The 49659-nt window shown below is 72.3% G+C and carries 53 protein-coding genes, 1 pseudogene and 1 CRISPR repeat array; of the genes and pseudogenes, 33 read left to right on the forward strand and 21 right to left on the reverse strand.

The window, feature by feature from the left end:
- Positions 1 to 21: 21 nt before the first annotated feature.
- The 5 genes from UWG_RS0127275 to UWG_RS0127295 all read right to left on the reverse strand — a co-directional run bounded on the left by UWG_RS0127275 (position 22) and on the right by UWG_RS0127295 (position 5380).
- Entirely contained in the window at positions 22 to 1581 is a 1560-nt protein-coding gene (locus UWG_RS0127275; protein ID WP_016910368.1) for a HAMP domain-containing sensor histidine kinase, read from the reverse strand.
- Positions 1578 to 2330, reverse strand: a complete 753-nt coding sequence (locus tag UWG_RS0127280) for a response regulator transcription factor (RefSeq protein WP_016910369.1) — start codon at positions 2328 to 2330, stop codon at positions 1578 to 1580. The genes UWG_RS0127275 and UWG_RS0127280 overlap by 4 nt, the downstream gene beginning before the upstream one ends.
- A 35-nt stretch (positions 2331 to 2365) precedes the next feature.
- A complete protein-coding gene (locus UWG_RS0127285; RefSeq protein WP_016910370.1) occupies positions 2366 to 3376 on the reverse strand; it encodes a S1C family serine protease in 1011 nt (336 codons plus the stop codon).
- A gap of 100 nt (positions 3377 to 3476) precedes the next feature.
- A complete protein-coding gene (locus UWG_RS0127290) occupies positions 3477 to 4547 on the reverse strand; it encodes a LacI family DNA-binding transcriptional regulator (RefSeq protein WP_016910371.1) in 1071 nt (356 codons plus the stop codon).
- Between the two features lie 23 nt (positions 4548 to 4570).
- Positions 4571 to 5380 (reverse strand): winged helix-turn-helix transcriptional regulator, encoded by an 810-nt coding sequence (locus tag UWG_RS0127295; RefSeq protein ID WP_016910372.1) that lies wholly within the window; start codon positions 5378 to 5380, stop codon positions 4571 to 4573.
- Positions 5381 to 5678: 298 nt separating this feature from the next.
- Between UWG_RS0127295 and UWG_RS0127300 the strand changes: the two genes are divergently transcribed.
- From UWG_RS0127300 to ygfZ, 11 genes are all read left to right on the forward strand, one after another.
- Positions 5679 to 6623 (forward strand): alpha/beta hydrolase, encoded by a 945-nt coding sequence (locus tag UWG_RS0127300; RefSeq protein ID WP_016910373.1) that lies wholly within the window; start codon positions 5679 to 5681, stop codon positions 6621 to 6623.
- Positions 6624 to 6634: 11 nt separating this feature from the next.
- Positions 6635 to 6901: a MoaD/ThiS family protein gene (locus tag UWG_RS0127305; RefSeq protein ID WP_016910374.1), complete on the forward strand. Its 267-nt coding sequence runs from the start codon at positions 6635 to 6637 to the stop codon at positions 6899 to 6901.
- Positions 6898 to 7773 (forward strand): hypothetical protein, encoded by an 876-nt coding sequence (locus tag UWG_RS0127310; RefSeq protein WP_016910375.1) that lies wholly within the window; start codon positions 6898 to 6900, stop codon positions 7771 to 7773. Before UWG_RS0127305 ends, UWG_RS0127310 begins: the two co-directional genes overlap by 4 nt.
- 109 nt (positions 7774 to 7882) lie before the next feature.
- Positions 7883 to 8605: an LmeA family phospholipid-binding protein gene (locus tag UWG_RS0127315; protein WP_016910376.1), complete on the forward strand. Its 723-nt coding sequence runs from the start codon at positions 7883 to 7885 to the stop codon at positions 8603 to 8605.
- A gap of 192 nt (positions 8606 to 8797) precedes the next feature.
- Positions 8798 to 9680: direct repeats of the CRISPR family, unit length 29 nt; unit sequence GTGCTCCCCGCGCGTGCGGGGGTGGTCCC.
- A 347-nt stretch (positions 9681 to 10027) separates the two neighbouring features.
- Entirely contained in the window at positions 10028 to 10111 is an 84-nt protein-coding gene (locus tag UWG_RS34355) for a putative leader peptide (protein WP_420235649.1), read from the forward strand.
- Between the two features lie 223 nt (positions 10112 to 10334).
- Positions 10335 to 11174, forward strand: a complete 840-nt coding sequence (locus UWG_RS0127320) for a sulfurtransferase (protein ID WP_016910377.1) — start codon at positions 10335 to 10337, stop codon at positions 11172 to 11174.
- Between the two features lie 69 nt (positions 11175 to 11243).
- Positions 11244 to 11531 (forward strand): DUF1416 domain-containing protein, encoded by a 288-nt coding sequence (locus UWG_RS0127325; protein WP_016910378.1) that lies wholly within the window; start codon positions 11244 to 11246, stop codon positions 11529 to 11531.
- 193 nt (positions 11532 to 11724) lie between these two features.
- Complete coding sequence (locus UWG_RS0127330) at positions 11725 to 12114, forward strand: DsrE family protein (protein ID WP_016910379.1); 390 nt, start codon at positions 11725 to 11727, stop codon at positions 12112 to 12114.
- Between the two features lie 292 nt (positions 12115 to 12406).
- Positions 12407 to 12970, forward strand: coding sequence for a heme-binding beta-barrel domain-containing protein (locus UWG_RS0127340; RefSeq protein WP_016910381.1), 564 nt, complete (start codon positions 12407 to 12409; stop codon positions 12968 to 12970).
- Between the two features lie 64 nt (positions 12971 to 13034).
- The gene (locus tag UWG_RS0127345; protein ID WP_016910382.1) at positions 13035 to 13556 is read left to right on the forward strand and encodes a Fur family transcriptional regulator; all 522 of its coding nucleotides are present in this window, start codon (positions 13035 to 13037) and stop codon (positions 13554 to 13556) included.
- A gap of 9 nt (positions 13557 to 13565) precedes the next feature.
- Positions 13566 to 14549, forward strand: a complete 984-nt coding sequence (gene ygfZ / locus UWG_RS0127350; protein WP_016910383.1) for a CAF17-like 4Fe-4S cluster assembly/insertion protein YgfZ — start codon at positions 13566 to 13568, stop codon at positions 14547 to 14549.
- Positions 14550 to 14591: 42 nt separating this feature from the next.
- On the opposite strand, the gene dtd is transcribed toward ygfZ, so the two are convergent.
- Entirely contained in the window at positions 14592 to 15017 is a 426-nt protein-coding gene (dtd, locus tag UWG_RS0127355; RefSeq protein WP_033196409.1) for a D-aminoacyl-tRNA deacylase, read from the reverse strand.
- A gap of 160 nt (positions 15018 to 15177) precedes the next feature.
- Between dtd and UWG_RS0127360 the strand changes: the two genes are divergently transcribed.
- From UWG_RS0127360 to UWG_RS0127380, 5 genes are all read left to right on the forward strand, one after another.
- Positions 15178 to 15804: an RsiG family protein gene (locus UWG_RS0127360; RefSeq protein ID WP_029391821.1), complete on the forward strand. Its 627-nt coding sequence runs from the start codon at positions 15178 to 15180 to the stop codon at positions 15802 to 15804.
- Between the two features lie 70 nt (positions 15805 to 15874).
- The gene (locus UWG_RS0127365) at positions 15875 to 16828 is read left to right on the forward strand and encodes an asparaginase (protein ID WP_016910386.1); all 954 of its coding nucleotides are present in this window, start codon (positions 15875 to 15877) and stop codon (positions 16826 to 16828) included.
- 55 nt (positions 16829 to 16883) lie between these two features.
- A complete protein-coding gene (locus tag UWG_RS0127370) occupies positions 16884 to 18167 on the forward strand; it encodes a GNAT family N-acetyltransferase (RefSeq protein ID WP_050988664.1) in 1284 nt (427 codons plus the stop codon).
- Positions 18168 to 18328: 161 nt separating this feature from the next.
- A complete protein-coding gene (locus tag UWG_RS0127375) occupies positions 18329 to 18646 on the forward strand; it encodes a hypothetical protein (RefSeq protein ID WP_157838606.1) in 318 nt (105 codons plus the stop codon).
- A 417-nt stretch (positions 18647 to 19063) separates the two neighbouring features.
- A complete protein-coding gene (locus tag UWG_RS0127380) occupies positions 19064 to 19474 on the forward strand; it encodes an ankyrin repeat domain-containing protein (RefSeq protein ID WP_016910389.1) in 411 nt (136 codons plus the stop codon).
- 154 nt (positions 19475 to 19628) lie between these two features.
- On the opposite strand, the gene UWG_RS0127385 is transcribed toward UWG_RS0127380, so the two are convergent.
- The 3 genes from UWG_RS0127385 to UWG_RS0127395 form a co-directional block, all read right to left on the reverse strand.
- Positions 19629 to 20750, reverse strand: a complete 1122-nt coding sequence (locus tag UWG_RS0127385) for a MerR family transcriptional regulator (RefSeq protein ID WP_016910390.1) — start codon at positions 20748 to 20750, stop codon at positions 19629 to 19631.
- Positions 20751 to 20829: 79 nt separating this feature from the next.
- A complete protein-coding gene (locus UWG_RS0127390) occupies positions 20830 to 21627 on the reverse strand; it encodes an SAM-dependent methyltransferase (protein ID WP_016910391.1) in 798 nt (265 codons plus the stop codon).
- Between the two features lie 116 nt (positions 21628 to 21743).
- Positions 21744 to 22244 carry a VOC family protein gene (locus UWG_RS0127395; protein ID WP_016910392.1) on the reverse strand — a complete coding sequence of 167 codons (501 nt, stop codon included), beginning with the start codon at positions 22242 to 22244 and terminating at the stop codon, positions 21744 to 21746.
- Between the two features lie 507 nt (positions 22245 to 22751).
- Between UWG_RS0127395 and UWG_RS0127400 the strand changes: the two genes are divergently transcribed.
- Complete coding sequence (locus UWG_RS0127400) at positions 22752 to 23315, forward strand: YbaK/EbsC family protein (protein ID WP_016910393.1); 564 nt, start codon at positions 22752 to 22754, stop codon at positions 23313 to 23315.
- Between the two features lie 73 nt (positions 23316 to 23388).
- Here the strand turns inward: UWG_RS0127400 and UWG_RS31625 are convergent.
- Positions 23389 to 23869, reverse strand: a pseudogene (locus UWG_RS31625) (DinB family protein).
- Positions 23870 to 23927: 58 nt separating this feature from the next.
- Entirely contained in the window at positions 23928 to 24725 is a 798-nt protein-coding gene (locus UWG_RS0127410) for a class I SAM-dependent methyltransferase (protein WP_016910394.1), read from the reverse strand.
- Positions 24726 to 24941: 216 nt separating this feature from the next.
- Here UWG_RS0127410 and UWG_RS0127415 point away from each other — a divergent pair, with 216 nt between their 5' ends.
- Positions 24942 to 25526, forward strand: coding sequence for a DUF2975 domain-containing protein (locus UWG_RS0127415; RefSeq protein WP_016910395.1), 585 nt, complete (start codon positions 24942 to 24944; stop codon positions 25524 to 25526).
- On the forward strand, positions 25526 to 25759 hold the full coding sequence (locus tag UWG_RS0127420; RefSeq protein WP_016910396.1) for a helix-turn-helix domain-containing protein: 234 nt from the start codon (positions 25526 to 25528) through the stop codon (positions 25757 to 25759). The genes UWG_RS0127415 and UWG_RS0127420 overlap by 1 nt, the downstream gene beginning before the upstream one ends.
- A gap of 205 nt (positions 25760 to 25964) precedes the next feature.
- Here UWG_RS0127420 and UWG_RS33225 read toward each other — a convergent pair whose 3' ends face one another.
- Complete coding sequence (locus UWG_RS33225) at positions 25965 to 26183, reverse strand: sialate O-acetylesterase family protein (protein WP_016910397.1); 219 nt, start codon at positions 26181 to 26183, stop codon at positions 25965 to 25967.
- 86 nt (positions 26184 to 26269) lie between these two features.
- On the opposite strand from UWG_RS33225, the gene UWG_RS0127430 reads away from it, so the two are divergent.
- The 3 genes from UWG_RS0127430 (at position 26270) to UWG_RS0127440 (ending at position 27923) form a co-directional block, all read left to right on the forward strand.
- The gene (locus tag UWG_RS0127430) at positions 26270 to 26668 is read left to right on the forward strand and encodes a helix-turn-helix domain-containing protein (protein ID WP_016910398.1); all 399 of its coding nucleotides are present in this window, start codon (positions 26270 to 26272) and stop codon (positions 26666 to 26668) included.
- A gap of 135 nt (positions 26669 to 26803) precedes the next feature.
- Positions 26804 to 27316: a hypothetical protein gene (locus tag UWG_RS31215; RefSeq protein ID WP_016910399.1), complete on the forward strand. Its 513-nt coding sequence runs from the start codon at positions 26804 to 26806 to the stop codon at positions 27314 to 27316.
- Between the two features lie 271 nt (positions 27317 to 27587).
- Positions 27588 to 27923, forward strand: coding sequence for a DUF2516 family protein (locus tag UWG_RS0127440; protein WP_016910400.1), 336 nt, complete (start codon positions 27588 to 27590; stop codon positions 27921 to 27923).
- Between the two features lie 11 nt (positions 27924 to 27934).
- On the opposite strand, the gene UWG_RS0127445 is transcribed toward UWG_RS0127440, so the two are convergent.
- Both UWG_RS0127445 and UWG_RS0127450 read right to left on the reverse strand, forming a co-directional pair.
- Complete coding sequence (locus tag UWG_RS0127445; RefSeq protein ID WP_016910401.1) at positions 27935 to 29302, reverse strand: PP2C family protein-serine/threonine phosphatase; 1368 nt, start codon at positions 29300 to 29302, stop codon at positions 27935 to 27937.
- A 283-nt stretch (positions 29303 to 29585) separates the two neighbouring features.
- On the reverse strand, positions 29586 to 30644 hold the full coding sequence (locus UWG_RS0127450) for a C40 family peptidase (protein WP_106430017.1): 1059 nt from the start codon (positions 30642 to 30644) through the stop codon (positions 29586 to 29588).
- A 418-nt stretch (positions 30645 to 31062) separates the two neighbouring features.
- On the opposite strand from UWG_RS0127450, the gene pstS reads away from it, so the two are divergent.
- The 4 genes from pstS to pstB all read left to right on the forward strand — a co-directional run bounded on the left by pstS (position 31063) and on the right by pstB (position 35265).
- On the forward strand, positions 31063 to 32187 hold the full coding sequence (gene pstS, locus UWG_RS0127455; protein ID WP_016910403.1) for a phosphate ABC transporter substrate-binding protein PstS: 1125 nt from the start codon (positions 31063 to 31065) through the stop codon (positions 32185 to 32187).
- A gap of 141 nt (positions 32188 to 32328) precedes the next feature.
- Positions 32329 to 33336: a phosphate ABC transporter permease subunit PstC gene (gene pstC, locus UWG_RS0127460; protein WP_016910404.1), complete on the forward strand. Its 1008-nt coding sequence runs from the start codon at positions 32329 to 32331 to the stop codon at positions 33334 to 33336.
- A complete protein-coding gene (pstA, locus tag UWG_RS0127465) occupies positions 33333 to 34412 on the forward strand; it encodes a phosphate ABC transporter permease PstA (RefSeq protein WP_016910405.1) in 1080 nt (359 codons plus the stop codon). Before pstC ends, pstA begins: the two co-directional genes overlap by 4 nt.
- 76 nt (positions 34413 to 34488) lie before the next feature.
- Positions 34489 to 35265, forward strand: coding sequence for a phosphate ABC transporter ATP-binding protein PstB (gene pstB / locus UWG_RS0127470; protein WP_016910406.1), 777 nt, complete (start codon positions 34489 to 34491; stop codon positions 35263 to 35265).
- A 114-nt stretch (positions 35266 to 35379) separates the two neighbouring features.
- Here the strand turns inward: pstB and UWG_RS0127475 are convergent, their stop codons facing one another.
- Both UWG_RS0127475 and UWG_RS0127480 read right to left on the reverse strand, forming a co-directional pair.
- Positions 35380 to 36375 carry an inorganic phosphate transporter gene (locus UWG_RS0127475; RefSeq protein WP_016910407.1) on the reverse strand — a complete coding sequence of 332 codons (996 nt, stop codon included), beginning with the start codon at positions 36373 to 36375 and terminating at the stop codon, positions 35380 to 35382.
- A 6-nt stretch (positions 36376 to 36381) separates the two neighbouring features.
- Positions 36382 to 37002: a DUF47 domain-containing protein gene (locus UWG_RS0127480; protein WP_029391823.1), complete on the reverse strand. Its 621-nt coding sequence runs from the start codon at positions 37000 to 37002 to the stop codon at positions 36382 to 36384.
- A gap of 302 nt (positions 37003 to 37304) precedes the next feature.
- Between UWG_RS0127480 and UWG_RS0127485 the strand changes: the two genes are divergently transcribed.
- A complete protein-coding gene (locus tag UWG_RS0127485; protein WP_016910409.1) occupies positions 37305 to 37631 on the forward strand; it encodes a metal-sensitive transcriptional regulator in 327 nt (108 codons plus the stop codon).
- Positions 37632 to 37653: 22 nt separating this feature from the next.
- On the opposite strand, the gene UWG_RS0127490 is transcribed toward UWG_RS0127485, so the two are convergent.
- The 4 genes from UWG_RS0127490 to UWG_RS0127505 all read right to left on the reverse strand — a co-directional run bounded on the left by UWG_RS0127490 (position 37654) and on the right by UWG_RS0127505 (position 40962).
- Positions 37654 to 37917 carry a hypothetical protein gene (locus tag UWG_RS0127490; RefSeq protein WP_016910410.1) on the reverse strand — a complete coding sequence of 88 codons (264 nt, stop codon included), beginning with the start codon at positions 37915 to 37917 and terminating at the stop codon, positions 37654 to 37656.
- A 177-nt stretch (positions 37918 to 38094) separates the two neighbouring features.
- The gene (locus tag UWG_RS0127495) at positions 38095 to 38943 is read right to left on the reverse strand and encodes a hypothetical protein (protein ID WP_029391825.1); all 849 of its coding nucleotides are present in this window, start codon (positions 38941 to 38943) and stop codon (positions 38095 to 38097) included.
- 112 nt (positions 38944 to 39055) lie between these two features.
- Entirely contained in the window at positions 39056 to 39745 is a 690-nt protein-coding gene (locus UWG_RS0127500) for a phosphatase PAP2 family protein (protein WP_016910412.1), read from the reverse strand.
- Between the two features lie 215 nt (positions 39746 to 39960).
- The gene (locus UWG_RS0127505; protein ID WP_033196410.1) at positions 39961 to 40962 is read right to left on the reverse strand and encodes a C40 family peptidase; all 1002 of its coding nucleotides are present in this window, start codon (positions 40960 to 40962) and stop codon (positions 39961 to 39963) included.
- A gap of 211 nt (positions 40963 to 41173) precedes the next feature.
- Between UWG_RS0127505 and UWG_RS0127515 the strand changes: the two genes are divergently transcribed.
- Positions 41174 to 41482, forward strand: coding sequence for a hypothetical protein (locus UWG_RS0127515; protein ID WP_016910415.1), 309 nt, complete (start codon positions 41174 to 41176; stop codon positions 41480 to 41482).
- Here the strand turns inward: UWG_RS0127515 and UWG_RS0127520 are convergent.
- The gene (locus UWG_RS0127520; RefSeq protein ID WP_016910416.1) at positions 41479 to 42639 is read right to left on the reverse strand and encodes a low temperature requirement protein A; all 1161 of its coding nucleotides are present in this window, start codon (positions 42637 to 42639) and stop codon (positions 41479 to 41481) included. The genes UWG_RS0127515 and UWG_RS0127520 overlap by 4 nt on opposite strands.
- A gap of 480 nt (positions 42640 to 43119) precedes the next feature.
- Between UWG_RS0127520 and UWG_RS0127525 the strand changes: the two genes are divergently transcribed.
- The 5 genes from UWG_RS0127525 to UWG_RS0127545 are packed head-to-tail and all read left to right on the forward strand — an operon-like array spanning position 43120 to position 49585.
- Positions 43120 to 43983 (forward strand): DUF8175 domain-containg protein, encoded by an 864-nt coding sequence (locus tag UWG_RS0127525; RefSeq protein WP_016910417.1) that lies wholly within the window; start codon positions 43120 to 43122, stop codon positions 43981 to 43983.
- Complete coding sequence (locus UWG_RS0127530; RefSeq protein ID WP_016910418.1) at positions 43973 to 45292, forward strand: hypothetical protein; 1320 nt, start codon at positions 43973 to 43975, stop codon at positions 45290 to 45292. Before UWG_RS0127525 ends, UWG_RS0127530 begins: the two co-directional genes overlap by 11 nt.
- A gap of 51 nt (positions 45293 to 45343) precedes the next feature.
- Positions 45344 to 46852 carry an SCO6880 family protein gene (locus UWG_RS0127535; RefSeq protein WP_420235650.1) on the forward strand — a complete coding sequence of 503 codons (1509 nt, stop codon included), beginning with the start codon at positions 45344 to 45346 and terminating at the stop codon, positions 46850 to 46852.
- Positions 46853 to 46866: 14 nt separating this feature from the next.
- Positions 46867 to 48282: an ATP-binding protein gene (locus UWG_RS0127540; RefSeq protein ID WP_016910420.1), complete on the forward strand. Its 1416-nt coding sequence runs from the start codon at positions 46867 to 46869 to the stop codon at positions 48280 to 48282.
- Positions 48283 to 48310: 28 nt separating this feature from the next.
- Complete coding sequence (locus tag UWG_RS0127545; RefSeq protein WP_016910421.1) at positions 48311 to 49585, forward strand: hypothetical protein; 1275 nt, start codon at positions 48311 to 48313, stop codon at positions 49583 to 49585.
- Positions 49586 to 49659: the final 74 nt, after the last annotated feature.

Here is a 49659-nt window from a genome sequence, read left to right on the forward strand (position 1 = left end):
AACTCCCGCGCGGCGTACCGGTTACGGCTCCCCGGCACCCGTCCACCCCGGCGGCGGAATCGGCGCCCCCGGCAACCGGACGACGGCCTCCGTGCCCCCGCCCGGGGCCGCCCTCAACCGCACCTCGCCCCCCGCCTGCTCCACCGCCCGCTGCACGATCGAGAGCCCGAGCCCCGACCCGGGCATGCTCCGCGCGGACGGAGAACGCCAGAACCGGTCGAACACGTAAGGGAGTTCTTCCTCGGCAACCCCGGCCCCGTGGTCGCGCACGAGCAGGACGCCCTCGTCGAGCGAGACCTCCACCGTGCTGCCTTCCGGACTGAACTTGATCGCGTTGTCGAGCAGGTTGACCACCGACCGTTCGATCCCCGCCGGCTCCGCCCGCACGTACCACGGCTGCCACCGCGCAACGACCTCCACCGAAGCCGCACGCAGCCGCACCCTCTCCACGGCACGCTCGACGGCCTCGTGGAGCGCCACCACACCGGTCCGCGCCGCCTGCTCGGGGGCGGGCGCGGCGAGTTCGCGGAGATCCCCGATGAGCGTGTTGAGCTCCGTCATCTGCGCGGTGAGCGAGGCGAGGAGTTCCCTGCGGTCGTCGGGACGCAGCGGGCGCCCCGTCTCCTCGCTCCGGGCGAGGAGTTCGACGTTGGTGCGCAGGGAGGTGAGCGGCGTGCGCAGCTCGTGCCCGGCGTCGGCGATGAGCTGGCGCTGGAGTTCACGCGAGGAGGCGAGAGCCTCCGTCATCGAGTTGAACGAACGGGAGAGCCGTGCGACCTCGTCGTCGCCCTCCACGGGAATGCGGACGGTGAGGTCCTCCGTCCTCGCCACGTGCTCGACGGCGCCGGTGAGCCGGTCGACGGGCCGCAGCCCCGCCCGCGCCAGCACGACGCCCGCACCCGCGGCGGCGAGCACCCCGGCTCCCCCGACCGCGGCGAGGAAGAGCGCCAGCCGGTTGAGCGACTCGTCGGTCTCGGTGAGGGGACGGGCGAGCGAGACGGCGAGGCTGGTGCCGGGCACGGGTGTCGTGTGGACGCGGTAGTCGGCGCCGTCGCCGCTCTGCGCGTCGTGGAGGGATTCGTGCGACCGGCGCCGTGCGACGTCGGTGTCGTCCTGCGTGACGTCGAGCTCCTCGCCGACGAGGACGCAACTGTTCCCCGCCTCGTCGACGGCTTGCACGGTCGCACCGAAGGGGTTCGGCGCCTTGGTGTCCGGCGGCGTGCACTGCCCGGAGCGCACCTGGTCGACGACGGTCTCGGGGGAGACGGCCGTCGTACGCAGCGAGTCGTCAAGGGAGTTGACGAGCTGCGCCCGTACGAGGAACCAGCAGGCGGCGGCGGACGCGGCGACGGCGAGCGCCACGGTGAGCGCCGCGAGCGTCGCGAGCCGCGCACGGAGCGGGCGCCCTCTCCCGAACGGCACCCACCGGAGCACGCGCCGCAGCGCGCCCGAACCGGCCGGCGCCGGACCGGGGTCGGGCACATCGGGCGCGGCGCCGTAGCGGTCCTCTTCCGCCCCCGGGGCGCCCGAGCCGCCGGGCGCCGACGGGGGCGCGCCCTCCCCGCGCTCGCCGTCGCTCACCCGAGCCCCTCGCGCAGCACGTACCCCACCCCGCGCACGGTGTGCACGAGCCGCGGTTCGCCCCCGGCCTCCGTCTTGCGGCGCAGGTACATCACGTACACGTCGAGGGAGTTGGAGGCCGGCTCGAAGTCGAACCCCCAGACGGCCTGGAGGATCTGTTCCCGCGTCAGGACCTGCCTCGGGTGGGAGAGGAACATCTCCAGCAGGGTGAACTCCGTGCGCGTCAGCTCGACGGAGCGGCCGTCCCGGGTGACCTCGCGCGTCCCGAGGTCCATCCGCAGCCCTCCGAAGGAGAGTGTCTCGGGCGCGGCCGCGCCCGCCGCCGCCTGCTCCTCCGCGTACGAGCGCCGACGGAGCAACGCGCGGACGCGCGCCAGGAGTTCGTCGAGCTCGAAGGGCTTGACGAGGTAGTCGTCGGCGCCCGCGTCGAGCCCGGTGACCCGGTCGCCGACGGTGTCACGGGCCGTCAGCATCAGCACCGGCACCCGTTCGCCCGCGCTCCGCAGGCGCCGCGCGGCGGTGAGGCCGTCCATCAGCGGCATCAGCACGTCGAGGACGACGAGGTCGGGGAGGTCGGCGCGGTCGGCCCTGGCAGACCGCGCCGGCGGCTCCTCGACGCCCATGCACTGGAGCGCCTCGTGCCCGTCGGCTGCCGTCTCCGTGCGGTATCCCTCGAACTCCAGGCTGCGGCGCAGGGCTTCGCGCACCGCCGGCTCGTCGTCGACGATGAGAATCTTCGCGGCTGCCATGGGGACAGCCTCCCACCGCGGCAGCAGCGGCTGACTCACCCCTGGCCGCGCAGGTCGCCGAGGAGCTTCTCCACGTCGTCGACCGGGATCGCAAACCCGAGCCCGACGCTCCCCGACGAGGCGCCCGCGGACTCCCCGGACGACGAACCGGCCGCATACATCGCCGAGTTGATGCCGACGACCTTCCCCGACATGTCGACGAGCGCCCCGCCGGAGTTGCCGGGGTTGAGCGAGGCGTCGGTCTGGATCGCCTTGTACGTCGTCGTCGACCCGCCGACGCCGCCGTTGTACTCGCCGCCGCCGAACTCGAACGGCCAGTGCTCCTGCCCGCTCCGCTCCCCCTCCGAGCCCTTAGGGACCGTCACCTCGCGGTCCTTGGCCGAGACGATGCCGCTGGTCACGGTCCCCGAGAGGCCCTCGGGCGAGCCGATCGCGACGACCTGGTCGCCGACGCCGAGCGCGTCCGAGTCGCCGAGTTCGACGGGCTCGTAGTCGCCGTCCCCCTCCGCTTCGAGAAGGGCGAGGTCGTGGTCGGCGTCGGTGCCGACGACCTCGGCCGTCTCGGTCCGGCCGCCCTCGAAAGTGACCTCGACCCGATCGGTACCGGAAACGACGTGGTTGTTGGTCAGCATCTCGCCGCCCTCACTGATCACCACCCCGGAACCGGTGGACTGCCCTCCGGAGCCGGACGCCTTGATCTCCACCACCCCCGACCGAACCGACTCCGCCACCTCGGAGACGCCGCCGACGGACGAGGCGTTGTCCCCGGAGGCCACGGGAGCCGCAGCCGAGGACCCGCCGTCGCCGACGAGCTGCTGGAGCCCGACGGCTGCTGCCCCACCGACCGTCGCCGCGCCGACGGCGACGGCGGCGAGGAGCGCGATCGGGCGGCGCCTCCTGCGCCGGGCGTGCGCCGCTTCCCCGAAGGGCGCGTATCCGGGCGGCGGCTCCGCGTCACCGCCTGCCGACGGGGACAGCGCCGTCGTGGACTGCTCGTCGAACGGGGGCTGCTGGCGGGCCTGATGCCCGAACTCGTGTGCACTCATACGACCGAGCCTGCGGCGCGTCCATGAGAACCGGCTGAAGACGCCCTGAAAAACCGCGAAGTACTCCACCGCCCGGCCGGAGCCCCGGGACGGGCCAGCCTCAGAGCGCTTGCCGCGGCCCGCCGCTCGGCGCCGGGCACCCGCACGACCTGCGCACCACGAGCCCCGAGGGGAACTGGCGCACCCGCCCCTTGCCCGTGGTTCCGCCCCCGCGGGCACCGGGAACGCGCAACGAGTCGTCGAGGACGAGATCGACGGCGGCCTTCGCCATCGCCTCGCGGTCGGAGCCGACGGTGGTGAGCGGCGGATCGGTGAGCGCCGCCTCCTTCACGTTGTCGAAGCCGATCACGGCGAGGTCCTGCGGCACCTCCAGGCCCAGCTCCCGTGCGGCACGCAGGACGCCGATCGCCTGGTCGTCGGTGGAGCAGAAGAGCGCCGTCGGGCGATCCTCGCGTGCGAGCAGGTCGAGGGCGAGTAGGTAGGTGTCGTAGCGGTTGTACGGAGCCTGGAAGAGGCGGCCCTCGGTGGAGCATCCCGCCTCGGCCATCGCACGCTGCCACCCCTCGACGTGGTCGGTGACCGGGTCGCCCTGCGGGGGCGTCGAGTCGATGCCGCCGAGGCAGGCGACGTACTCGTGGCCGTGCTCCAGCAGGTGCCGGGTGGCGAGTTGGGCGCCCCCCGTGTCGTCGAGGACGACGGCGACGTCGTCGATCGCCTCGGGACGGCGATGGAGGAGGACGACGCGGGCGTCCCAGGCGTCGATCTCGGTGGCGGCGCGCTCGCTCGGCCCCTGGCTGATGAGGATCAGCCCGGAGACGCGCATCCCGAGGAAGGCGCGGAGGTAGTGCACCTCGCGGCCGTCGAGGTAGTCGGAGTTGCCGACGAGGACCATCTTTCCGCGCTCGGCCGCGGCCTGTTCGACGGCGTGTGCCATCTCGGCGAAGAACGGCTGACGGGCGTCCGGCACGACCAGGCCGATCAGATCCGTCCGGCGCGAGGCCATCGCCTGCGCGACCCGGTCGGGCCGGTACCCCAGCTCCTGGATGGCCGCGAGGACGCGCTCCTTCGTGGCCGGCGCGACGGGCCTCGGACCGTCATTGATCACATAGCTGACGACCGCGGTCGAGGTCCCCGCCAGTCTTGCCACGTCGTCTCGCGTCACCTTGGCCACTCGGCCAGTCTACGCGGGATGCGTCATCCCTTCGCCCTGCGTGCGGACGCCTGTTCGGCGTCCGGCCCGGCCTCCTCGACGGCCTCCTTTGCGAGCTGCGCCGCGGCCTCCGCGACCGTTCCGCCACCGGCCGCCGGCCGCCGGCCCGCCGCCTTCTCCCCCTTCTCGGGCGTGACGAAGCGATAGCCGACGTTGCGCACCGTACCGATGAGCGACTCGTGTTCGGGCCCGAGTTTGGCGCGAAGCCGCCGCACGTGGACGTCGACGGTACGGGTGCCGCCGAAGTAGTCGTACCCCCAGACCTCCTGGAGCAGTTGGGCGCGCGTGAAGACCCGCCCGGGGTGCTGGGCGAGGTACTTCAGCAGCTCGAACTCCTTGAAGGTGAGGTCGAGGGTGCGGCCCTTGAGCTTGGCGCTGTAGGTGGCCTCGTCGACGGAGAGGTCGCCGTTGCGGATCTCGGCAGGGCCCTCGTCGACGGCGATCTGCCTGCGGCCCATCGCCAACCGGAGTCTCGCCTCCACCTCGGCGGGGCCGGCCGTGTCGAGCAGGACGTCGTCGACGCCCCACTCCGCCGTGACGGCCGCGAGACCGCCCTCGGTGACGATCAACAGCAGCGGGCTGCCGGGGCCCGTCGAGCGCAGGAGCTGGCAGAGCGACCTCACCTGCGGAAGGTCCCGCCGGCCGTCGACGAGGATCACGTCGGATTCGGGGGCGTCGACGAGCGCGGGACCCTCGGCGGGCACGACGCGGACATTGTGCAGCAGCAGGCCCAGTGCGGGGAGGACCTCGGTGGACGGCTGGACGGCATTGGTCAGGAGCAGCAGCGAACTCATGCGCGGGCGCCCTCCCCGTGGCTCGTATGGTGTGCGGTCCCGCGGTCGCGGGTCGATGCGTTTCGCTTGCCCATCGGGGTCCCTTCCCCGGCCCCTTCGAAGAGGGGCCGCCCAGGCGGAGATCTGGGGTTCGGCTGCACTGCTTCGTACTCGTCGCCGCTCACGGGGCGCAGGTGAACCGGCGTCCATTTTATGCCGCTTCGGCGCGGTACCGCCCAGGAGGAGCGTCCTCCCGGAAAGCACAAAAGGACCCGGGGGCGACGCTGCCCGAGTCCTTCTGCCGAGCAGAATAGCGGACATGGACGACGCAGCCGAGTGTGAGATCGATCGCCTTCGCAGCGAACCGGCCACGGAGCGTGGCGACTTGCCGCCCTCCGCACCGCCTCCGCGGCTGCGCCGCCGGCTCGTCACCGCGGACGGCGTCGGCATCGAGGCCGCGTACGCAGGCCGCTCGGACCACGTGCACGCGCCGCCCGCGCTCGTCCTCGCGCACGGCTTCACCGGCGCCCTCGACCGCCCGGCTCTGGCCAGGGCCGCACGGCTGCTCTCCCGGTACGCCTCCGTCGTCACCTTCTCCTTCCGGGGACACGGGCGCTCCGGCGGCCGCTCCACCGTCGGCGACCTGGAGGTCCACGACCTCGCAGCGGCCGTCGCCTGGGCCCGCGAGCTCGGCCACGAGCGGGTGGCGACCGTGGGCTTCTCGATGGGTGGTTCGGTGGTGCTGCGCCACGGGGCGCTCGTCGACGCCGACGAGCGCACGGGCGCGGACGCCGTCGTGGCCGTGAGCGCCCCCGCGCGCTGGTACTACCGCGGCACCCCCTCGATGCGGCGGCTGCACTTCGCCATCCAGCACCCACTGGGCCGGCTCGTCTCCCGGTACGGACTCGGGACACGCGTCCGCGCCGGCGACTGGGACCCCGTGCCGCTCCCGCCCGTCGCCGCGGCCCCGCTCGTCGCGCCGACCCCGCTGCTCCTCGTCCACGGCGACCGCGACCCCTACTTCCCGCTCGACCACCCCTGCTCCCTCGCGGAGGCCGCCTCCCCCGACCACACGGAACTGTGGATCGAACCCGACTTCGGCCACGCGGAGAACGCGGCGTCCGCCCCCCTCCTGCACCGCATCGGGGAGTGGACGACGCTGCAGACCGCAGCGGGACCACGGGCGGATGCGGCGGCCGCTTCCCGGAGGGGCCATGATGGGCGCCCGCGCACCGACGCGGCCCCGGGCAACCACACGGACTGAGAGGGACGACCATGCCGAGCGGCACGATCCGCTACTGGGCGGCGGCGAAGGCCGCCGCCGGCACCGCGGAGGAGCGGTACGAGGCGGCGACGCTCGCCGCCGCGCTCGACGGCGCCCGCGCCCACCGCAGCGACCGGCCGGAGTTCGCGCGGGTGCTGCTGCGCTGCTCGTTCCTGGTCGACGGGGAGCAGGTGGGCGCCCGCCCGCACGAAAGCGTCGAGCTGCGCGAGGGCAGCACCGTAGAGGTCCTCCCGCCGTTCGCCGGAGGTGCCCGATGACCGGCCACCCGCACCCCGGACCGCTCCCGCCCGAGGGCGGGCCGCAGGGCGCGGTCACCGTCCCGCAGGCGCCGGACACGACCTCCAACGCGGCGCCGCCGCAACCGCGTTCGGGCGGACGCCACGTCGCGCCGCGTACGCCGGGGGCGCCCGGCTCGCCGCTGATCGCGCCGGGCATCGCGTCGGCGCTGTGCACCGCCGGGCTCGCGGCGCTGCTCGCCGCGGGGGCGCAGCCGGGGCTGCCCGCGCTCGCCGTCGCCGTCGTGCTGCTGCAGGCCGTGACGGCGGCCGGCTGGTACCGGCTCAACGGGATGTGGCCGGCGCGCCAGGGGATCGCTCTCGTCTTCCTCTCCGCGCTCGTCGCGGACGGCGGGTTGCTCCTCGCCGGTGCCGAGCGGGCGCCGCTCGTCATCCTCGGGACGCTCGGCGTGTGGCTGCTCCTCGCGCTCGCCGCACGGCTGCGCGACCGGTCGGGACCCGACGAACGCCTCTACGCGCTCACGGCCGACTGCACCGCGACCGTCGTCACCCTGCTCGTCTCCGGATACCTGCTCGCTCCGCGGGACGCCGTCGTCGTCACGGTGATCGCCGTAGCGGGCACGGCGGTTGTGCGTGCCGTGGTGCCGGGGATCGCCGGGGTCCCGGTCGCCCTTCTCGCCGGTGCGGCCGCCGGCTGGGGCATCGGTGAGCTGACGGGCATGGGGGCGCTCGGTGCGGCGCTCGGGCTCGCGGTGGGGATCGCGGCGCTCCTCGGGCTGCGGGTGGCGAGCTACGACTTCCCGTCGCGGTTCGTCCACATGACGGCCGGGGTGGCGCTGCCGCTCGCCTTCGCCGCGCCCGTCGCGCACTTCCTCGGCTCCGTGCTCGGCTGAGCGCTCGGCCGACCGGGGAGCGTCGCGCGGTGTCATCGGCTCCCTGACCCGCGTGTCCGCCGGCTCGGTTACGCTCGCGGCAGCCGAGAGTATGGGGGAAGCAACCGCGATGCGCGCACTTCGCATAGTCCTCGTCGTCCTCGTGGTCCTGGCAGGACTCGCCGTCGGGGCCGACCGCCTGGCGGTGAACCTCGCCGAGGACGAGGCCGCCGACAAGGTCCGGGAGCAGATCGAGGGGCACGAGTCGGTCGAGGGCAACGTCGACACCTCCGTCTCGATCAACGGATTCCCCTTTCTCACGCAGCTCGCCTCGCGAGAGTTCGGCGACGTCGAGTTCGGGCTCAAGGGGCTCACGACGGGGACGGACGACCGCAAGATCACCATCTCCAAGGTCGACGTCCACGGCGAACAGGTCCGCACCAACAGCGACTACAGCGAGGTGACGGCGGACCGCGCCCGCGGCGAGGCGCTCATCAAGTACGACGACCTCTCCTCCGCCGCCGGCGATGGCACAAGCGTCGCCTGGGCCGGCAAGGACGACCCCGAGAAGGTGAAGATCACCAAGAAGGTCCCCGTGGTCGGCTCCGTGACGGTGATCAGCTCGGCGACGATAAAGGGCAAGCACACCGTCCGCCTCAACGCCGACGAGATAAAGGGCGAGGGCCCGCTCGGCATGGCCAAGGGCGTCCTCGACCGCCTCGTCCGCGACCGGATCGACGACGACTGGGACTTCGACGCCCTCCCCTCCGAACTCAAGCTGGAGGAGGCCCGCCCCACCGAGGAGGGCATCGTGGTGACCCTCAGCGGCAAGGACGTGAAGTTCACGGGGTAGGACGGTTGATGGGCCGGGTCGGCTGCTGCGGGAACTCTTCGCTGCCGGGGCAGAGTTGGTCGTGGCAGCGGGCTGGGTGAGCTGCTCGCGTCGGGAGGTGGGTGGGCTTCTGTCCTCTGTTGCGTATTGCCGGATTCTGCGGAAGTTGCTTGGGGGCGGTTTCCCGGCCGATGAAGACGCAGGTCGCGGAGGGTGCTCCCCGCGCGTGCGGGGGTGGTCCCTCCGCCCAGGTGGTGTGGCGGTTGAAGCCGAGGTGCTCCCCGCGCGTGCGGGGGTGGTCCCAGTCTGCGGTTTGGCGGGGACGGGTGCCTGTAGTGCTCCCCGCGCGTGCGGGGGTGGTCCCTTGGCAGGACGGCAGTTGACCGGGAGTGCGGTGTGCTCCCCGCGCGTGCGGGGGTGGTCCCCGCCGCCACGGCGCAGATCATCCGCGCCGACGGTGCTCCCCGCGCGTGCGGGGGTGGTCCCAAGGCGGGCGGCGTCGAGACGAACACGATGAAGTGCTCCCCGCGCGTGCGGGGGTGGTCCCCTCGGGGCCTCGATCACCTCCCCACAAGGGGAGTGCTCCCCGCGCGTGCGGGGGTGGTCCCGGCGTCACCGCCGCGACGAGGTCGGCGATGGGGTGCTCCCCGCGCGTGCGGGGGTGGTCCCAGGACGTCGGCCACGGCCGGTCACCCCACATCGTGCTCCCCGCGCGTGCGGGGGTGGTCCCTCAACGGCGTCGAGTACGACTTCACCTGCGAAGTGCTCCCCGCGCGTGCGGGGGTGGTCCCAGCGCGGTTCCGACCTGGGGCCGTGCTCGGTCGTGCTCCCCGCGCGTGCGGGGGTGGTCCCGCCGCCGGCGAGACGACGAGCGCCGGGCCGGAGTGCTCCCCGCGCGTGCGGGGGTGGTCCCACCCGTGAAGGCGGGTGTTGGTGACCATGTGCGTGCTCCCCGCGCGTGCGGGGGTGGTCCACCAGCTCACGCCCTTCGTCATGCTCGGCGTCCGTGCTCCCCGCGCGTGCGGGGGTGGTCCCGATGCGGCAGAAGATGCAGTCCACGGCTCGCTGTGCTCCCCGCCCGTGCGGGGATGGACCCTGCTGCTCGGCGCGGTCGTATAGCTCGGCGGCATACTCCCCGCGCATGGCCGGGGATGACCCCTCGTCGCGGATTACCTCCGCGCCCCCCAGGTGCTCCCCGCCCGTGCGAGGAGCACCCCAACCAGCAAGCTCTCGACGCGAGTCGACCCCAACGGAGTCACCCACCGCAACGTCCCACTGCGCGAGACGCCCCGTCCGGATGCCAGGGACAGAAGGCCCCGGACTCCCCCGCGGACCCCGGCAGCGCAATCCGACGCGTATCCACGTCTCAAATCCCGGCCAAGAAATTCTCACCATCCGGATCGCCGGTGACACGGTCCCCACTCTCTCCTTACGATCGGAGCCATGAAGCCACAGGCGGACCTCACCAAACGACGGGCGGTCGATCTCTGCCGCGTCGCCGCCATGCTCTGTTCCGCGGCCCGCTGATCGGCCGCAGCCGACCGCGCCCGCAGCCCGTCGCAGACGTCCGCAAGCGGGCGGACCCGCGACCGGCGTGATGTCGAGCGGAAGCGGCGTCGATCCCGCAACCCGGCGCTTCCGGGCGGTCCGCCGCACCCACGACCGTGCGGGCCCGTCCGGCTGCGCATCCCGTCGCCCGAGGCGGCGGCGGACTCCACCGCTCCACCCCCTCAAGTCCTCAGGAGACAGCATGAGCCGCAGCGAGGTCCTCGTCGACGCCGACTGGGTCGAGGCCCGCATCGACGACCCGAAGACCGTCATCGTCGAGGTGGACGAGGACACCTCCGCCTACGACAAGAACCACATCAAGAACGCCGTCCGGATCGACTGGAAGCAGGATCTCCAGGACCCGGTCCGCCGCGACTTCGTCGACCAGGCCGGCTTCGAGAAGCTCCTCTCCGCCAAGGGCATCGCCAACGACGACACCGTCGTCCTCTACGGCGGCAACAACAACTGGTTCGCGGCGTACGCCTACTGGTACTTCAAGCTCTACGGGCACGAGGACGTGCGGCTCCTCGACGGCGGCCGCAAGAAGTGGGAGCTCGACTCGCGCGACCTGGTCGCCGAGGTGCCCGAGCGCCCGGCCACGCAGTACAGGGCGCAGCCGCAGGACTCCTCGATCCGCGCCTTCCGCGACGAGGTCGTCGACGCCATCGGCAGCAAGAACCTCGTCGACGTCCGCTCGCCCGACGAGTTCAGCGGCAAGCTGCTCGCGCCGGCGCACCTGCCGCAGGAGCAGTCGCAGCGTCCGGGCCACGTGCCCTCGGCGCGGAACATCCCGTGGTCGAAGTCGGCCAACGACGACGGCACCTTCAAGTCCGACGAGGAGCTGAAGGAGCTCTACGAGGACGCGGGCGTCGACCTCGGCAAGGACACCATCGCGTACTGCAGGATCGGCGAGCGCTCCGCGCACACCTGGTTCGTCCTGCACGAGCTGCTCGGCCAGCCCAACGTCAAGAACTACGACGGCTCCTGGACCGAGTACGGCTCCCTCATCGGCGTCCCGGTCGCGGTCGGCACTGAGGACTGAGCAACCGGCGGCCCGCGCCCCGCGGGCCGCCGGACCCACCGCGGCCACGAAGAGAGAGGCTTCACCCCCATGTGCGGAGCGCAGGCAGGCGGGCCCGACCCGTCCACCGCCAAGCCCGGAGAGACCACGATCCAGGGCAACGTGACCAAGGACGGCGAGCCCGTCACCGGTTACGTCCGACTTCTCGACGCCACAGGCGAGTTCACCGCCGAGGTACCCACCTCGGCCACGGGACAGTTCCGCTTCTACGCGGCCGAGGGCACCTGGACGGTGCGCGCGCTCGTCCCTGGCGGGACGGCGGAGCGCCGGGTCGTGGCCGAGCAGGGCGGCCTCGCCGACGTCGCCATCGCGGTCTGACGCGGCTGCGCCGAGGGCGGCGCCCCACGGGTTGGACGCCTGGGGCGGCGCCCCACGGGTTGGACGCCTGGGGCGCCGCCCTCGGCGCGCGTCACCCGCGCCCGCGCGCGGGCCGGGGCGCGCGGTCGCGAACTGCCGTACATGCAAGGGCGCGTGAGCCGCGGGGGCCCGCTCCGGCCGTAGGCTGGGCCGCATGGCTGAGACCCCCCCTCCCGCCGCCGGCGGCAAGAAGCTCGTGATCAAGGTGACGGCAGGCGCGGACGCCCCCGAGAGGTGCTCGCAGGCGTTCACGGTCGCCGGCGTCGCCGCGGCGAGCGGGATCGAGGTCTCGCTGTGGCTGACGGGCGAGTCGGCGTGGTTCGCCCTGCCGGGCCGGGCGGCCGAGTTCGAACTCCCGCACGCGGCACCGCTCCCCGACCTGATCGCCGGCATCCAGGCGGGCGGCCGGATCACCCTGTGCACCCAGTGCGCAGCCCGCCGCGGCATCGTGGAGGCGGACGTGCTCGACGGCGTCCGGATCGCCGGCGCTCAGGTGTTCGTCGCCGAGGCGACGGCCGACGGGGCACAGGCGCTCGTCTACTGACCCGTACGCGGACGACGGCTCCAGCACGCGGCGGTGCCCCGCCTGCCGGGGCTCGCAGAGCCGAGCCGAAAGGCCGCTACTAGACTGCGGACGTCCGCCCACGTCCGTGGAACAACTGCACCGCCCAAGGGAGAGCCACCGTGCTTGAGGCATTCTTCACCGCTCTGATGGTCCTGGTCTGCGTCGGGACCGTCGCCTTCGCCGGCCTCACCCTCAAGAAGCTCTTCCAGGGCCAGCGCTGAGAAGGCGCTCGCAGCCGTCCCTGCCGCTCCCACAGAACGACTGAGTTCCCATGATCGAGATCCCGTCCGACCTCCACCCGGGCCTCGTCCCGCTCGCCTTCCTCCTCGGCGACTGGACAGGCGCCGGCGTCGCCGAGTTCCCCGGCGAGGAGAAGTGCAACTTCGGCCAGGAGGCCAGCTTCCGCCACGACGGGCGCGACTTCCTCGAGTACACCTCGCACAGCTGGGTGCTGAACGACGAGGGCGAGAAGGTGCGTCCGCTGGAGACCGAGACCGGCTACTGGCGGATCGACGCAGGGCGCCAGGTCGAGGTCGTCATGGTCCGCGACCAGGGCGTCGCCGAGGTCTGGTACGGCGAGCTCGCCGACCAGAAGCCGCAGATCGACCTCGCCACCGACGCCATCGCGCGGACCGCCTCGGCGGGCGAGTACAGCGGGGGCAAGCGCCTTTACGGCTACGTCAAGGGCGAGCTTCTCTGGGTGGGCGAGAAGTCCACCCCGCAGGTGCCGCTCCGCCCGTACATGTCGGCCCAGCTGAAGAAGGCCGTCGACCCGAGCCAGTGGGCGAAGGACCTCGGGGACCTGCCGGACGACGGGATCGCCTTCTTCAAGTGATCCCTGGGCCGCTCGCAGCGTCCGGGCGGTCCTGTCGCGCACCGAACCCTCTTACACTGGCAGCGTGGCAACCACCGACTGGCAGAGCGATCTCCGAGCGCGCGGGTACCGGCTCACCCCGCAGCGCCAGCTCGTGTTGGAGGCCGTGGACAAGCTGGAGCACTCCACACCCGACGACATCCTCTCCGAGGTCCGCCGCACCGCCGGCGGCGTCAACATCTCCACGGTCTACCGCACGCTGGACCTGCTGGAGGAGCTCGGCCTCGTCTCCCATGCGCACCTGGGCCATGGCGCCCCGACCTACCACCTCGCCGACCGCCACCACCACATGCACCTGGTCTGCCGGGACTGCACCGAGGTGATCGAAGCGGACCTGGCGGTGGCCGAGCCGTTCGCGACGGCGCTGCGCGAGACCTTCGGCTTCGATACGGACATGCGGCACTTCGCGATCTTCGGGCGGTGCGCGGAGTGCGCACGCAAGGCCGCGGAGGAGCCGTCCGACGGTGCGGGCCCGGCGGCAACGTCGCAGGTCCCGGCGGGAGAAGGGGCCGACCGTCACTCGAAGACGGCCGGCCGCTCGTCGTAGGGTTGTCGTATGGCCTTCAACAGTCCGAGTCCGCTGCTCTCGCTGCCAGGCGCCGTCGCAGCCGAGGGCCCCGACGAAGGTGTCGCCGCGCACTACGGCGACCTCTTCAAGGAACAGCGCGCGCTCGCCGACGGCACCGGTTTCGTCGACCTCTCGCACCGCGGCGTGATCACCGTCTCGGGCGAGGACCGCCTCTCCTGGCTGCACCTGCTCCTCACCCAGCACGTGAGCGACCTGCCGAGCGGCCGCGCCACCGAGGCGCTGGTCCTCTCCGCGCACGGCCACATCGAGCACGCGCTGTCGCTCGTGGACGACGGTTCGACCGTCTGGGTCCACACCGAGCCGGGAGCGCAGGAGAGCCTGCTGGCGTACCTGGAGAGCATGCGGTTCTTCTACCGCGTCGAGATCGCCGACCGCACCGAGGAGTTCGCGGTCGTCCAGCTCCCCGCCGGCTCGATCGCCGAGCCACCGGAGGGCGCCACGGTGCGCGAGACGGCGTACGGGCGCGACCTCTTCCTGCCTCGCGCGGAGCTGCGCTCCTTCGCGGAGGCGTACGGGCCGCCGGCCGGCGTGCTCGCGCACGAGGCGCTGCGCGTCGAGGCGTACCGGCCGCGGATCGGGATGGAGACCGACCACCGCACGATCCCGCACGAGGTGGGGCTCATCGGCTCGGCCGTCCATCTCGACAAGGGGTGCTACCGCGGCCAGGAGACGGTCGCGCGGGTGCAGAACCTCGGGAAGCCGCCCCGGCGGCTGGTCTTCCTCCACCTCGACGGGAGCGAGGTCTCCGTCCCCGTGCACGGGGACGCGGTGCGCCTCGCCGAGGACGGCGAAGAGGGGCGCAAGCTCGGCTTCGTCACCACCTCCGCGCGCCACCACGAGCTGGGTCCGATCGCGCTCGCGCTGATCAAGCGGAACGTTCCGGTGGACGCCCGCCTCATCGCGGGGCCCGAGGCGACGGCGGCGGCCCAGGAGGTCGTCGTAGCGCCCTGAGCCGGTTGCGGCGCGTACGGTCCCGGACCGTACGCGCCGTTCTCATACCTCGAGCAGGACGGTGAACGGCCCGTCGTTGGTGAGCGAGACGCGCATGTCGGCGCCGAACCTGCCGGTGTGCACCTCGGCGCCCAACGCGCGCAGCGCGTCGGCGACTTCGTCGACGAGCGGCTCCGCGACGTGCCCCGGTGCCGCGGCGTTCCAGGTGGGGCGGCGGCCCTTGCGTGCGTCACCGTAGAGAGTGAACTGGCTGACGACGAGGAGCGGCGCTCCGGTGTCGGAACAGGACTTCTCGCCGTGCAGAATGCGCACCGTCCATAGCTTCCTGGCCAGTTGGGCAGCTTTGGCCGAAGTGTCCTCATGTGTGACGCCGACGAGGACGCACAGGCCCTCACCGGCGAACTCTCCCACCGTCGCGCCGTCCGCGACGACGCTCGCGCCGTCGACTCGCTGTACCACCGCTCGCATTCGGCCATCATGCAACGCACTCCGGGGGCGCGGAGGCACGGGGGGCGCGCTGCCGCCGTATGGGTGCCGCAGCCTGCGGCGGGCAGTGATGGAGTGGCACGATGCGGTGACGCGGCGCGAACGGCTGCTGCCGCGCAAGGGGATGAGGGGACACCAGCCCATGAGCACAACCGGAGCCGGCAGGACGCCCAGCGGTGTACCGACGGCCCGCACCGGCACGATTCCCGGCGACACCCGCGCGAGCGGACCGGTCAGCGCCGGCTCGGTCGCACCAGGCGCGAGCGGCCCGGGCAGCGCACCTTCCGAGGACGCCCCCGACGTGCGCTCCCTGCACCTGCCCGAAGTGCGCCGGCTGCGCCGCGCGGCACAGCAGGACGAGGCGGACCTCAGCTATCTCCGCCGCCTCCTCCAGGGCCGGATCGACATCCTCGCCGCCGAGTTGGCCCGCCGCAGCGAGCCAGGCTCCCGCCTGCTCGACCAGCTCCCGCAGATCCTCACCGACACCCCCTCCGCCCACCGCACCTCGGCTCGCCACGTGACGCTGCGCGCGCCGCGCGGCGAGGAGTACCGCAAGCTCGCCGAAGAGATGCTCTCCGAGGTGGAGTTGAGCGACCTCGCGGCCCGTACGGACGCGGAGCTCCGGGAGGCACTGGAGCGTCTGGTCCAGCGGGAGCAGCGGGTCTCGCAGCGCAGGCAGTCGCTCCAGCGGACGGCCGACGGGTGCAGCAGGGAGATCGCGCGCCGTTATCGCGAGGGCGAGGCGCAGGTGGACGACCTGCTCTCCTGAGGCCGCGCACCTCGCCGTTGGGCGGCGGGTCCAGGATGGTGGGGTAGCCGAACCGTCGAAGGGTGCGCCGATGTCCACTTCCCCGTCCTCCGTCCTCCTCGCCGAGGTCGTCCGCTCCGACTGGGTCGAGGGGCGGCACCGGGGCTCGGCCGTGGTGCTCGGTGCCGACGGGAGCGTGGAGCGGGAGTGGGGCGATCCGGGGGCGCCCGTCTTCCCGCGGTCGGCGAACAAGCCCTTCCAGGCCGCCGGGGTGCTCAGCGCCGGCCTGCGGCTGGGGGGCAGGCGGCTGGCGTTGGGGGCGGCGAGCCACTCGGGCGAGCCGTTCCATCTGGAGCTGGTGGAGCGGATGTTGGCCGAGTACGGGCTCGCGGAGGAGCAGCTCGGCTGTCCTCCCGACCTCCCGCTCGACGCGGAGGAGGCGGAGCGCTTTCTCGCCGCGGGGCGGACACGCTCGAGGATCGCCATGAACTGCTCGGGCAAGCACACCGCGATGCTCGCCGTCTGCGCCGAGCGCGGTTGGCCGACGGAGGGGTACCTCGCCCCCGACCATCCCCTCCAGCGGGGCATCCGCGCGACCCTGGAGTCCGCCGCCCAGGAGCCCGTCGCGCACACCGGCGTCGACGGCTGCGGTGCCCCGCTCCTCGCCGTCTCCCTCACCGGCCTCGCACGCGCCTTCCGCACCCTCGCGACGGCCGACGCGGGCACCCCCGAGGGACGGGTGGCCGACGCGATGCGGGCGCACCCCGAGTACGTCGCGGGCACCCGCCGGCACGACACCTGGTTGATGCGCGAACTCCCGGGAGCCGTCAGCAAGATGGGCGCCGAGGGTGTGCAGGGCTTCGCGCTCCCCGACGGCCGCGCGCTCGCGTTCAAGGTGGACGACGGCGCCGCCCGCGCACTCGGCCCCGTGCTGGTGTCGCTGTTGCGGGGCGTCGGGGTCTCGGGCGAGGTGCTGGAGCGTGTGGAGCGCCAGCCGGTGTTCGGCGGCGGCGGGACGGTGGGCGAGGTGCGGGCCGTGGTGTGAAGGCGCGCGCGGAAAAGGAGGTGCGGGGGGCGTGGGGCGTCCCTAGGGTGACGCCATGCCGCCGAGTACCGCCTCCCCCGTCGTCCATGCCCCTGACCCGGTGGTCCGCACGGTCGCCGAGGAAGAGTTCGCCGAGTGGCTGCGGGGCACGAAGCTGGGGTTCCACCGGCTGCCCGAGGTGTCGTCCGAAGAGCTCGCCGCGCGCCTCCCGCACGTCGAACTCGACCGCACCTGGGGCGCGTTCGAGGGCACTCGCGCCGTCGGCGCGCTGCGGACGATGCCGCGGCGCCTGACGGTCCCCGGCGGCGGGGAGCTCCCCGCGGACGCGGTCACGCAGGTCTCCGTCCTGCCGACGCACCGCAGACGCGGCCTGCTCTCGCGGATGGTCGCGGGGAGCCTCGCCGCCGCCCGCGAGCGCGGTGACGCGTGCGCGATCCTCGTCGCCGCCGAGTACCCGATCTACGGCAGGTTCGGCTTCGGGCCCGCCACCGCCACGACCGAGTTCGAGGTGGAGATCGCACGCTCCGGCCTCGATCCGCGGTACGGCGGCCCGGAGGGCGGCGCGCGGGTGGAACTCGTCGACGCCCAGGAGGCGTACACGCTCCTCCCGGAGATCTTCGACCGCTTCCGCAGACTGCCCGAGCGCCAGGGCGCCATCGACCGCCCCGACCACCGCTGGCGGACGCAGCTCGCCCTCGCCCGCTTCCCCGGCGCGGAGCGCACGCCCACGCTCCACGCCGTGCACCGCGACGCGTCGGGCACCCCGCAGGGCGCCGTCGCGTACACCGTGGACGAGCACTGGGAGGCGAAGCTGCCCTGCCAGACGGCACAGGTCCACGACCTCTTCGCGGTGACGTCCGAGGCCGAGCGGGCGCTGTGGCGGCACGTCCTCTCGCTCGACTGGGTCGCGCGGGTCCGGTCCGGCACGCGCGCGCCCGACGACGTCCTGCCGCTCCTCCTCCCCGACCCGCGGGCGGCGAAGACGCTGGTGCACGCCGACTTCCTGTGGCTGCGCCCGCTCGACGTACCGCGGATGCTCGGCGCGCGGCGGTACGCGGGACCCGGCTCGCTCGTCCTCGACGTACGGGACACCGCCGGCCTCGCCGGCGGCAGGTTCCGGCTCGAAGCGGGGGCGGAGGGCGCCGTGTGCACGCCCACCCGCGAGGAGGCGGAACTCTCGCTCGACGTCGGGGAGTTGGGCGCGCTCTATCTCGGCGGGGAGTCGGCGGTGCGGCTCGCCTCGGTCGGCCGGGTCGTGGAGGAGCGCACGGGTGCGGCCTCCGCCGCCGATGCGCTCTTCCGGACCTCCCGGCAGCCGTGGTGCCCCGACCTGTTCTGACGCTCCGGAGATCGCACCCACCGGGCTGTACGGCGCGGCCACGTCCCGGCTGCGAAGGACCTCCGTGCGCGATCTCCTCGACACGGCGAAGGGTGTGCTGCTCGTCCTCGAAGGCCCGTCTGCCGGCTCTTCTTCCCACGGCGCGGCGCAAGTCGGCCATCATGCTCGACGACCTCGTCGGCACGTCAGGCCACCCGCCGCTCGTCCGCGAAGACCCGTACGGGACGCTGCACGCCGCGCTCGAGGAGCCGGCGCCGCGACGCAACGGGACCGCAGGCCAGGCCGCGGCGGCCGTCGAGCGCGCCGCCGCGCCGCTCGCCTTTCGCGCCGTGCGGCGGCACGCTGCTGCACACCCTCGTCGCCGCGGGTCGCCGGCCGTCGGCACGGACGTCGGCGAGGAGGCGGCGGCCCGCTGCCTCGACGGGCAGCGGCTCGGGCACCTCCTCGACGCCACGGGCGCCGGGGCGCGGGATCGCTGATACCCCGTCCCGGGTGCGTCACACGTGCGTTGGAGGCCGCGGGGTGCACGCGGCGGACGCGCTGCTCGCCGGCGGGGCGCCGAGAGCGCCGGTGGCGGTCGAGGCCGCGGGCGTTCCCTTCCTCGGCCGTGCCGAAGGCGGCGGGAGGCGCTCGACACGGCGGGGCCGGGAGGAGCGCGGCGTCCCCGCACCAACCGGTGAAGGCGGTCGATCCCGCAGCGCACGTCCGAAGCGCGGGCGGATGTTCCGCGGGTGTGCGGGCAGGCGCCCGGCACGCCTCCGCGACGGGGGCGCGGTGGCGCGTACGCTCCGGGCGCCGGCGCGTACGTAAGCTGACCGTCGGCGCACGGCGGCGGTGCCGTGCGCCGAGCCACCGAGGAACGGCGCGTGACCGCGTCACAAGGGAGGACGACCGCCTTGACCGACGCCCCGACCCCCGAGAGCAACGAGCCCGCGCACGACCCCGAGGTGCTCGAACTCGCCCAGCGCGTCTTCGACCTGGCGCGGAAGGGCGACTCGGCGACCCTCGCCGCCTACGTCGACGCGGGCGTCCCCGTCAACCTCAGCAACGACCGCGGCGAGTCCGTCCTCATGCTCGCCGCCTACCACGGCCACGCGGAGGCCGTGAGCGCCCTCCTCCAGCGGGGAGCCGACCCCGACCGCGCCAACGACCGCGGGCAGACGCCCCTCGCCGGCGCCGTGTTCAAGGGTGAGGAGGAGGTCGTACGTGTCCTCCTCGATGCCGGGGCCGATCCGGAGGAGGGGCAGCCCTCGGCCGTCGAGACGGCGCGGATGTTCGACAAGTTGGAGCTGCTCGACCGGAGTTGAGGGGGTGCGGCGCCGGGTTCGAGGTCCTCCTCCGCAACGCCCGCCACATGCCGGCGAGTACCCCGGGCCCCCGTACGGCAGCCTCCCGTCCGAACTTTTCGGCCGCCGCGTGGAGTTCGCCACGCGGCGGCACCGGCCCGCGGTACGACACGGGCTAGCTGCGCTGCCGGTCGCCAGCATCCACCGATGTCGGCGGCGGGCCGCCCACGACGTGGGCCACCACGCACGCCACGTTGTCGGGTCCGCCCGCGGCGTCCGCGAGCCGCATCAGCTCGGTCACCGCATCCGCCGGCTCGGCGTGCGAGGCGAGGGCGGTGCGCACGCGCCACGGTGGGACGGCCGCGCCGAGGCCCTTCGAGCAGAGCAGGAACCGGTCGCCTGCGCGCGCCTCGTGGAGGCCGAACTGCGGGGAAGCGCCGCCTTCGGTCGTCAACGCCTTGAGCAGCAGGGTGCGTTGCGGGTGGGACTCCGCTTCCTCCGGCGTCAGCTCACCGGCGCCGACCATCGCGGCGACGTGCGTGTGGTCCTGGGTGAGCCTGCGGAAACTGTCGCCGCGCAGCAGGTAGGCGCGCGTGTCGCCGATGTGGGCCAGCGCCAGGCGATCCTCGGCGAGGAGCAGCGCGGTGAGCGTCGTACCCGCGTCTCCCGCGTCGGCCGCGCCGTCCGACGTGGCGCGGGCGGCGGCCGAGGCACGGTCGAGCAGCAGGCGCAGTGTCGCCAGCGCTCCCTCGGGCGCCGCGGGCGCCTCGCCGGCGGTGAGCGCGCCGACGGCGGCGCTGCTCGCCTCCCGGCCGAGCGGCCCGAAACCGTCGGCGACGGCGAGGAGTCGGGTGTCGGCGTACGCGACGTCCTGGTTGCCGGGGCGTACGCGGCCCGCGGCGGATTCGGCGGCGTACCGCAGAGTGAGCGGGGTCCCCTTCTCCCGGGGTGCGGTCATCGGCTCTGCCCTTCGTGTCAGTTCGTCGACGAGGAGAGAGGCGAGCTCCCGCCAGGCCGCGTGCGCCGCCTCGCGCTCCGACCGGAAGGCACGGACGGCGCCTGCCTGTTCGGCCGGAGGCAGGTAGCGCAGCTCCGTGATCCGGGCCAGCGGCATCCCGAGCCGGCGCAGCCAGGCGACGAGCCGTGCCTCGGCCAACTGGCCCTCGGCGTAGTAGCGGTAGCCGGTGGCCGGGTCGACGTGGGCGGGGCGCAGCAGCCCGGTGCCGTCGTAGAGGCGGAGCGCCTTCTGCGAGAGGCCCGCGGCGCGGGCGAAGGTACCGATCGTGAGCAGCCGCACGCTCTTCCCCTCCTCGTCCCCGGGCTTCGGGCCCGGGGACGCACACGCTGCGGGCTGCCCCAGGGGGAGAGTCAACTGTTCAGGGCTTGCGGGCGACGGCGCCGTAGAAGGAGACCTCCGCGTCGCTCAGCTCCGGCCGCTCCTCCGGTCGCCACCTGTGCACCAACTGCACTCCGGGGTCGAGGAGTTCGAGGCCGTCGAAGAACCTCGCGAACTCCTCGCCGGTGCGCCCCTGTATGTGGTTGCCGCCCCGCCGGTACAGCTCCTCGATGCGGCGGCCCTCCTCCGGTGCGAGGTCGTTGGTGGCGTGCGAGAGCACCAGGCAGCTCCCGGACGGGAGGCGCTCCACCATCGTGCCGACGAGGTCGTGCGGGTCGAGTTCGTCGGGGAAGAAGTGGAGCAGCGCGACGAGGGAGAGGGCGACGGGTTGCGTCAGGTCGAGGACGGCGCGGACGCGTTCGTCGTAAAGGAGGTCGTCGGTGCGTACGTCCGACTCGACGTAGGCGGTACGGCCCTCCGCGGTGCCGTGCATCAGCACGTCGACGTACTCGAGGACCATCGGGTCGTTGTCGGCGTAGACGACGCGGCACTCCGGCGCGACCTGCTGTACCACCTGGTGGAGGTTGGGCTCCGTGGGGATGCCGCTGCCGAGGTCGAGGAACTGGCGGATGCCGTGCTCTGCTGCGAGGGCGCGGACCGCCCGCTGCATGAAGGCGCGGTTCTGCCGCGCCCCGGTGCGGGCGAACGGAACGGCCCTGAGCACCTCTTCGGCCGCCTCCCTGTCGACGCCGAACCAGTCCTTGCCGCCGAGGTAGTAGTCGTACATCCGCGCCGGGTGCGGACGGGTGGTGTCGATCTCCTGTCGGGTCTCGGTCATATCCGCTCTCTCGTGGGCGACGTGGGCCTGCGCGGGGCCGTGCAGGTCCCGCGGAGCAACTCTCCCCGATCCTGCAGCCGTTGACGACGCTTTCCCGCACCTTCCCGCCCCGTCGCTCAGCCGGCGGCCGCCTCCTCCAACTGCGCGATGTCGAGCCTGCGCATGCCGAGCATCGCCTGCATCGCGCGCTCCACGCGCTGCTGGTCGGCGTCGCGCAGCAACTCCTGGAGCACGCGGGGCACGATCTGCCAGGAGAGCCCGTACCGGTCCTTGAGCCAGCCGCACTCCACCTCCTCGCCGCCCTCGGTGAGCGACGCCCAGAGCCTGTCGATCTCCTCCTGGGTGTCGCGTTCGACGGAGAGCGACACCGACTCGTTGAAGCGGAACGGAACCTTCCCTCCGTTGAGCGCGATGAACTGCCGTCCCTCCAACTCGAAGACGATCGTCATCACAGAACCCGTCTCGCCCGGGCCCGCCTCGGGGTAGCGCTGCACCTCCAGCGTGCGCGCGCCGGGGAAGAGCGAGGTGTAGAACTCCACGGCCTCCTCCGCGTCGCCCTCGAACCACAGGCAGGTCTTGATCTTCTGGTTCTCGCCGTTCCGGCTGCTCTCGGTCACTCGTCTCTCCCTTGCGGCTTCGGTGCGAGCGCCGGCCCGGCGCCGGCCTCACCCTCTATCGACCGCCGGGACTCCCGTGGGTCATCGCCCGATGCCCCGCGCGTTCCACCGCAACGGGCGCAGACGACGGGCGCCCGGCACACGCCGGGGCGCGCGGCAGACGGACACGCGCTCGACACCTACCGGCCCGCCGTGTCGAGGCCGACCGCCCCCCATCCGGCCACCGCCGCCCGCGAGTTCGACGCGCGTCCGGCCCCGCACGGCAGCCGACGGCACCGCGGCTGGTGGCCGCCCAGACCGCCGGCTTCAGCACTCCGCGCACGACGCGCGAACGCGCGAGAAAACGCCCCGCGCACCGCCGCCTCGCGGACTCCGGGCGGGCGGTCGCGGCGTCCCCTACACACCCGACGCCCGCCGGCCCGCTCCTCACGAGGCAGCCCGCCCGCGCTCGCCCACGGCGGAGAGCCACAGCAGCCACCGCCCCTGGCACCCGCTACAGTCCCGTCCATGAGTGACCGACCCGCATCGCCTCTCGGCACGTTCGACTCCGTCCAACGCGCCCTCGACGCCGCCGAGATGCTCGCCGCGCCCACCGCCGACGCGCTGAAGAACTGGGCCGCGTCCGACAGCGCCGAAGCGGCGCTCTTCGTCGACACCGACCCGGAGAAGGCGGACACGGCCGTCTTCTGCGAGACCTACGGCGTACCGCTGGAGGCGTCCGCGAACTGCGTCATCGTCGCCGCCAAGCGCGGCGGCGAGACCACCCTCGCGGCGTGCGTCGCGCTCGCCCACACCCGCATCGACGTCAACCGCGCCGTCCGCAAGCACCTCGGCGCACGCAAGGCGTCGTTCGCGCCGACGGAGACGGCCGTCGAGGAGACGGGCATGGAGTACGGCGGCGTCACACCGCTCGGACTGCCGCCCGAATGGCCCCTGTTGATCGACGAGGAGGCGGTGCGTGCCCCGTACGTCCTCGTCGGAAGCGGCCGCCGCCGGGGCAAGCTGATCCTCCCCGGCAGCGCACTCGCCCGGCTCCCCGGCGCGGAAGCGGTGCCCGGACTCGCGGGCTGACGCGGCACCTCGCCCTCCCGCGAAGCAGGCAACCGCGCTGCGAGGCCGAGGAGTTCGGTGCTCGGGCCGGGACTCACACCCCCGCGCTCCCGTCGATCCGCTCCCTGAGCAGGTCGGCGTGGCCGCAGTGCCGCGCGTACTCGGCCGTCGTGTGCGCGAAGATCCACCGCAGGCTCACCTCCGCCGCGCCGACCTCCAGCGCTCTCCCGGCGCAGTTGGCGCGCGCCCAGGCGATCTCGCCCTCCCGGATCGCGAGGGCGTCCTCACGGGTGACCCGCTCGGAGAGCCGCGAAGCCGCCGTCGGGCGCGGACGGGTCGCCGTCGGGCTCGTGGATCGGCCGGATCCGTTCGCCTGCCCACACCCGGCGGAACCAGTTGCGTTCGACCTCCGAGAGGTGCTGGACGAGTCCGAGGAGCGTGAGCGCGGAGGGAGTGGCCGAGGCGGTGCGCAGTTGCGTCTCGCTCAGTTCCGCGCACTTCAGCGCGAGCGTGGCGCGGTAGAAGTCCGGCCATCCCTCCGAGGTCGTGCGCTCGTCGGCGGCCAGCGGCGGCATGAGGCGATCCGGCGGCGTCGTGGAGGCATCGTGCCAGGCGGGTACGACAGGCCCCGGTTCAGGCGTCGCGCACCGCGAAGAGCGCGACCGTCTCGTACCCCATCGCCAAGCGACCTCCCCGGGCGTCGATCGCCTCCGCCATCCCCGACAGCAGTGCCTCGCGCTCGTCCGGCCGCAGCCGGAGGACGTCGCCGTGGGTGAGCACCTGTTCCAGCCACTCGTCACGCGCGTACGGACGCTCCCACTCGACGCGCCGCTCCTCGGGAACCCCGAACCCGCCTGCCTCGCGCAGGACTTCGACCGCCCGAGCGAAGAGCCGCGAATAGCCGCCGAGGCTCTCCGGCGACCAGGGGTTGAACGGCGCCTCGGGCACGGCGCGGCGGTAGACCTCGGCGAAGGCCTCCGCCACCTCAGCAGAGGGGTTGAACGTGTTCCACGCCGGCGCCAGCAACCCGCCGGGCGCCAGTACCCGGGCGGCCTTGGCCGCGCCGGCGGCGGCGTCCACCCAGTGCCAGGACTGTCCCGAGACCACGGCGTCGAAGGTGCGCCCCGCCGGTTCCCACTCCTCGAAGGCGGCCACCTCGACGTCGAGCCCCGCACGGCGCGCGAACTCGGCCATCCGCGCGTCGACTTCGACGCCCAGCACCCGGCAGCCCACCGCCCGTAGCTGCTGCCCGAGGATGCCCGTACCGGTGCCGACGTCGAGCACCTCCCTGCCCGGGCTCGCGGCGACGACCGCCGCCACGAGCTCGTCCGGGTACCGGGGCCGTGCACGGTCGTACCGCGCGGCGTCCTCGCCGAAGGACTCCGCCATCGGGTGGCTGCGGTGGGGTTCGGGTGCGTCGGTGGGAGGCATCCCCTCACCTTCGCGGAGCGGCGGAGGGGGCTCAAGTGTGGGATTAAGACCGGCGCCTGGCACCGACGGGCGCGCCGGCCGGCGCGCAGACATGTCGCACCGGGCGACTGCAGGAGTACATGAGCTGCCGAACCGGAAGCCCCAGCCATCGACTTGTCGAATATCGATATGCTCGACTAGCCTCCGGCATATCGAGAATCGATAAGGAGAGGCTTGATGAACACGCGCCTGACGAGGACTCTGGCCTCGGTGACCCACACCCTGGCCGTGCTCTGCGGTCTCGCATTTCTCGGCAAGGCGGTCGCGCACATGCTCGACGACGGGGCGGTCTGCGCGGAGACGCACTTCTGGCACAACGCCCGGCTCGCGGACGAGTTGCCGATCAGCAAGGGGGTGGAAGCCTCCAGCAGCGCCGCGCAGCTCTGCCAGGAGAGCCCCTCCGTGAGTCAGCGCGCCGCCGACCTCGGAGGCGAACTGCCTTGGCTGCTGGTCGGCTTCGTCGTGCTGCTGCTCATCTCCCGGCTGCTGAAGGCCGTTCTGCAGCAGGGACCGTTCACCGATGCGGTGTCACGACGGCTCTCCGTTCTCGGATGGACCGTCGCCGCGGGCACACCGCTGAGCGGCCTGGTCGTCGGCTGCTCGCAGTCCTGGCTCGTCGGAAGCATGGCGCCGATAGCAGGTGCCGAACCGACGGTCTCCGGACCGCTCGTCCTCATCCTCGTCGGCCTCGCCGCAGTGATCATGGGGAGGATCATGCGCGAGGGCGTGCGTATGCGGGAGGACCTCGAAGGGACCATCTGATGCCCGAAGACGAAACCCCCGCCATCCGGATTCACCTTGACCGGCTCCTGGCCGCACGCGGCATGACGCTCACCGAGCTGTCCGCGCAGGTGGGCATCACCGTCGTCAACCTGTCCGTGCTCAAAAACGGGCGGGCCAAGGCCATCCGCTTCTCGACCCTGTCGAGGATCTGCGAAGCCCTGCGGTGCCAACCCGGCGACCTCATCACCCACGACCCCGCCGAGCCGCCCTGATAAACACCCCGCGGCGTGCACGACGCCAAGCAGTCCCGCCCCTGCGATAAGCCACTGCCTTGGCCTTCGACCCGGGTCGAAGGTTCAGCGTCGGCGAGATGAGCACGATGACGCGGGAGCCGAACGGTGGCGTACGGCACCGATCGCCTGTTCCCTGACCGGCGACGGCGTTGCCGAACGTGCCGGTCAGTGGCAGAAGGTGCTGTCAGGAGCCGACCGAGAAGAGAGCGAGGAGGGTGTGCGCCTGGTACTGCCCGCTGAGCGGGCGGGGACCGTGGCCGCACTGGCCGCCGCCAAGCAGCAGTGCTGCCCGTTCTTCGACTTCCGTCTCCATGTCGAGTGCCCGCCCGCTGACCGGGGCCGCGGCGCAGGGCGGCTGCTTACCCGGCTCGTGCTCAAGTCGGCCGCGGCCGCTGAAGTTCACCGACGAGCGTGTTCTACCCCGCGAAGAGCAGCCTCCAGCAAGCGACTTGCTTGCAAAAGTTAGCGCCTAGGTGCACTCTTGGGCGCATGGCCTCGCTCAATGTCGGCAACCTCGGTGAGTTCCTCAGGGAGCAGCGGCGCAACGCCAAGCTGTCGCTCCGTCAACTCGCCGATGCCGCAGGGGTGTCCAATCCCTACCTGAGCCAGATCGAGCGGGGCCTGCGCAAACCGAGCGCCGAGATCCTCCAGCAGCTCGCCAAGGCGCTGCGGATCTCCGCGGAGTCCCTCTACGTCCAGGCCGGCATCCTCGACGAGCGCGACCGGGCGGAGTCGCTCCAGGTGCCGGCGGCGATCCTCGCCGACCCGTCGCTCCAGGAGCAGCAGAAGCAGGCGCTGCTCCAGATCTACGAGTCGTTCCGCAAGGAGAACGCCGCAGCGGACGGACCGCCCGGGCAGGGGGAACCGGAGGCCGCAGCGGGCGCCTAGCCTGCCCGGCGCGGCAGGCCGACCAACAGCACACCGAACCGAAGTCCAGCCGTACGACGACAGGTCGCACGGACGGCACCGCACACCCGTCGCCGGTGCCTGGACGCCACACGCAGCACGCGCAAAGGAGTTCGCATGGCCCTCGCAGAGGACGTCCGCAAGACGCTCACCGACCCGACCCCGCTCTACTTCGCGGCCGGCGTCATCGACAAGATCCGCCAGGAGGCCCCCGGCAGGCTCGCCGCCGCGCGCGAGACCGACACCAGGGAACTCCAGGAGAAGCTGGCGCGCCAGGCGAAGGAGACCCAGGCCAAGGTGAGCGAGACCCTCACCGGGCTCGACGCCGACATCAAGCGGCTGCGCGAGCAGGCCCAGCAGTACGCGCTCCAGGGCGTGGGCCTCGCCGCCGAGTACGCGGTGAAGGCGAAGGAGGGCTACGACGAGCTCGCCGTCCGCGGCCGCGGGGCCGTCGCGTCCTGGCGCGGCGAGGACGACGGCCCTGAGGTGAAGGTCGAGCGGACCACGGTCAAGGTCGCCGAGCCGCCGCAGGAGGACGAGCCGGAGCCGGGCCGGAACGCCGCGGCGGAGACCGCGCCCACCGGCGGAACGACGGCCCCCGGCACGTCGCCGAAGGGCGAGGAGTCCTGATCGGCCGCCCGACCCCGGAGCCGCCGAGGCGACGGCTCCGGGTGCGGCGGCCCGCGTGCGGCCGCGCCGCGTGCCCCGGCGTACGCGGCGCCCCCTCCGCGCGCCTGCCTCCGGGAGGAAGGCGCCGTCCGCTCGGTGCACCTTCGGTGCGGCCTTGGGTACGGTTGCGGGCATGCGGGCGAAGCGCAGGATGCCGCCCGGTGGGCGACCGGCCCGTGCTCCACGGACGGCGCGACGGCACGCAGCGACTACCAGGAGAGAGTGAGCACCCATGCTGATGGAGGGCTTCGGGACACTGCTCTGGCTGATCAGCCTTGTGGTGCTCGGGATCGGCATCTTCGCCTTCGTCGATGCCGTCATGCGCAGGGAGGACGCCTACCGCGCCGCGGACAAGCAGACCAAGCGGTTCTGGTTGATCGTCCTCGGCCTCGTGGTCGTCGTGAACCTGCTGCCCTTCGGACTGATCCTGTTCCAGATCATCGGCCTCATCGCCACCATCGTCTACCTCGTCGACGTCCGCCCCGCCCTGAAGCAGGTCATGGGCGGCGGACCGCGCCGGGGCGGCAGCAGCAGCGACGGGCCGTACGGACCGTTCAACGGCCGCTGAGCCGCCGGGGGTCAGGCCCGGTCGAGCAGGAGAACGGCCACGTCGTCGGTGAGTTCGCCCCCGTTGAGCCGCCTGGCGTCGGCCATCGCGCCGTCGAGGAGCTCCTCGCCGCAGGCCCCCGCTTCGAGTTGGCGCCCGATGAGTTCGAGCATGCCGTCCTCTCCGAGGCGCTCGCGCCCGCCGTTGCCCGTCCTGCCCTCGACGAGCCCGTCCGTGTACATCATGAGGCTCCACTCCCCGCCGAGTTCGACCTCGCCGCGGGGCCACCGGGCCTCGGGGAGCAGGCCGAGCGCGGGGCCGCCCTCCTGGTGGGTGAGGAGCCGCGGCGGCGCGCCTCCGCCGGAGAGCAGCGGCGGGGGGTGGCCCGCGAGGCAGACCCCCGCGCTGCGCCCGTCGGGCGCGATGTCGACGGTGCAGAGCGTCGCGAAGATCTCGTCGCTCGCCCGCTCGTGCTCCAGCACGCGCTGGAGGGTGTCGAGGAGTTCGTCCCCGCAGATCCCGGCGAAGGTCAGGGTCCGCCAGGCGATGCGGAGTTCCACGCCGAGCGCTGCCTCGTCGGGCCCGTGGCCGCAGACATCGCCGATCATCGCGTGGACGGTTCCGTCGGCCGTGCGGACGGTGTCGTAGAAGTCGCCGCCGAGGAGCGCCCGGGAGCGGCCGGGGCGGTAGCGCGCGGCGAACCGCAGGTCGCTTCCGTCCAGCAGAGGCCGCGGGAGCAGCCCCCGCTCCAGCCGGGCGTTCTCCTGTGCGCGCAGGCGTGACTCGGTGAGCTGGCGCTGCGCGACGTCGCCGCGCTTGCGCTCGACGGCGTAGCGGACGGCGCGGCTGAGGAGCCGTCCGTCGAGTTCGTCGCGGACGAGGTAGTCCTGGGCGCCGACGCGCACCGCCTCCGCGCCCAGCTCCAGGTCGGCTCCGCCGGTGAGCGCGAGCACGGCATGGCCGGGCGCGAGGCCGAGCACCCGGTGGAGGACGTCGAGCTCGCCGGACTCGTGGGCCGGTGAGTCCTCGGATTCGCCGCGGACGGCGGGGAGTTCGAGGTCGAGGAGGATGCAGTGGACGTCGTCGGTGAGGAGCCGTGCGGCCTCGGTGAGGTTGCGCGCGGTGCGCACCCGCGCCTCGCGCCCTGCCGCGTCGGTGACGGCGGGGATGCGGACGGCGCCGTGCGGGTCGTCCTCGATGACGAGCAGCGTGAGCCCTCCGGCGGCCTTGGTGCGCGCGCTCGGCGCGGAGTCGATCTCCCCGTCGCCGCTCGGCCCGGTGGTGCTCAGCCCTTCGTCCGGCGCCGGCACCTCGGCGTCCGTCTCCCCTTTCCCGCCCCCTTGTTCGGGGAGACGGGCGGCCGGCTCGGGGGCCGACGGGCGCTCCGCGCGTACGGACATCTCAGCTTCCTCTTCCCTCCCCCCGAGGGCAGTCGCGGTGAGCCGAGCGGCACACCACAGGGCCCGGGCGGCGGCTGCGGTTGGTCGGTGCACACGTCGTCCCGGGCTTTCCCGGAGGGACCTTAGCGTCCCGGTGTGTGCGGACGGAATGCCTCAAGGGCCTTCGCCCTTGTCATATGCCCCTGAGCCGAGGGCATTCCACACGAACCCAGCTCCGCATACGGGACGTCGGCATGACCAAACTCACGCGGGTCCGACGGGGCCCGCATGCGCGGGCACCGGGTCACTTGTCGGGCCTGACCACCCCGAGGATCGGCATGGAACCCGCCCCCTCGACGGTGATCTGCCGCCCGGTCCGCGGGGCGTGGAGCACCTCGCCGTCCCCGACGTAGATCCCCACGTGGCTCGCGTCCTTCTTGTAGATCAGCAGGTCCCCTGGGCGCATCCGTTCGACCGGCACCCGGGGAAGGTGCTTCCACTGCTCCTGCGAGGTGCGGGGTATGCGCTCGCCCGCCGCCTGCCAGGCGCGCATCGTCAGGCCCGAGCAGTCGAAGGTGCGCGGGCCCTCGGCGCCCCACTCGTACTCCTTGCCGAGCTGCTTCGCCGCGTACTCCAGCGCGCGCCTGCCCGCCTTCGACGCCTTGCCGTCGATCTTCTCCAGTACCCCGGAGTCGAGCCAGCGTTCCTGCGCCGCGGCGGCTGCCTCGTCCTCCAGCTTCCGCAGCCGCTTGCGCTCCTCCGCCGCGAGCTGCGACTCCAGCCGCTTCGCCTGCTCGAGCTGCCTCTCGATGCGCTTCTTCGCCTTCGCCTTCTTCGCACGGCTCGCGTCGAGGCGTTCCCACTCCGAGGCGGCGTCGTCGGCGTATCCCTGGAGCCGGCTGCGGGTCCCGGAGAGGTCGGCGAGGAACCCCTTCGCCGCCTGCTGCCCCTTGCGCACGAGCGAGGCGGAGTGGAGGAAGGCTTCCGGGTCGTCCTGGAGCATCACCTTGGCCTCGTCGGGCAGCCCGCCGCCGCGGTACTGGGCGCGCGCCATGGCGCCCGCCGTGTCGCGCATCGACGCGAGACGGCGCTCCGTCGACGCGACCCTGCCCCGGAGCTCGCGGACCTTGCCGCGCTGCTTCGACGCCTTCGACTCCGCCGCGTTGTACGCGTCCGTCGCGGAGCCCGCACGGTCGTGGAGCGCGGCGATCTCCTTGCGCACCTGCTCCAACCTGCCCCCGCCGCCGGGCGGTTCGGGCTGCGCGTACGCCGGGTGCACGACGGCGCCCGCGGCCAGCGCCCCCACCGTGCACACCGAGACCAGCGCGCCGCTTCGTGCCGTACGGACCAGTCGCCGCCCCACGCGGAACCCCCTCGCAGCTCCCGCGGCTACCCACAGGTAGCCCTACCGACTCCGCGGATGCTGCCATGCCGGAACGAATTCCGACAGAGGCCCCACAGCCACACCGCCCCGCCGGCGTCGCAGGAGACGACGGCAGCCACCGCTCCGACGGCCGAGATTCACCGCCCGTTCACCGACCCCGGCAGGCCGATTCACTTGTACTGCCTAATTTCGGCCGTACGCCCGAGCCTTCGCACCGAGTCGGGGAGTCGGCCGCCCCCGCCGGGAAGGGGCGCACCCGAGAGGCGCCGACCGGACCACGGGGCCGGCCGGCGCAGCAGGAGCAGAACAACTCACGACACCGAAGGAGACGGGGCCACCGCCCCGCCCCACGTGCGCGCCGCACCGGCGGCGCGGCCATGGAAGGAACTGAACCAACGTGAAGCCTCAGCGCACCAACCGGTCCCGCGCCGTCGCGCTCTGCGCCGTCGCGGCCTCCGGCGCCCTCGTACTCACCGCCTGCGGCTCGGACGACAACTCCGAGGGCGGCGGGGACACCACGAGCAAGGCCGCCGGCAACATCAAGTGCGACGGCGACGGCAAGCTGCTCGCGTCCGGGTCGAGCGCGCAGAAGAACGCCATGGACGTCTGGACGCAGACCTACCAGCAGGCGTGCGACACCACGGAGATCAACTACAAGCCGACCGGCTCGGGCGCCGGCATCCAGGAGTTCCTCCAGGGCAAGACGGCCTTCGCGGGCTCCGACTCGGTGTTGAAGCCGGACGAGGTCCAGCAGTCCCAGAAGGTCTGCAAGGACGGCCGCGCGATCGACCTGCCGATGGTCGGCGGCCCGATCGCCGTCACCTACAACGTCGAGGGCGTCGACGACCTCGTCCTCGACGCCGACGTCCTGGCGCAGATCTTCGACTCCGAGATCACCAAGTGGAACGACAAGGCGATCGCCAAGCTCAACCCCGACGCCGACCTCCCGGACACCAGGATCCAGGCGTTCCACCGCTCCGACGAGTCCGGCACCACCGACAACTTCACCAAGTACCTCAACGCAGCCGCCCCCAAGGCGTGGCAGCACGAGCCGGCCAAGGCATGGCCCACCAAGGGCGGCCAGGGCGCCGACGGCTCCTCCGGCATCGCCACCAACGTCCAGCAGAACGACGGCGCCATCGGCTACGTCGAGCTCTCCTACGCCACCGGCAACGACCTCGACACGGTCGACCTCGACACCGGCGCCTCGGAACCCGTCGGGGCGACCACGGACAACGCGTCGAAGGCGATCGCCGACGCCAAGATCGTCGGCGAGGGCAAGGACCTCGCCCTGGAGCTCAACCACCGCACCAAGGCGCCCGGCGCCTACCCGATCGTCCTGATGACCTACGAGATCGTCTGCGACCGGGGCAACAAGAAGGAGACCCTCGACGCCACCAAGTCCTTCCTCCGCTACACCGCGGGCGAGGACGGCCAGAACGTCCTCACCGAGAAGGGGTACGCACCGCTCCCCGCCGAGATCGCCGCGAAGGTCCGCGAGGCCGTCGACGGCCTCGCCTGACGCAGGCCGGGACCGGGCGCCGCACCCTCGGCGCCCGGCCGGCCGCCCCGCACACCGCCGCCGTCCCGCAGCGGACGCGGCAGAACCCATCCGGTGCACCGCCACGGCCCCGCACGGGGCCCGCACCAGACCGGAGAGCCCATGACCACCGACGCCGTCCACACCCCGCCGGCGCCACCCCCCGAGGAGCGGCCCGACCGCCCCGCGCTCCGAGCCGGCCGCGGCGCGACCCACCGCGGCGACCGCGTCTTCCGCGGGCTCTCGCGCGGGTCCGGGATCACGCTCCTCGTCGTGATGGCCGCCATCGCCGCCTTCCTGAGCTGGCGCGCCGCCATCGCGGTCCAAGCCGACGAGGGCAACTTCCTCACCACCTTCGAGTGGGACGCCAACGCGGACCCGCCCGTCTTCGGCATCGCGGTGCTCGTCTTTGGCACCGCCGTCAGCTCGGTGCTCGCGATGCTCCTAGCGGTGCCGGTCGCCGTCGGGATCGCGCTCTTCATCTCGCACTACGCGCCTCGCCGGGTCGCCGCCGCGCTCGGCTACGTCGTCGACCTCCTCGCCGCCGTCCCCTCGATCGTCTACGGCCTGTGGGGGGCGCTCTTCCTCGTGCCGCACCTGAGCGGGCTCTACGAGTGGTTCGAGCAGTTCCTCGGCTGGACCGGGGTGTTCGGCTACGCGGGAGGGGCACCGCGGTCGCTCTTCACCGTCGGCATCCTGCTGGCGATCATGATTCTGCCGATCGTCACCAACGTCTCGCGCGAGGTCTTCCGGCAGGCGCCGGGCGCCCACCAGGAGGCCGCGCTCGCCCTCGGCGCCACGCGCTGGGAGGTGATCCGGATGTCCGTCCTCCCCTTCGGCCGCTCCGGCGTGATCAGCGCCTCCATGCTCGGGCTCGGGCGCGCGCTCGGCGAGACGATGGCCGTCGCCACCGTCCTCTCGCCGAGCTTCGTCCTCCAGGCAAGCCTCCTCGATCCCGGCGGCGGCACCTTCGCGCAGAACATCGCGGCCGGCTTCAAGGAGGCCGGAACCATGGGCAGGGACGCGCTGATCGCCTCAGGTCTCGTCCTCTTCCTGATCACCCTGCTGGTCAACGGGGCGGCCCGCCTCATCATCGCCCGGCGCAAGGAGTACTCGGGGGCAGCGGCATGAGCAAGACCATGACCAGGCAGACGACTGCGGCGCCCTCGCCCGCGCCGACGCGGCTGCGGCAACCGCGGCTCCCGCGGTGGGCTCCGGCCGCGACCGCCCTCGGCTCCGCCCTCGCCGGCTGCGGACTCGGCCTCGTCGCGGGATGGGAGAGCCGCGTCCAGTGGGGGCTGCTCGCCGCCGCCCTCCACGTCGTCGCGAGCTACCTGCTCGCCGCCGCGGTCGAGGGCCGCAGACAGGCGCGCGACCGCCTGGCGACGAGCGTGGTCTGGGTGAGCTTCCTCGTCGCCGTGATCCCGCTCGCCTCCCTCCTCTGGGAGACGGTCGCGCGCGGCAGCAAGGTCCTCGACGGCTACTTCCTCACCCACTCGATGAACGGCGTCCTCACCCTCGACGAGGGCGGCGGCATTTACCACGCCCTGCTCGGCACGGTCCAGCAGGTCGGCCTCGCCGCCCTCATCGCAGCCCCGATCGGACTGCTCACCGCCGTCTACCTCGTCGAGTACGGGGGCGGACGGCTCGCCTCCGCCATCACCTTCTTCGTCGACGTGATGACCGGCATCCCCTCGATCGTCGCCGGGCTCTTCGTCCTCTCGTTCTGGATCATCCTGCTGGACTTCGGCTACTCCGGGTTCGCCGGCGCCATGGCGCTCGCGATCCTGATGATGCCGATCGTCGTCCGCTCGACGGAGGAGATGCTCAAGCTCGTCCCGAACGAGCTCAGGGAGGCGTCGCTCGCCCTCGGCGTACCGCGGTGGAAGACGATCCTCAAGGTCGTGCTCCCCACCGCCGTCGGCGGGATCACCACAGGCGTGATGCTCGCGGTCGCCCGCATCGCCGGTGAGTCGGCACCCGTGCTCCTCCTCGTCTTCGGCTCGGCGCAGATCAACGCCAACCCGTTCGAGGGCGCGCAGTCCTCGCTCCCCTACTACATCTACGAGCAGTGGGCGAACGGCAACGCCCCCTCCTACGACCGCGCCTGGGCCGCCGCGCTGGTGCTCATCGCCTTCGTCATGGCGCTGAACCTCGTCGCCCGCGGCCTCGCCCGCTGGAAGGCGCCAGCGCAGGGCCGCGGTTGAGGCGCGCGGCCGACCAGACCCGAAGAACCACCGTCCGGGCGCGAGCGCGGACACCCGAGGAAGCGAAGTGAGTGACATGGCCAAGCGCATCGATGTGAGCGGCCTTACGGCCTTCTACGGCGGCTTCCGCGCCATCGACGACATCTCCATGACCGTCGAGCCCCGCTCGGTGACCGCGTTCATCGGCCCCTCGGGCTGCGGCAAGTCGACGTTCCTCCGCACCCTGAACCGGATGCACGAGGTGACGCCGGGCGGCCGCGTCGAGGGCAAGGTGATGCTCGACGACGAGGACCTCTACGGCAGCGGGATAGACCCGGTCGCGGTCCGCCGCACCGTCGGCATGGTCTTCCAGCGCCCCAACCCCTTCCCGACGATGTCCGTCTACGAGAACGTCGCGGCGGGGCTGCGGCTCAACGGCGGCCACCGCAAGGCCGCACTCGACGACGTCGTCGAACGGTCGCTGCGCGGCGCCAACCTGTGGGAGGAGGTCAAGGACCGGCTCCACAAGCCCGGTTCGGGGCTCTCCGGCGGGCAGCAGCAGCGGCTCTGCATCGCCCGGGCGATAGCCGTCGAACCGCAGGTGCTGCTGATGGACGAGCCGTGCTCGGCGCTCGACCCGATCTCGACGCTCGCCATCGAGGACCTGATCGAGGAGCTCAAGTCCGCGTACACGATCGTCATCGTGACCCACAACATGCAGCAGGCGGCCCGGGTCTCGGACCGCACGGCCTTCTTCAACCTCGCCGCCGTCGGCGAGCCGGGGAAGCTGATCGAGATCGACGAGACCGAGCGGATCTTCTCCAACCCCAGCGTCCAGGCGACCGAGGACTACATCTCGGGGCGCTTCGGCTGACGCCGCCGAGCCCCGGCTGCCTCGCGGTGCTGCATGGCGGTGCCACCGCGGGCCCGCCCGGCCCCCGGCCCGCTCGGCGGGTGCCCGGGGGCCGGGTTCGTGCGCCGGGGCGCGTCAGCCGAAGAAGAGGAGCACCAGCCAGTAGCAGACCGCGGCGGAGACGGCCGCCGCCGGCATGGTGATGAACCAGCCGAGGACGATGTTCTTCGCGACGCCCCAACGCACCGCCGAGACGCGCTTGGTGGCGCCGACGCCCATGATCGCCGAGGTGATGACGTGGGTCGTCGAGATCGGCGCGTGGAACATGAAAGACGCGGTGTACATCACGGAGGCCGCCGTCGTCTCGGCCGCGAAGCCCTGCGGCGGGTCCAGCTCGATGATGCGGCGGCCGAGCGTCCGCATGATCCGCCAACCGCCGGCGTAGGTACCGAGCGAGAGCATCATGGCGCAGACGATCTTCACCCAGACCGGGATCTGGTCGCTCTGCTGGACGTCGGCGATGGTGAGCGCCATGACGACGACGCCCATCGTCTTCTGCGCGTCCTGGAGGCCGTGCCCGAGCGCCATGCCGGCGGCCGAGACGGTCTGCGCGATGCGGAAGCCGCGCTTCGCGCGGTGCGGGTTGGCCTTGCGGAAAAGCCACATGATGGCGCACATCACGAGGTAGCCCAGGCCGAGGCCGATGATCGGCGAGATGAACATCGGCAGCACGACCTTCTCGAGCACACCGCTCCAGAAGACCGTGATCCCGCCCGCGAGCGCGGCCCCGACGAGGCCGCCGAAGAGCGCGTGGCTGGAGGAGGAGGGGAGGCCGAAGTACCAGGTGATCATGTTCCAGATCACCGCGCCCACGAGTCCTGCGAAGAGGATCGCCATGCCGGAGTCGCCGTGCGGGGTCTCGATCAGCCCCTCGCTGACGGTCTTGGCGACGCCGCTGCCGAGGAACGCGCCGGCGAGGTTCATCACCGCGGCCATCGCGAGCGCGGCCCGCGGGGTGAGCGCCCTCGTGGAGACGGAGGTGGCGATGGCGTTCGCCGAGTCGTGGAACCCGTTGGTGTACGTGAAGAGGAGTGCGATCCCGACGGTCAGGATCAGCGCGAACGTGTCCACGGAAGGTCAGGACTCCTTGACCGCGATGGTCTCGACCGTGTTGGCCACGTGCTCGAAGGCGTCGGCCGCCTCCTCCAGCACGTCGACGATCTGCTTGAGCTTCATGACCTCGATGGCGTCGTACTTCCCGTTGAAGAGGTGCGCGAGAAGCTTGCGGTGGATCTGGTCCGCCTGGTTCTCCAGTCGGTTCACCTCGATCCAGAACTCGGTGAGGTTGTCCATGGTCCGCAGGTTGGGCATCGCCTCCGCGGTGAGCTCGGCGGCCCGGGAGAGCACCTCGATCTGGTGCGCCACTCCGCGCGGCAGCTCCTCCATCTCGTAGAGGACGACGAGATCGACCGCCTCTTCCATGTAGTCCATGATGTCGTCGAGCGAGGAGGCGAGTTTGTAGATGTCCTCGCGGTCGAACGGCGTGATGAACGAAGAGTTGAGCTGGTGGAAGATCGCGTGGGTGGCGTCGTCGCCCGCGTGTTCCGCTGCGCGCATCCGCTCGGCGATCTCGGCACGTGCGGAGGGTTCCGCCCCGAGCAGTTCCATGAGGAGTTTCGAGCCGGTCACGATGTTGTCCGCGGAAGCCGCGAACATGTCGTAGAAGCTCGTCTCCCTTGGGGTAAGACGAAAGCGCACTAGGGTTCCTCGGATGCCTCGGTATCGGTCCTGTTGATGCTAGGCGCACCATCCGGCCACGGCGAACCGGCGTTCCCAGTGTCGCTTATCGCGGTGGCTGGCTTGAATCTGCCTCCGAGGAAACCGTTACCCTATACCCGGGCGGGGTATAGCCGACGCAGGTGTCCAGAGGCTCCGCGCAGGGGTCCCGCCGAGGCAGTCGCCGCATCCGGACCGGCGCCTCCGTCGTCCCCGTACCGCAACCGCCCCCGCGCCCGTACCGTCTTGAGGCAGGCGCACGCAGAAGCCCCCAGGAGGACCCCGTGACCACCGAGCCCGACCAGTGCTCCGCGCACGCCGCCACCGGCGAGCACGGCTACACCAAGGACAAGGAGGCGCACCTCAAGCGGCTGCGCCGGATCGAGGGCCAGGTCCGCGGGCTCCAGCGGATGGTCGAGGAGGACGTCTACTGCATCGACATACTCACGCAGGTCTCCGCCTCGACGAAGGCCCTCCAGTCGTTCGCGCTGCAACTCCTCGAGGAGCACCTGCGCCACTGCGTCGCGCACGCGGCGGTGGAGGGCGGCGAGGAGATGGACGCCAAGGTCGAGGAGGCCACGGCTGCCATCGCGCGCATGCTGCGCACCTGAGGCGAGCGGCGGGTGAGGCGGCTCACGCGGGCCCGCGCTCACCCGCGAGGCGGGGCGGCAGCACCCCGTCGAGCTCCGCGGGGGCGCGGTTGAGGACCTCGTCGATCCGCTCCCGGCTCAGACGTTCCTCTCCGGCCTCCTCTGCGGCCGAGGCGGCGATCATCAACTCGCCGCAGAGCTCGATCTCCGCGAGGGCGACGTGGTCCTGCACCGCGGACCGGCGACCCTGACGCACCCGGCGGCCGGCGGCGGCGCCGCGCCCTGAGGGCGTCGTCGGCGTCGACACACACATCACCTCCTGTGCCCGCCGTCGCAACGCGTGGCACACGCACTCCGGTAACTCCGGGACGCCTCCCCAGAGTAGGGAGGTACGCACCGTCCGGGCATGGCACTTCCGAACCATTCGCCACCCGCCCGTCACGGCCCCGCCCGCGCCACGGCCGCCGAAGCCGCCGCACCGCGGTCAGGAGTGCGCGACCCGGCCCGAGTAGATCTCGCCCCGTGCCGGAGCGGCGACCCGTACCGCCGTACCGAAGCCGTGGAGCCGGACCGTCGAGGAGACGGGGACTCCGGCCGTGCCCTCGCCCCCGGTGTAGCTGAAGCGGTGGGTGACCTCCCTGAGCCGCCCCTGCCCGTCGAGGTAGGCGTCAAACGGGACGTGAGTGCGCGCGAACGCACGCTCGGCGGCGGCGAGTTGCTTCCTCGCCCCGGCGGGCGCGGCGCGCACGGCGCGTGCCAGCGCGGCCGTCCCCGTGAAGTGCCAGACGCGCACGCCGTCGCGCCGCTCCACCGCGCGCAGAGTGACGCCGCGTGCCCCGCGGAGGAGTTCGGCCGCGACGAGCGGGTCGGTCGCGCCCGCGGTGACGAGGTTGCCGTCCGGCGCCTGCTCCGTGCCGACCCGGACCCACTTGCCCTGCGGCACCCCTGCGCCCCGGTTCTTCATGTACAGCGCGCCGGGCGCCAGCACCTCGGTGACCGTACGGCGCTCGCCCGCGCGTGCGCCGGAGGCGCCGGGCGGGAGCGATACGCGCAGGCGGCCGGTGCGCTGCACGTAGTCGAAGACGCCCGCGCCCTCCAGGGTCACGCGGGTGCCGCCGCTCGCCGTCTCCATCGCGGTACGGACCTTCGACGTCCCGGTGGCGGCGAGCGTCGCCGCCGCCCGGCGCACCTGCTCGGGCCCCGGAACCGTGCGCTCCGCGGGAGCGCCCGCGCGGGCGCAGCCGCCCGCACCGAGCACGCCGGCGAGCAGAGCGGTGCCGAGCACCCCGGGCAGCAACGCCTGTCGGCCCTGCCCTCGTGCCCGCACCCTCATCGTCCGCAGTCCCTCGCCGCCGGCTCACTCCTCGTCCACTGACGAGTGCAACGAGGCGCGCCGGCCGCCCGTCACGGCCGGCGGAGGAACGTACCTGCGGGGGCGCGGAGGATCAGGCGGCGAGGTCGCTGTTCCGGTTCTCGCGCTCACCGCCCGCCGCACCGCCGCCGGAGCGCTGCGTGACGGGGCCCGCCCAGATCAGCGTGGAGAGCAGCGAGAGGCGCATCGCGTGGCGCACCAGGGGCGTCAGCGCCCACATCGCGAGCGGAGCCAGCAGCAGCGCGACCGCGGTACCGAGCGCGAGCCCGCCGACGACGTCCGTCGGGTAGTGGACGCCCATGTACACCCGGCAGAAGCACTCCAGCACCGCGAGCAGGATCGCGACGATCCCGTACTTGCGGCTGACGAGGAGGATGCCGACGGCGATCGCCATGGTGAGGGTCGCGTGGTCGCTGACGAAGGAGTAGTCCGTCTTCCCCTCGACGAGGACCTCCAGGTCCTGGTGGTCGAGGAAGGGGCGGGGACGCTCGACCAACTCCCGGATCGGGTAGTTGACGAGCAGTGCGATCACCGCGGCCAACGGTGCCCAGACGAGGCCGGCGAACCCGCTCGCCGCCTCCTGCTGCGTCTCGCGCTTGCGCACGATGCCCCACCACGTCCACAGCGCCAGCGCGACGAGGCCGAAGGCGATGCCGTACTCGCCGATGAACTCCATCGTGCGGTCGGTCCAGCCGGGGGCGTCCTTCGCCAGGCCGTTGATGTCGTAGAGCAGGTCGACATCGGGGTTGTCCCAAACAGCCATCGTGGTGCGGCCCTTTCACTCTGCTCTGCGTCGTCGCCGGTGCGGCCGGCGGCCTGCCCGTCTGCTTGCCGATCCCCCGCGGCTGCCGGAACCCGTACGGGGTTCCGTACACCCCCACTAGAACGCCGCCGGGCAGTGACAGCGTTCCGCCCTGCGGCCAAGATCACCCGGACGTTATCGAAGGGTGACTCCCTTCTCGGGGCCGGGGCGCGGGCTCATCCCGCTGTCGGCCGGGTCGCTCCGAAGTAGTTGGGGGTGTCGATCGGATCGAATCGGATCTCCGCGCCCGTGTACGGCGCATCGATCATGTGGCCTCCGCCCACGTAGATGCCGACGTGGTCGATGGAGCGCGGGTCGTCGAGGTCGGTACCGAAGAAGACGAGGTCGCCCGGGAGGAGCTCGTCCCGCTCCGGGTGCGGCCCCGTGTTCCACTGGTCGTTGGCGACGCGGGGCAGGTCGACGCCGACGCTCTTGTACGCCGCCTTCGTCAGGCCCGAACAGTCGAACCTGCCGTTGTCCTCGGGCGTCCCGTCGCCGCCCCAGAGGTACGGGGTGCCGAGTTTCTCCTGCGCGTAGTAGATGGCGCCGGCCGACTGCTTCGAGGGCTCCACCTTCTGCTTGCTGGAGGCGAACGACTTCTCCAGCTTCCGGATCGTCGAGACGTAGTTCTCGGTCTCGCCGTACGGGGGCACGCCGTCGTACTTGATCACCGCGTAGGCGCCCGCGTTGTAGGCGGCGAGCATGTTCTCCGTGGGGTCGCCCGAGGCGTCCGAGACGTACTCGGCGAGCTTGCAGTCGTAGCTCGCCGCCGACGGTATGGCGTCCTTCGGGTTCCAGACGTCGGCCTCGCCGTCGCCGTCGCCGTCGAAGCCGTGCGCCGCCCAGGTCTCCGGGATGAACTGGGCGATGCCCTGCGCCGCCGCGTGGCTCTGCGCGTCCGCGCGGAAGCCGCTCTCCTGGTAGAGCTGGGAGGCGAGGAGCGCCGGGTTGAGGGCGGGGCAGAGGTTGCCCCACTTCTGCACCAGCCCCGAGTAGGCGGCCGGGACGGTGCCGCGTGCAAGGCTGACGGACGTGTTGCCCGCACCGCCGGCGAGGTTCGCCGCGGCGACGTACGTCCCCACGACGAGCAGCGCGACGAAGAGCGCGAGCAGCCCGAGTGCTCCGCCCGCGCCCAGCAGCCAGACCTTCTTCCCCTGCACGCTCCAACCCTCCCCCATCGCCCGCGTGTTCAGTACCGCTCCCGGGTGAACGGCGTGAACGCGTCCACCGCCCGGCGGACACCGCGCGTACGCACGACCGTACGGGGGCCGCCGAACTCCGTCGCCCGGCCCGGGAGGTGGCGCCCCGTCAGGATACGGATCGGCGAGCAGCACACCGTCATGGCACAATCCGAGGGGACAACCCTCGGACTAGGTCGGTGAGTTCACCATGTTCCTGGCGGCTGACAAAGGCGATATCACCACCATCATCGGCGGCATCGCGCCCGACTGGGGCCCCTTCGGCTCCCTGGGCAACGAAGCCCGCGTGATGATCGAGGTGGTGATGGCGATAGCGATCCTCCTCTGCCTCGGCATCGCCATCTGGGGAGCCGCGAAGCAGCGGATCGGCGCGACGGCGCTCCGCGACACCTTCTCGGCCGAGCAGGGCAAGGGCCTGATCGTCGCGGGGCTCACCGGCGTCTTCATCATCGGCTCGCTCGGCACGCTCTTCACGATCGTCTACGGGATGGCGGTCTAGCCCGGCGCCCACTGCGCCCTGACGCGCCCGGCGACCGCCACGAGCAGCGCGCACGCGAGGAGCACCCCCGTGACGAGCACCGGCTCCGGCGTCCACGTCGCCCCGAGGACCGCGACCGCGCAGCAGGGATAGACGCCGCGGACCAGCCGGGTGCGCTGGAACGGCCGCAACTGCAGGTATTCGACGGCGAGTACGTAGACGGCGACCGGCACCGTCACCGTGGATCCGGCCTCCGCCTGCGTCAACTCCGTGCCCCCGATGGCCTGGTGGGCCGCGACCACGAGCCCGGGCCCGACGGCCGCGGCGCCGGCGAAGACCAGGACGTGCCCGTACCCCCAGGCCAGCACGGAGCGCAGCGACCCGGCCCGTCGGCGCATCATCGCGTGCGCCGGGAGCGCGAAGTACTGCCACCACATCGAGAAGACGATCAGCAGCCCCCCGGCGATCACGCTCGTCAATTCGCCGAAACCGGCGTGCACCTCCCCTTCGACGGCCTCCTGCACGTCCCTCGTGGCGGCCGAGATGCTCTCGCCCAGGACGATGATCGTGAAGAGCCCGTACCGCTCGCTGATGTGCGAGGTGTGCCACGGCGTCACCGCACGCCGCTCGGCCGCGACCGGAACCGCCACCTCCAGCAGCACCCCGAGGAGGAACCACCACGGCTGCCAGGACTCGGGGAGGAAGAGCCAGACGAGCCAGGCGAGTTCGGCGACGCCGATGCCGCCCGCGTACCGGAGGCAGGCGCTGCGGCGTCCCCCGTCGGGTTCCCCCGCCGCCGCCCTGAGCCACTGCGCCACGAGGGCCGTGCGCATGACCGCGTACCCCAGGATCGGGACGGTCAGGTCGAGTTGGTCGAACGCCCTCGGCACCCCGGCTGCGAGGACGAGCACGCCGGCGATCTGCACGAGCGTGGCGATCCGGTAGGGGACGTCGTCCGTGTCGTAGGCGGAGGCGAACCAGGTGAAGTTCATCCACGCCCACCAGATCGCGAAGAACGTCACCCCGAATCCGAGGAGCCCGGCGCCGAAGTGTCCCTCCACGACGGCGTGTTCGAGCCGGGAGCCCGCCTGCGCGACGGCGACGACGAAGCACAGGTCGAAGAGGAGCTCCAGCGGCGTCGCCGCGCGCCCCTCCTCCTCGTCCGTACGGCCGCGCATGGGGCGGTACCAGGAGAACCTCGGAACCCGGAGCGGTCGGCGGCGGTGCTCACTCATGCACCGATTCCAGGCCGTCGCACCCGCACACGCCCCAACGCCACGCCCCCGCGCCTCCGAACGGTCCCATCGGGAGATGTGACGGAGACTACGAGGACGGCTTGCCGCACACGGACAGTCGCAACGGAACTGCGGCTTCCGGGCCTTGACCGGGACCGTGGCGTCGGCCGAACACCCGGCAACCCTCCACAAGCTGTGGATACCCGTGATACGAGAGTGTCTTGAAGGTGCTTGCGGTGCGTCGGAGCAACCACCGAGCGTAACGATTCACCCTGTGACCCGACTCCCTGAGCGCACCGCGCACATCCGCGCGGTGGCACAGCTAACGTCGGGTGAGGGGACAATGCGGGGGACGGCAGTTGACGGCACATCACCACGCTTGAACGACAGTTGAGCGGCACAGGTCGAGGGGGCACGCCCGACATGAGCATCGGCGACGGCGGCTACGGCGAGCGCGACCACACCGGCGAGGACGGGCCGGCACACGGTCGCGACGCCTCGGGCCGCCTCACCACGAGGACACGCCTCCCCGACGGCGAACGCGTCACCAGACAGCCCGCACGCCCCGGCCGCAGCCTCGTCACCGTCGTCGGCGTCGTCGTCCTCCTCATCGCCGCGATCGCCTTCGCCAACCGCGGCGGCTCCGGCAGCCCCGAAGGCTCCGGCGAGGAAGCCGCCGACGGCAAGGGCGGAGCCGCCCGACCGACGGCGCCCACCGGGAAGAAGCCCGTCGACACCGAGGAGGGCACCATCCCCTCCGGGTTCCCGCGGACGGAACAAGGGGCGCAGAGCGCGGCTGCAAACTACGCGGTGGCGCTGGGGGGCGCGGAGATGTTCGACGCCGACAAGCGCAACGAGGTCCTCGACGCGGTCATCGCGCCGAAGGCGGTCGAGCGGTTCCGCAGCGAGCTGGACGAGACCTACTCCGCTTCGTTCCTCAAGAAGGTCGGTCTCGACAAGGACGGTTCGGCGCCCGAGGGGTACGCCTTCGTCTCGCGTACCACCCCTGTCGGCACCAAGACCGTCGACTACAGCGACTCCGGCGCGACGGTCCAGGTCTGGTGCTCCGGCCTCCTCGGCCTGGCGGGCGAGGGGTCGAAGAAGCCCGTGACCGACAGCTGGTTCACCCTCACGATGAAACTCGCCTGGAACAACGGGGATTGGAAGGCGACCGCGCAGGCCCAGAAGGCCGGTCCCGCGCCGGTGAGCGGTGACAGCACCGCTTCGGGCGCCGAGGAGATCGCGGGGGCCGTCGACGGCTTCGGAGGTTTCACCTATGCCCGCTAGCCGCCTGCGGCTCGCCGCCGTCGCCGGGCTCCTCGTCCCCCTCCAGGCACTCGCTGCCGCGTTCGCTGGCAAGGCCGCGGCCGCGCCCGACGACGACCCCTGCGCGTCGGTTCCGGGCCCCGCGCGGGACTACTGCGAATCCGGCGACGGCAACGGCGGCTCCGGGGGCTCTCCGGGCAGCGGCCCGAGCGATCCGGAGAGCCCGCTCTCCACCCTCGACCCGCTCACCTCCCTCGCCAAGGGCTGCGCCAAGGCCGCGGCGTGGACCGTCGACAAGCTCTCGGACCTGGTCAACGACACCACCAAGGTGGACTTCACCAACCCCGAGTTCCTCCGCCAGTACGCCGTCGTCTTCGCCGCCTCGACGGTCCTCACCCTCACCCTGTGGCTCCTCGCCGTGGCGAAGCGGGCGGTGCGCGGGGTACCGCTCACCCAGGCGCTCTCCGAGGCGATCGGGTTCCTCTGGCTGACAGTGATCGCCTCGGCCTTCACCCCGCTGATCCTCTACACGGTCGTCTCGGCGACGGACGCGGTCACCGACGTCATCGCCAGCGGCACCACGGACAAGACCGACCAGTTCTTCGGCACCTTCTCCAAGGCGCTGGAGAAGGGCGAGAACATCGGCGGCGGCCCGATCATGCTGATCGTCGTCTCGCTGATCTCCGTGCTCGCCGCGGGGGTCCTCTACCTCGAACTCGTCATCCGCGCCGCCCTGTTGTACGTGGGCGCGCTGCTGGGCACCGCCGTCTACGCCGGGCTCGTCGACAAGAACCTCTGGGGCCACGTACGGCGCTGGGCCGGGATCATGATCGCGGTGATCCTGGTGAAGCCGGTGATCGTGATCGTCCTCGGCCTCGCCGGGGCGCTCTCGGGGTCCGAGGGGCCCGACTCCTTCTCCGCGATCGTCTCCGGACTCGCCATCATCCTGCTGGCGATCTTCGCGAGCGCCATGATCTACCGCTTCGTGCCCGGCTTCGGCGACGAGATCGTCAACCAGCGGAACGCCAGCAGCGACCCGGCCTCCCGCGCCGGCGCCGCGATCGTCTCGTCCCCCGCGTCCCTCGTCCGCCAGGGCATCAATACCCACGGGGGCAGGGGCGGCGGAGGCGGAGGCGGCGCCGCGCCCGCGAGCGGCGGCGGCGAGGCGGCCCCGGCGAAACCGTCGAACCCCGTCTCGGGCGGCGTCGCCGCACACGGCAGCCGCGGCGGCGCACCGCCCGAACCGCCGCGCAAGGAGCCGCCCCGCCGCGCGGCCCCGCCCCCGGACAACTCCCGTACCGCACGCAGCAACAGCCCCGGAGAGAGGTGACCCTCGTTGACCACCCCGTCCACCCCCGTCGCCACTCCGCGGCGCACCTACATGATCGGCCGGGCCAGGCCCAACGCGATCATCGGCAAGAACCGCGAGACGGGCGAGATCGCGCTGATCGTCGCCGGTGCCTTCCTCGGCATGATGAGCGGCCTGATCATCCCCGTCCTCTCGCTGCGCATCCCGGCCCTCGTCGGGTTCCCGATCCTTGCGCTCGCCGCGGTCTACGTTCCGTACAAGGGCCGCACCGTCTACAAGTGGTACGAGATCAACCGCTCGTTCCGCAGACTGCGGCGCAACGGCACGACGTACCGCTCGGGCGCCGCCGAGGCGGGCACCTCGCTCGACGGCCGCGAGGTCGAGGTCGGCCCGCCGCCCGGCGTCGGGCGCATCAACTGGCTCTCGGCACCGTTCGGCCCCGACGAGCTCGCCGTTCTCCTCCACGCCGACCGCCGCACCGTCACCGCGGCGATAGAGATCGAGGGCCCCGGCGTCGGCCTGCGCGACAGCGAGGACCAGGAGGCGCTCGTCGACCGCTTCGGCACCCTGCTGAAGCACGTCGCCAACGGCGACGGATACGTCTCCCGCCTCCAGATGCTCGCCCGCACCCTCCCCGCCGACCCGGACGCGCACGCCAAGGACGTCGAGCAGCGCGGCGACGAGCGCGCCGACGAGTGGCTGCGCAAGTCCTACGACCACCTGCAGTCCATGGTGTCGACGTCGAGCGAACAGCACCGCGCCTACCTCGTCGCCTGCATGCACTACGGCCGCGAACTCGCCGCCGAGGGCGCGACGATAGCGAAGGCCGCACGGCGCGGCGCGGGCCGCAAGGTCTCCAGGGACGAGGGCCTCGCCATCATCATGGCCCGCGAACTCACCGACATCTGCGCCCGGTTGGCCGAGGCCGACATCCGCGTACGCCAGCCCCTCGGCCAGGCCCGGCTCTCCTCGCTGATCCACTCCATGTACGACCCCGACCACCCGATCGACCACATCCAGGCGATGTCGAAGCGGAACGCCTGGCCGGCCGAGCTCGACGCGCTGGAGCCGACGTACCTCCAGGCCAAGACCCGCGAGTCGAGCACCCGCGAGCCCTGGTGCCACGCCACGGCGTGGGTGAAGGAGTGGCCGATGACCCCCGTCGGCGTCAACTTCCTCGCCCCGCTCCTCGTCCACACCCCCGACGTGATCCGCACGGTCGCGGTGGCGATGGACCTGGAGCCGACGGAGGTGGCGATCGAGCGGATGCTCACCGAGAAGACCAACGACGAGGCGGAGGCGAGCCGTTCGGCGAAGATGAACCGCACCGTCGACCCGCGCGACATCGCAGCCCACGGCCGCATCGACCAGCGCGGGGACGACCTCGCCTCGGGAGCCGCCGGGGTCAACCTCGTCGGCTGGATCACGGTCTCCTCCCGCACCCCTGACGCGCTCTCCCGGGACAAGCGCACGATACGGGCCTCGGCGGGGAAGAGTTACCTGAAGCTGGAGTGGTGCGACCGGGAGCACCACAGGGCGTTCGTCAACACCCTGCCGTTCGCGACCGGCATCCGCCGCTGAGGGAGTAGCCCACCATGACCGCGCTCGATCCCCTCAACGCCCTCACCGAGGCGTTCACCAGCTTCCTCTTCGGCAAGACGGAGACGACCCGCCTTCCCGCCCGCACCTCGACGGGCCAGGCCCAGGCCGTCTACCTCCCGACGGCGGCCCCCGGGCTCGGCGACTCGGGCGTCATCATCGGCCGCGAGGTCTACAGCGGAAAGGGCTACATCTACGACCCCTTCCAGCTCTACGGCCAGCAACTCCCCGCCCCGCACTGGCTCGTGCTCGGCGAGTCGGGCAACGGCAAGTCCGCGCTGGAGAAGACGTACGTACTCCGCCAACTCCGCTTCCGGGACCGCCAGGTGGTCGTCCTCGACGCGCAGGGCGAGGACGGCGTCGGCGAATGGAACCTCATCGCCGAGCAGATGGGCATCACCCCGATCCGTCTCGACCCCACCAACGCACTCAACCAGGGCATCCGCCTCAACCCCCTCGACCCGGCGATCACCACGACGGGCCAACTCGCCCTGCTCCGCACCATCATCGAAGTCGCACTCGGCCACAGCCTCGACGAGCGCTCGGGCTTCGCCCTCAAGGTCGCGCACGCGTACGTCAACGCCACCACGGCCGCGCGCCAGCCCGTCCTCACCGACATCGTCGAGCAGCTCCGCCACCCGAAGCCCGAAGCCGCGGAAGCGATGAACGTCGCTCTCGACGACGTACGCGAGTGGGGCCTCGACGTCGCCCTCGTCCTCGACCGCCTCGTCGACGGCGACCTCCGCGGCATGTTCGACGGCCCGACCACGGTCGGCATCGACCTCGACGCCCCGCTCATCGTCTTCGACCTCTCCCACATCGACCGCAACTCCATCGCGATGCCGATCCTCATGGCGATCCTCGGCGTCTGGCTGGAGCACACCTGGATTCGCCCCGACCGGATGAAGCGGATCTTCCTCGTCGAAGAGGCGTGGCACATCATCAACAGCCCGTTCGTCGCCCAACTCTTCCAGCGCCTGCTGAAGTTCGGACGCCGCCTCGGCCTCTCGTTCGTCGCCGTCGTCCACCACCTCTCCGACGTGATGGACGGCGCCGCGTCCAGGGAGGCGACCGCCATCCTCAAGATGGCCTCCACCCGCACCATCTACGCCCAGAAGGCCGACGAGGCCCGCGCCACAGGCAAGGTCCTCGGTCTCCCCCGCTGGGCCGTGGAGATCATCCCCACGCTCTCCCCCGGCATCGCGGTCTGGGACGTCAACGGCAACGTCCAGGTCGTCAAACACCTCGTGACGGAGGCCGAACGCCCCCTCGTCTTCACCGACCGCGCCATGACCGAATCCGCCAAGGCCCCCGACACCCTCCAGGGCGAGCTCGAAGCCGACCTGGAGGCCGAGGCCGAGGCCCGCGCCCTGGCGATCGAACGCTCGACACGCAACCACACCGTCGCCTGACCAACCCCCTCACCACCACGGGACGCCGATGCCGCACGAGACCGGCCCGGAGCCGCGCAGACCCCAGCCCGCACAAAGCCGTCAAGGCGGCGTCCCGGACGGCCTCCTCCTCGCCGTCCTCGCCTTCCTCTTGGGCCTCACCCTCTTCACCTGGACGGCGACGGGCATCTCCGGCCTCCTCTCGCACGGTGCCTGGCCGGATGGCGTCACCTTCGGCCGCACACCGCTGGCCCTGCGCGAACTCGTCACGGAGCCCCACGACCTCGCAGGCGCCTGGCCCGACACCCCGCCCTCCCAGCTCTCGGGCTACGGGCTCTTCTGGGGCATCTTCATAGGCCACTTCCTCGTCCTCACGGTCTTCACGGTCTTCGCACTGGGGACCGTCGCCCGCGCGCGAGCAGCACGCGCCGCCCACCGCGCGCGCAAGCAACACCTCACCGAAATCCAGCAGTCGCCGGACTCCCCGCAGCCCGACACCGAGCCCGAAGCCCCGACAGCCGTCCCGTCCCTCACGAAGCAACCACCGGCCGCCTCCGAGGCGGCGGACCCTTCGGACGACGCACGACTCCGCATCCTGGAGGCCCCGGGCGCCGTCCTCGTCGCAACGGACGACCCCACCCTGTGGGCCGGCACCAAGGACGCCCGGGCAAAAATCGGCCCCGTCCACCTCTTCGACCCGACCCACCTGTGCGACACCCCCGACCGGCTCCGCTGGTCCCCGCACCACGGCTGCGCCGACCGCGCCGCGGCAACCTCACGCGCAGCGGCCCTACTGGCCCCGCTCCGCTCCCCGCGCCCCATCGACGCGACGACGCACACCGCGGCCGAAACCCTTCTGCGGTGCTGGCTCCAGGCAGCAGCCCTCGACGAGCGCCCTTTCCGCGAGGTACACCGCTGGGCCCAGGCCAGAACCCCCGCCACCGAACCGGTCCAGACCCTCCGCACCCACCCGAAGGCAGCACCGGGCACCGCCGGAGAGCTGGAATCCCTCCTCACCGGCCATCCGCGACTGCGCCAGGACGCAACGGAGTTGGTCCGCGCCGCCCTCTCGCCCCTCGACCGCCTCCACGTCCGCGACTCCTGCACGGCCCGCAGAGCCGACCGCATCGCGCTGGAATCCTTCCTCGACGAACTGGGCACGCTCTACGTAGTGGGCAACGAGCCGCAGACGATGCCGCTTCTCAACGCCCTCACCCAGTGCGTGGTCGAGCACGGCCGCCGCATGGCCGCACGGTCATCCCCCGGCCGGCTCGACCCACCACTCACCACGGTCCTCCCCCTCCCGGGCCTGGACCTCGCCTGACTGAACGGGGCTCTACGAAACGGCCACAAAAAAGGTGGGGAGGGGGTGCGGGGGGAAATTTCCCCTCACACTCC

It is taken from the genome of Streptomyces xiaopingdaonensis (genome assembly GCF_000262345.1).
Taxonomy (GTDB): domain Bacteria; phylum Actinomycetota; class Actinomycetes; order Streptomycetales; family Streptomycetaceae; genus Streptomyces; species Streptomyces xiaopingdaonensis.

What these genes read in the sequence shown, in the direction of transcription:
- UWG_RS0127525 (WP_016910417.1), top strand. Translation starts at nt 43,120, where the DNA reads ATGAGCATCGGCGACGGCGGCTACGGCGAGCGCGACCACACCGGCGAG.
- UWG_RS0127495 (WP_029391825.1), bottom strand. Translation starts at nt 38,943, where the DNA reads ATGAGGGTGCGGGCACGAGGGCAGGGCCGACAGGCGTTGCTGCCCGGG.
- UWG_RS0127500 (WP_016910412.1), bottom strand. Translation starts at nt 39,745, where the DNA reads ATGGCTGTTTGGGACAACCCCGATGTCGACCTGCTCTACGACATCAAC.
- UWG_RS0127300 (WP_016910373.1), top strand. Translation starts at nt 5,679, where the DNA reads ATGGACGACGCAGCCGAGTGTGAGATCGATCGCCTTCGCAGCGAACCG.
- UWG_RS0127440 (WP_016910400.1), top strand. Translation starts at nt 27,588, where the DNA reads ATGCTGATGGAGGGCTTCGGGACACTGCTCTGGCTGATCAGCCTTGTG.
- UWG_RS0127540 (WP_016910420.1), top strand. Translation starts at nt 46,867, where the DNA reads ATGACCGCGCTCGATCCCCTCAACGCCCTCACCGAGGCGTTCACCAGC.
- pstB (WP_016910406.1), top strand. Translation starts at nt 34,489, where the DNA reads ATGGCCAAGCGCATCGATGTGAGCGGCCTTACGGCCTTCTACGGCGGC.
- UWG_RS0127530 (WP_016910418.1), top strand. Translation starts at nt 43,973, where the DNA reads ATGCCCGCTAGCCGCCTGCGGCTCGCCGCCGTCGCCGGGCTCCTCGTC.
- UWG_RS0127520 (WP_016910416.1), bottom strand. Translation starts at nt 42,639, where the DNA reads ATGCGCGGCCGTACGGACGAGGAGGAGGGGCGCGCGGCGACGCCGCTG.
- UWG_RS0127505 (WP_033196410.1), bottom strand. Translation starts at nt 40,962, where the DNA reads ATGGGGGAGGGTTGGAGCGTGCAGGGGAAGAAGGTCTGGCTGCTGGGC.
- UWG_RS0127370 (WP_050988664.1), top strand. Translation starts at nt 16,884, where the DNA reads ATGCCGCCGAGTACCGCCTCCCCCGTCGTCCATGCCCCTGACCCGGTG.
- UWG_RS34355 (WP_420235649.1), top strand. Translation starts at nt 10,028, where the DNA reads ATGAAGCCACAGGCGGACCTCACCAAACGACGGGCGGTCGATCTCTGC.
- UWG_RS0127430 (WP_016910398.1), top strand. Translation starts at nt 26,270, where the DNA reads ATGGCCTCGCTCAATGTCGGCAACCTCGGTGAGTTCCTCAGGGAGCAG.
- UWG_RS0127375 (WP_157838606.1), top strand. Translation starts at nt 18,329, where the DNA reads ATGCTCGACGACCTCGTCGGCACGTCAGGCCACCCGCCGCTCGTCCGC.
- UWG_RS0127410 (WP_016910394.1), bottom strand. Translation starts at nt 24,725, where the DNA reads ATGCCTCCCACCGACGCACCCGAACCCCACCGCAGCCACCCGATGGCG.
- UWG_RS0127330 (WP_016910379.1), top strand. Translation starts at nt 11,725, where the DNA reads ATGGCTGAGACCCCCCCTCCCGCCGCCGGCGGCAAGAAGCTCGTGATC.
- UWG_RS0127340 (WP_016910381.1), top strand. Translation starts at nt 12,407, where the DNA reads ATGATCGAGATCCCGTCCGACCTCCACCCGGGCCTCGTCCCGCTCGCC.
- UWG_RS31215 (WP_016910399.1), top strand. Translation starts at nt 26,804, where the DNA reads ATGGCCCTCGCAGAGGACGTCCGCAAGACGCTCACCGACCCGACCCCG.
- UWG_RS0127545 (WP_016910421.1), top strand. Translation starts at nt 48,311, where the DNA reads ATGCCGCACGAGACCGGCCCGGAGCCGCGCAGACCCCAGCCCGCACAA.
- pstC (WP_016910404.1), top strand. Translation starts at nt 32,329, where the DNA reads ATGACCACCGACGCCGTCCACACCCCGCCGGCGCCACCCCCCGAGGAG.
- UWG_RS0127315 (WP_016910376.1), top strand. Translation starts at nt 7,883, where the DNA reads ATGCGCGCACTTCGCATAGTCCTCGTCGTCCTCGTGGTCCTGGCAGGA.
- UWG_RS0127280 (WP_016910369.1), bottom strand. Translation starts at nt 2,330, where the DNA reads ATGGCAGCCGCGAAGATTCTCATCGTCGACGACGAGCCGGCGGTGCGC.
- UWG_RS0127285 (WP_016910370.1), bottom strand. Translation starts at nt 3,376, where the DNA reads ATGAGTGCACACGAGTTCGGGCATCAGGCCCGCCAGCAGCCCCCGTTC.
- UWG_RS0127325 (WP_016910378.1), top strand. Translation starts at nt 11,244, where the DNA reads ATGTGCGGAGCGCAGGCAGGCGGGCCCGACCCGTCCACCGCCAAGCCC.
- pstA (WP_016910405.1), top strand. Translation starts at nt 33,333, where the DNA reads ATGAGCAAGACCATGACCAGGCAGACGACTGCGGCGCCCTCGCCCGCG.
- dtd (WP_033196409.1), bottom strand. Translation starts at nt 15,017, where the DNA reads ATGCGAGCGGTGGTACAGCGAGTCGACGGCGCGAGCGTCGTCGCGGAC.
- ygfZ (WP_016910383.1), top strand. Translation starts at nt 13,566, where the DNA reads ATGGCCTTCAACAGTCCGAGTCCGCTGCTCTCGCTGCCAGGCGCCGTC.
- UWG_RS0127390 (WP_016910391.1), bottom strand. Translation starts at nt 21,627, where the DNA reads ATGACCGAGACCCGACAGGAGATCGACACCACCCGTCCGCACCCGGCG.
- UWG_RS0127360 (WP_029391821.1), top strand. Translation starts at nt 15,178, where the DNA reads ATGAGCACAACCGGAGCCGGCAGGACGCCCAGCGGTGTACCGACGGCC.
- UWG_RS0127310 (WP_016910375.1), top strand. Translation starts at nt 6,898, where the DNA reads ATGACCGGCCACCCGCACCCCGGACCGCTCCCGCCCGAGGGCGGGCCG.
- UWG_RS0127535 (WP_420235650.1), top strand. Translation starts at nt 45,344, where the DNA reads ATGATCGGCCGGGCCAGGCCCAACGCGATCATCGGCAAGAACCGCGAG.
- UWG_RS0127365 (WP_016910386.1), top strand. Translation starts at nt 15,875, where the DNA reads ATGTCCACTTCCCCGTCCTCCGTCCTCCTCGCCGAGGTCGTCCGCTCC.
- UWG_RS0127515 (WP_016910415.1), top strand. Translation starts at nt 41,174, where the DNA reads ATGTTCCTGGCGGCTGACAAAGGCGATATCACCACCATCATCGGCGGC.
- UWG_RS0127305 (WP_016910374.1), top strand. Translation starts at nt 6,635, where the DNA reads ATGCCGAGCGGCACGATCCGCTACTGGGCGGCGGCGAAGGCCGCCGCC.
- UWG_RS0127320 (WP_016910377.1), top strand. Translation starts at nt 10,335, where the DNA reads ATGAGCCGCAGCGAGGTCCTCGTCGACGCCGACTGGGTCGAGGCCCGC.
- UWG_RS0127400 (WP_016910393.1), top strand. Translation starts at nt 22,752, where the DNA reads ATGAGTGACCGACCCGCATCGCCTCTCGGCACGTTCGACTCCGTCCAA.
- UWG_RS0127415 (WP_016910395.1), top strand. Translation starts at nt 24,942, where the DNA reads ATGAACACGCGCCTGACGAGGACTCTGGCCTCGGTGACCCACACCCTG.
- UWG_RS0127420 (WP_016910396.1), top strand. Translation starts at nt 25,526, where the DNA reads ATGCCCGAAGACGAAACCCCCGCCATCCGGATTCACCTTGACCGGCTC.
- UWG_RS0127295 (WP_016910372.1), bottom strand. Translation starts at nt 5,380, where the DNA reads ATGAGTTCGCTGCTGCTCCTGACCAATGCCGTCCAGCCGTCCACCGAG.
- UWG_RS0127445 (WP_016910401.1), bottom strand. Translation starts at nt 29,302, where the DNA reads ATGTCCGTACGCGCGGAGCGCCCGTCGGCCCCCGAGCCGGCCGCCCGT.